At 57.5% G+C, this 55376-nt stretch carries 60 protein-coding genes and 4 tRNA genes (1 of these 64 running past the window's edge); 56 read left to right on the plus strand and 8 right to left on the minus strand.

Features of this window, described 5'->3' with window-relative positions:
- Window positions 1-216 precede the first annotated feature (216 nt).
- The 49 genes from birA to bfr all read left to right on the plus strand — a co-directional run bounded on the left by birA (window position 217) and on the right by bfr (window position 35633).
- Window positions 217-1176: a bifunctional biotin--[acetyl-CoA-carboxylase] ligase/biotin operon repressor BirA gene (birA, locus tag KGB20_RS02530; protein WP_150814490.1), complete on the plus strand. Its 960-nt coding sequence runs from the start codon at window positions 217-219 to the stop codon at window positions 1174-1176.
- The gene (locus KGB20_RS02535; RefSeq protein WP_154910607.1) at window positions 1166-1915 is read left to right on the plus strand and encodes a pantothenate kinase; all 750 of its coding nucleotides are present in this window, start codon (window positions 1166-1168) and stop codon (window positions 1913-1915) included. Before birA ends, KGB20_RS02535 begins: the two co-directional genes overlap by 11 nt.
- A 7-nt stretch (window positions 1916-1922) precedes the next feature.
- Complete coding sequence (locus KGB20_RS02540) at window positions 1923-2363, plus strand: hypothetical protein (protein WP_154862079.1); 441 nt, start codon at window positions 1923-1925, stop codon at window positions 2361-2363.
- A 143-nt stretch (window positions 2364-2506) separates the two neighbouring features.
- Window positions 2507-2591: transfer RNA gene (locus KGB20_RS02545), tRNA-Tyr, on the plus strand.
- A gap of 24 nt (window positions 2592-2615) precedes the next feature.
- Window positions 2616-2689, plus strand: a tRNA-Gly gene (locus KGB20_RS02550).
- A gap of 26 nt (window positions 2690-2715) precedes the next feature.
- A tRNA-Thr gene (locus KGB20_RS02555) sits at window positions 2716-2791 on the plus strand.
- 174 nt (window positions 2792-2965) lie between these two features.
- Window positions 2966-3041 (plus strand) — tRNA-Trp (locus KGB20_RS02560).
- Window positions 3042-3086: 45 nt separating this feature from the next.
- Window positions 3087-3455: a preprotein translocase subunit SecE gene (secE, locus tag KGB20_RS02565; RefSeq protein ID WP_007984402.1), complete on the plus strand. Its 369-nt coding sequence runs from the start codon at window positions 3087-3089 to the stop codon at window positions 3453-3455.
- A gap of 9 nt (window positions 3456-3464) precedes the next feature.
- The gene (gene nusG / locus KGB20_RS02570; RefSeq protein WP_007984405.1) at window positions 3465-3998 is read left to right on the plus strand and encodes a transcription termination/antitermination protein NusG; all 534 of its coding nucleotides are present in this window, start codon (window positions 3465-3467) and stop codon (window positions 3996-3998) included.
- A gap of 117 nt (window positions 3999-4115) precedes the next feature.
- Window positions 4116-4547 carry a 50S ribosomal protein L11 gene (gene rplK, locus KGB20_RS02575; protein WP_007933726.1) on the plus strand — a complete coding sequence of 144 codons (432 nt, stop codon included), beginning with the start codon at window positions 4116-4118 and terminating at the stop codon, window positions 4545-4547.
- Window positions 4547-5242 carry a 50S ribosomal protein L1 gene (gene rplA, locus KGB20_RS02580; protein ID WP_003186095.1) on the plus strand — a complete coding sequence of 232 codons (696 nt, stop codon included), beginning with the start codon at window positions 4547-4549 and terminating at the stop codon, window positions 5240-5242. The genes rplK and rplA overlap by 1 nt, the downstream gene beginning before the upstream one ends.
- Window positions 5243-5440: 198 nt before the next feature.
- Window positions 5441-5941 carry a 50S ribosomal protein L10 gene (gene rplJ, locus KGB20_RS02585; RefSeq protein WP_007970413.1) on the plus strand — a complete coding sequence of 167 codons (501 nt, stop codon included), beginning with the start codon at window positions 5441-5443 and terminating at the stop codon, window positions 5939-5941.
- Window positions 5942-6016: 75 nt separating this feature from the next.
- Window positions 6017-6382 (plus strand): 50S ribosomal protein L7/L12, encoded by a 366-nt coding sequence (gene rplL / locus KGB20_RS02590; protein ID WP_007970414.1) that lies wholly within the window; start codon window positions 6017-6019, stop codon window positions 6380-6382.
- 220 nt (window positions 6383-6602) lie between these two features.
- Window positions 6603-10676: a DNA-directed RNA polymerase subunit beta gene (gene rpoB / locus KGB20_RS02595; RefSeq protein WP_007984407.1), complete on the plus strand. Its 4074-nt coding sequence runs from the start codon at window positions 6603-6605 to the stop codon at window positions 10674-10676.
- A gap of 64 nt (window positions 10677-10740) precedes the next feature.
- On the plus strand, window positions 10741-14940 hold the full coding sequence (rpoC, locus tag KGB20_RS02600) for a DNA-directed RNA polymerase subunit beta' (protein ID WP_008053876.1): 4200 nt from the start codon (window positions 10741-10743) through the stop codon (window positions 14938-14940).
- A gap of 216 nt (window positions 14941-15156) precedes the next feature.
- On the plus strand, window positions 15157-15528 hold the full coding sequence (rpsL, locus tag KGB20_RS02605; protein ID WP_003186084.1) for a 30S ribosomal protein S12: 372 nt from the start codon (window positions 15157-15159) through the stop codon (window positions 15526-15528).
- Between the two features lie 108 nt (window positions 15529-15636).
- Window positions 15637-16110 (plus strand): 30S ribosomal protein S7, encoded by a 474-nt coding sequence (gene rpsG / locus KGB20_RS02610; protein ID WP_007994653.1) that lies wholly within the window; start codon window positions 15637-15639, stop codon window positions 16108-16110.
- Between the two features lie 30 nt (window positions 16111-16140).
- The gene (gene fusA, locus KGB20_RS02615; protein ID WP_057713099.1) at window positions 16141-18246 is read left to right on the plus strand and encodes an elongation factor G; all 2106 of its coding nucleotides are present in this window, start codon (window positions 16141-16143) and stop codon (window positions 18244-18246) included.
- Window positions 18247-18276: 30 nt separating this feature from the next.
- The gene (gene tuf / locus KGB20_RS02620; RefSeq protein WP_008053875.1) at window positions 18277-19470 is read left to right on the plus strand and encodes an elongation factor Tu; all 1194 of its coding nucleotides are present in this window, start codon (window positions 18277-18279) and stop codon (window positions 19468-19470) included.
- A 157-nt stretch (window positions 19471-19627) separates the two neighbouring features.
- Complete coding sequence (gene rpsJ, locus KGB20_RS02625) at window positions 19628-19939, plus strand: 30S ribosomal protein S10 (protein ID WP_003186070.1); 312 nt, start codon at window positions 19628-19630, stop codon at window positions 19937-19939.
- A gap of 80 nt (window positions 19940-20019) precedes the next feature.
- Window positions 20020-20655: a 50S ribosomal protein L3 gene (rplC, locus tag KGB20_RS02630; protein WP_007955641.1), complete on the plus strand. Its 636-nt coding sequence runs from the start codon at window positions 20020-20022 to the stop codon at window positions 20653-20655.
- Between the two features lie 12 nt (window positions 20656-20667).
- Window positions 20668-21270 carry a 50S ribosomal protein L4 gene (gene rplD, locus KGB20_RS02635; RefSeq protein ID WP_003228735.1) on the plus strand — a complete coding sequence of 201 codons (603 nt, stop codon included), beginning with the start codon at window positions 20668-20670 and terminating at the stop codon, window positions 21268-21270.
- Window positions 21267-21566: a 50S ribosomal protein L23 gene (gene rplW / locus KGB20_RS02640; RefSeq protein ID WP_002555488.1), complete on the plus strand. Its 300-nt coding sequence runs from the start codon at window positions 21267-21269 to the stop codon at window positions 21564-21566. The genes rplD and rplW overlap by 4 nt, the downstream gene beginning before the upstream one ends.
- A 14-nt stretch (window positions 21567-21580) precedes the next feature.
- A complete protein-coding gene (gene rplB / locus KGB20_RS02645) occupies window positions 21581-22405 on the plus strand; it encodes a 50S ribosomal protein L2 (protein ID WP_008018194.1) in 825 nt (274 codons plus the stop codon).
- A gap of 16 nt (window positions 22406-22421) precedes the next feature.
- On the plus strand, window positions 22422-22697 hold the full coding sequence (gene rpsS, locus KGB20_RS02650) for a 30S ribosomal protein S19 (RefSeq protein WP_002555486.1): 276 nt from the start codon (window positions 22422-22424) through the stop codon (window positions 22695-22697).
- 11 nt (window positions 22698-22708) lie between these two features.
- Window positions 22709-23041, plus strand: coding sequence for a 50S ribosomal protein L22 (rplV, locus tag KGB20_RS02655; protein WP_003103908.1), 333 nt, complete (start codon window positions 22709-22711; stop codon window positions 23039-23041).
- Window positions 23042-23054: 13 nt separating this feature from the next.
- Window positions 23055-23741: a 30S ribosomal protein S3 gene (rpsC, locus tag KGB20_RS02660; protein WP_007970424.1), complete on the plus strand. Its 687-nt coding sequence runs from the start codon at window positions 23055-23057 to the stop codon at window positions 23739-23741.
- Between the two features lie 12 nt (window positions 23742-23753).
- Window positions 23754-24167: a 50S ribosomal protein L16 gene (rplP, locus tag KGB20_RS02665; RefSeq protein WP_003228729.1), complete on the plus strand. Its 414-nt coding sequence runs from the start codon at window positions 23754-23756 to the stop codon at window positions 24165-24167.
- A complete protein-coding gene (gene rpmC, locus KGB20_RS02670) occupies window positions 24167-24358 on the plus strand; it encodes a 50S ribosomal protein L29 (protein WP_002555481.1) in 192 nt (63 codons plus the stop codon). Before rplP ends, rpmC begins: the two co-directional genes overlap by 1 nt.
- Before the next feature lie 2 nt (window positions 24359-24360).
- Window positions 24361-24627 (plus strand): 30S ribosomal protein S17, encoded by a 267-nt coding sequence (gene rpsQ, locus KGB20_RS02675; RefSeq protein ID WP_003176419.1) that lies wholly within the window; start codon window positions 24361-24363, stop codon window positions 24625-24627.
- A gap of 23 nt (window positions 24628-24650) precedes the next feature.
- Entirely contained in the window at window positions 24651-25019 is a 369-nt protein-coding gene (gene rplN, locus KGB20_RS02680; protein ID WP_002555479.1) for a 50S ribosomal protein L14, read from the plus strand.
- Between the two features lie 11 nt (window positions 25020-25030).
- The gene (gene rplX / locus KGB20_RS02685) at window positions 25031-25345 is read left to right on the plus strand and encodes a 50S ribosomal protein L24 (RefSeq protein WP_003176416.1); all 315 of its coding nucleotides are present in this window, start codon (window positions 25031-25033) and stop codon (window positions 25343-25345) included.
- A gap of 22 nt (window positions 25346-25367) precedes the next feature.
- The gene (gene rplE / locus KGB20_RS02690) at window positions 25368-25907 is read left to right on the plus strand and encodes a 50S ribosomal protein L5 (protein WP_003210069.1); all 540 of its coding nucleotides are present in this window, start codon (window positions 25368-25370) and stop codon (window positions 25905-25907) included.
- A gap of 13 nt (window positions 25908-25920) precedes the next feature.
- A complete protein-coding gene (rpsN, locus tag KGB20_RS02695; protein WP_003176414.1) occupies window positions 25921-26226 on the plus strand; it encodes a 30S ribosomal protein S14 in 306 nt (101 codons plus the stop codon).
- A gap of 209 nt (window positions 26227-26435) precedes the next feature.
- Window positions 26436-26828 (plus strand): 30S ribosomal protein S8, encoded by a 393-nt coding sequence (gene rpsH / locus KGB20_RS02700; protein ID WP_003186040.1) that lies wholly within the window; start codon window positions 26436-26438, stop codon window positions 26826-26828.
- Window positions 26829-26840: 12 nt separating this feature from the next.
- Window positions 26841-27374, plus strand: coding sequence for a 50S ribosomal protein L6 (gene rplF / locus KGB20_RS02705; protein WP_003176412.1), 534 nt, complete (start codon window positions 26841-26843; stop codon window positions 27372-27374).
- 10 nt (window positions 27375-27384) lie between these two features.
- Complete coding sequence (gene rplR / locus KGB20_RS02710; protein WP_003186037.1) at window positions 27385-27735, plus strand: 50S ribosomal protein L18; 351 nt, start codon at window positions 27385-27387, stop codon at window positions 27733-27735.
- A 3-nt stretch (window positions 27736-27738) separates the two neighbouring features.
- Window positions 27739-28239: a 30S ribosomal protein S5 gene (gene rpsE, locus KGB20_RS02715; protein WP_003186035.1), complete on the plus strand. Its 501-nt coding sequence runs from the start codon at window positions 27739-27741 to the stop codon at window positions 28237-28239.
- 2 nt (window positions 28240-28241) lie between these two features.
- Window positions 28242-28418 carry a 50S ribosomal protein L30 gene (rpmD, locus tag KGB20_RS02720; protein ID WP_003176408.1) on the plus strand — a complete coding sequence of 59 codons (177 nt, stop codon included), beginning with the start codon at window positions 28242-28244 and terminating at the stop codon, window positions 28416-28418.
- A gap of 3 nt (window positions 28419-28421) precedes the next feature.
- The gene (rplO, locus tag KGB20_RS02725) at window positions 28422-28859 is read left to right on the plus strand and encodes a 50S ribosomal protein L15 (protein ID WP_003228720.1); all 438 of its coding nucleotides are present in this window, start codon (window positions 28422-28424) and stop codon (window positions 28857-28859) included.
- A complete protein-coding gene (gene secY / locus KGB20_RS02730) occupies window positions 28860-30188 on the plus strand; it encodes a preprotein translocase subunit SecY (protein ID WP_003210064.1) in 1329 nt (442 codons plus the stop codon).
- 24 nt (window positions 30189-30212) lie between these two features.
- Window positions 30213-30329 (plus strand): 50S ribosomal protein L36, encoded by a 117-nt coding sequence (gene rpmJ, locus KGB20_RS02735; RefSeq protein WP_002555468.1) that lies wholly within the window; start codon window positions 30213-30215, stop codon window positions 30327-30329.
- 130 nt (window positions 30330-30459) lie between these two features.
- The gene (gene rpsM, locus KGB20_RS02740; RefSeq protein WP_009045849.1) at window positions 30460-30816 is read left to right on the plus strand and encodes a 30S ribosomal protein S13; all 357 of its coding nucleotides are present in this window, start codon (window positions 30460-30462) and stop codon (window positions 30814-30816) included.
- A gap of 30 nt (window positions 30817-30846) precedes the next feature.
- Entirely contained in the window at window positions 30847-31236 is a 390-nt protein-coding gene (gene rpsK / locus KGB20_RS02745; protein WP_002555466.1) for a 30S ribosomal protein S11, read from the plus strand.
- 18 nt (window positions 31237-31254) lie between these two features.
- Entirely contained in the window at window positions 31255-31875 is a 621-nt protein-coding gene (gene rpsD / locus KGB20_RS02750) for a 30S ribosomal protein S4 (protein WP_003176404.1), read from the plus strand.
- A gap of 22 nt (window positions 31876-31897) precedes the next feature.
- On the plus strand, window positions 31898-32899 hold the full coding sequence (locus KGB20_RS02755; RefSeq protein ID WP_007970428.1) for a DNA-directed RNA polymerase subunit alpha: 1002 nt from the start codon (window positions 31898-31900) through the stop codon (window positions 32897-32899).
- Window positions 32900-32941: 42 nt separating this feature from the next.
- Window positions 32942-33328: a 50S ribosomal protein L17 gene (gene rplQ / locus KGB20_RS02760; protein ID WP_223532009.1), complete on the plus strand. Its 387-nt coding sequence runs from the start codon at window positions 32942-32944 to the stop codon at window positions 33326-33328.
- A gap of 237 nt (window positions 33329-33565) precedes the next feature.
- Window positions 33566-35020, plus strand: a complete 1455-nt coding sequence (locus tag KGB20_RS02765; protein WP_150814487.1) for a catalase — start codon at window positions 33566-33568, stop codon at window positions 35018-35020.
- A 148-nt stretch (window positions 35021-35168) separates the two neighbouring features.
- The gene (gene bfr / locus KGB20_RS02770) at window positions 35169-35633 is read left to right on the plus strand and encodes a bacterioferritin (protein ID WP_008053867.1); all 465 of its coding nucleotides are present in this window, start codon (window positions 35169-35171) and stop codon (window positions 35631-35633) included.
- 65 nt (window positions 35634-35698) lie between these two features.
- On the opposite strand, the gene uvrA is transcribed toward bfr, so the two are convergent.
- Window positions 35699-38533 carry an excinuclease ABC subunit UvrA gene (uvrA, locus tag KGB20_RS02775; protein ID WP_150814486.1) on the minus strand — a complete coding sequence of 945 codons (2835 nt, stop codon included), beginning with the start codon at window positions 38531-38533 and terminating at the stop codon, window positions 35699-35701.
- A 191-nt stretch (window positions 38534-38724) separates the two neighbouring features.
- Here uvrA and KGB20_RS02780 point away from each other — a divergent pair, with 191 nt between their 5' ends.
- The 3 genes from KGB20_RS02780 to KGB20_RS02790 all read left to right on the plus strand — a co-directional run bounded on the left by KGB20_RS02780 (window position 38725) and on the right by KGB20_RS02790 (window position 41685).
- Complete coding sequence (locus KGB20_RS02780; protein WP_150814485.1) at window positions 38725-40122, plus strand: MFS transporter; 1398 nt, start codon at window positions 38725-38727, stop codon at window positions 40120-40122.
- Window positions 40123-40131: 9 nt separating this feature from the next.
- Window positions 40132-40650, plus strand: a complete 519-nt coding sequence (locus tag KGB20_RS02785) for a single-stranded DNA-binding protein (RefSeq protein WP_007984430.1) — start codon at window positions 40132-40134, stop codon at window positions 40648-40650.
- 162 nt (window positions 40651-40812) lie between these two features.
- Entirely contained in the window at window positions 40813-41685 is an 873-nt protein-coding gene (locus KGB20_RS02790; protein WP_102672154.1) for an AraC family transcriptional regulator, read from the plus strand.
- A gap of 30 nt (window positions 41686-41715) precedes the next feature.
- Here KGB20_RS02790 and KGB20_RS02795 read toward each other — a convergent pair whose 3' ends face one another.
- A complete protein-coding gene (locus KGB20_RS02795; protein WP_154910608.1) occupies window positions 41716-42216 on the minus strand; it encodes a YkgB family protein in 501 nt (166 codons plus the stop codon).
- 221 nt (window positions 42217-42437) lie between these two features.
- A complete protein-coding gene (locus tag KGB20_RS02800; protein ID WP_154910609.1) occupies window positions 42438-42998 on the minus strand; it encodes a cysteine hydrolase family protein in 561 nt (186 codons plus the stop codon).
- 101 nt (window positions 42999-43099) lie between these two features.
- Here KGB20_RS02800 and KGB20_RS02805 point away from each other — a divergent pair, with 101 nt between their 5' ends.
- The 3 genes from KGB20_RS02805 to KGB20_RS02815 all read left to right on the plus strand — a co-directional run bounded on the left by KGB20_RS02805 (window position 43100) and on the right by KGB20_RS02815 (window position 46250).
- The gene (locus KGB20_RS02805; RefSeq protein ID WP_057713106.1) at window positions 43100-44092 is read left to right on the plus strand and encodes a GlxA family transcriptional regulator; all 993 of its coding nucleotides are present in this window, start codon (window positions 43100-43102) and stop codon (window positions 44090-44092) included.
- A 300-nt stretch (window positions 44093-44392) separates the two neighbouring features.
- A complete protein-coding gene (locus tag KGB20_RS02810; RefSeq protein WP_154910610.1) occupies window positions 44393-45502 on the plus strand; it encodes a DUF3182 family protein in 1110 nt (369 codons plus the stop codon).
- On the plus strand, window positions 45492-46250 hold the full coding sequence (locus tag KGB20_RS02815) for an alpha/beta hydrolase family protein (RefSeq protein ID WP_150814480.1): 759 nt from the start codon (window positions 45492-45494) through the stop codon (window positions 46248-46250). The genes KGB20_RS02810 and KGB20_RS02815 overlap by 11 nt, the downstream gene beginning before the upstream one ends.
- A 138-nt stretch (window positions 46251-46388) precedes the next feature.
- On the opposite strand, the gene KGB20_RS02820 is transcribed toward KGB20_RS02815, so the two are convergent.
- From KGB20_RS02820 to KGB20_RS02835, 4 genes are all read right to left on the minus strand, one after another.
- A complete protein-coding gene (locus KGB20_RS02820; protein WP_154910611.1) occupies window positions 46389-47375 on the minus strand; it encodes a lysylphosphatidylglycerol synthase domain-containing protein in 987 nt (328 codons plus the stop codon).
- Complete coding sequence (clsB, locus tag KGB20_RS02825; RefSeq protein WP_154910612.1) at window positions 47362-48654, minus strand: cardiolipin synthase ClsB; 1293 nt, start codon at window positions 48652-48654, stop codon at window positions 47362-47364. Before clsB ends, KGB20_RS02820 begins: the two co-directional genes overlap by 14 nt.
- Entirely contained in the window at window positions 48651-49415 is a 765-nt protein-coding gene (locus tag KGB20_RS02830) for an endonuclease/exonuclease/phosphatase family protein (protein ID WP_223508782.1), read from the minus strand. The genes clsB and KGB20_RS02830 overlap by 4 nt, the downstream gene beginning before the upstream one ends.
- 251 nt (window positions 49416-49666) lie before the next feature.
- Window positions 49667-50878 carry an MFS transporter gene (locus tag KGB20_RS02835; protein ID WP_154862088.1) on the minus strand — a complete coding sequence of 404 codons (1212 nt, stop codon included), beginning with the start codon at window positions 50876-50878 and terminating at the stop codon, window positions 49667-49669.
- Between the two features lie 354 nt (window positions 50879-51232).
- On the opposite strand from KGB20_RS02835, the gene KGB20_RS02840 reads away from it, so the two are divergent.
- Complete coding sequence (locus KGB20_RS02840; protein WP_223532011.1) at window positions 51233-53362, plus strand: mechanosensitive ion channel family protein; 2130 nt, start codon at window positions 51233-51235, stop codon at window positions 53360-53362.
- Between the two features lie 136 nt (window positions 53363-53498).
- On the opposite strand, the gene KGB20_RS02845 is transcribed toward KGB20_RS02840, so the two are convergent.
- Window positions 53499-55376, minus strand: partial view of a DNA glycosylase AlkZ-like family protein gene (locus KGB20_RS02845; RefSeq protein WP_154910615.1) — the final stretch only. Its footprint extends 2430 nt past the window's final position; the window shows 1878 of its 4308 coding nt (coding positions 2431-4308); its start codon lies beyond the right edge, outside the window — the gene reads right to left on this strand; the stop codon is at window positions 53499-53501.

Below are 55376 nucleotides of genomic sequence, written 5' to 3' on the forward strand. Positions count from 1 at the left end.
TCCCGAACTCAGCAGTGAAACGATGCATCGCCGATGGTAGTGTGGGGTTTCCCCATGTGAGAGTAGGTCATCGTCAAGATTAAATTCCGAAACCCCTATCTGCGTATGCAGGTAGGGGTTTTGTTTTTGTCCGCGGGAAAGTCACGGCTACTGGATTTCTATGCAATCGCTCGGTGCGTGGCTATCATGCGGGCCTCATTGTGAGGCGAGACCTGCATGCTGACGTTGTTAAAGCTTCTTAAAGATGGCCGATTCCATTCGGGTCAAGCATTGGGTGCTGCCCTGGGCGTCAGCCGTAGTGCTGTGTGGAAGCAGCTTCAGCATTTGGAAGCTGAGCTGGGTTTGTCTATTCACAAGGTTCGTGGGCGCGGCTATCAATTGTCCGCGCCATTGGCGCTGCTCGATCCTGCCGAGATAAGCGCTCAGGCGCCTTCTTGCAACTGGCCCGTCCGGGTTTACGATTCAATCGACTCCACTAATGCCGAGGCGCTGCGCGCTATTGATCGTGGGCAAGCGGCGCCGTTTGTGGTGCTTTCGGAGCGGCAGACAGCCGGGCGTGGGCGGCGTGGTCGCAAGTGGGTTAGTCCGTTCGCAGAAAACGTCTATTACAGCCTGGTGCTACGCATTGATGGTGGGATGCGTCAGTTGGAGGGCTTGAGTCTCGTCGTTGGGCTCGCTGTCTTGCAGACGTTGCGTGAACTCGGTATTGCAGCCGCTGGATTGAAATGGCCTAACGATGTCCTTGTAGGTCAGAAAAAAATCGCGGGGATACTGCTCGAGTTGGTTGGTGATCCTGCAGATGTGTGTCACGTGGTCCTGGGAGTGGGAATCAATGTGAACATGCAGTCCGCTGACGAAGTGGACCAGCAATGGACATCCCTGCGGCTCGAGTCAGGCAAATTGTTTGATCGCAACCAATTGGTCGCGGTGTTGGGGGAGATGCTGCAGCGATACCTGGCTCGTCACCAGGCAGGTGGTTTTTTGGCCATCCAGTCGGAGTGGGAGCAAAATCATCTGTGGCAGGGGCGAAGCGTGTCGTTGATTGCCGGTGTCAATCAAATTGATGGTGAGGTACTTGGTATCGATGGCCAGGGCGCCTTGCGCCTGAAGGTGGATGGTGTGGAGAAAGTCTTCAGTGGTGGTGAGTTGAGCCTGAGGTTGCGTGATGATTCTTGAGCTCGATTGTGGGAATAGTTTCATCAAGTGGCGTGTGCTTGCCGTTAATGCCGGGCAGGTGCTTGGTGAGGGAGTCGTCGATTCCAATCTCGCATTGCTGGAGGGGTTGGGGGGGCTCAAAGGGCTTGCCCTCACATTTTGCCGGCTGGTGAGCGTCAGGACCGCGGAGGAAACCGCTGCGCTGACTTCTTTGCTCAGGGATACCTTTGATGTGCCGGTTGTGTGCGCAACGCCAGCGCGCGAAATGTCAGGTGTGCGCAATGGGTATGAGGAGTTTGAGCGGCTGGGTCTGGACCGGTGGCTTGCAATGCTCGGAGGCTTTCATCTGGCTTCAGGTGCGTGCCTGGTGCTCGACTTCGGTACGGCGGTGACTGCTGACTTTATCGCGGCGGATGGAGAGCACCTGGGTGGTTTCATCTGTCCGGGGATGCCGTTGATGCGAAACCAATTGCGCACCCACACTCGCAAAATTCGTTATGGGGATCTGGCGGCTGAGCAGGCTCTGGAAAGTCTTGTTCCGGGGCGCACGACTGTCGAGGCTGTAGAGCGTGGTTGTCTGTTGATGTTGCGCGGCTTCGTAATGACTCAGCTCGAGTTGGCGCGCAGCTACTGGGGTGAGGACTTTGTCGTATTCCTCACCGGGGGGGATGCGAGCCTGGTTACTGAGGCCGTGCCTCAGGCCAGGGTTGTTCCGGACTTGGTGTTTGTCGGATTGGCCATGGCCTGTCCCTTGTCCTGAGGTTTTTATGCGTTGGTTGTTTCTGCTGCTGCTTGTCCTCAATGGCTTCTACTACATCTGGCATCAACAAGAGGCTCCTCTGCGCGCGAAGGATGTCACGCCTTTGAGTCTGTATCGCGGGTCTCAACAAGATATCCGCTTGTTGAGCGAAGCAGGTGACGTCTCCAAGGATAGGGGTAAAGCTGTCTCGACAGACAATGGCTGCCTTTATCTGGGCGGCTATACGCGCCAGGAGGCCGCGCAGGCGGTTGAGCGTCGTTTGAGCGGGATGGAGGTCAAGTATCAGTCCCTGCCGAAAGCTGCGACCGAAGGGGCAGGGTATTGGGTGCGTATCGCGCCGGAAAGCCGGCGTTGGCTGGACGATTTGCAGCTGATAAACCTTTCTAAAGAATTCAATGAGTTAAAACATAAAATAATGCCGTGCGAGGGGGTTGCACCCATCGAATAGTTTGCATAGAATGGCGCCCGCTCCACAGCGAACACCGGAAACGGTTAACGGTGTGAAGCGAGGTCAACGCAGCTAAGCTCAGGTTTTTAATGAGAAAAATGCTTGACAGAAGGCTGGCATGATGTAGAATGCCGGCTCGCTTAGGAGGGGTTCCCGAGCGGCCAAAGGGATCAGACTGTAAATCTGACGTCTACGACTTCGAAGGTTCGAATCCTTCCCCCTCCACCATTTTTAGCGAGAGCTGTAAGCCTCGCGGGTATAGTTTAGTGGTAGAACCTCAGCCTTCCAAGCTGATGATGCGGGTTCGATTCCCGCTACCCGCTCCAAGTTTACAGGTTTTGCACAGTGTTACGCTCTTGTAGCTCAGTTGGTAGAGCACACCCTTGGTAAGGGTGAGGTCAGCGGTTCAAATCCGCTCAAGAGCTCCATATAACAAGGCAGATATGAAAATATCTGCCTTTGTTTTAGGTGGTAGTGGTTGCGCCTGATTGTGTTTCTGAAGGTTGCCGGTGTCGAGAATGCCGGTGTTGCAACCAGGATTGCCTGGTAAGTGTTGTAAAGTCTTTTTCGGGTCGGCATAATGGTCGGCCTGATTTTGTTTTAGGTCAGTAGCTCAATTGGCAGAGCGACGGTCTCCAAAACCGTAGGTTGGGGGTTCGATTCCCTCCTGACCTGCCAGATTCACTCGGTGTGTCTGGCTTTCTTTTCACAGGATCTTCATAGATGACTCCTAAAGCTGAAGCTCAAGGCTCTCGTTTCGACCTCCTCAAGTGGCTTGTAGTAGTCGCTCTGGTGGTTGTTGGCGTTGTTGGCAATCAGTACTTTTCTGCTTCGCCGATCCTGTACCGCGTACTCGCATTGCTTGCTATTGCTGCTGTAGCTGCCTTTGTAGGCCTGCAGACGGTCAAGGGCAAGTCTTTCTTTGTACTGGTTAAGGAAGCGCGCACCGAAATTCGTAAAGTCGTTTGGCCAACTCGCCAAGAAACCACGCAGACCACGTTGATCGTTGTGGCTGTTGTCCTGGTTATGGCGTTGCTGCTGTGGGGGCTTGATTCCCTGCTCGGCTGGCTTGTTTCCTTGATCGTCGGCTAAGGGTGTCCCGTGGCTAAGCGTTGGTATGTTGTGCATGCTTACTCCGGTTACGAGAAGCATGTAATGCGCTCGCTGATCGAGCGCGTAAAGCTGGCCGGTATGGAAGATGGCTTCGGCGAGATTCTGGTTCCCACTGAAGAAGTGGTTGAAATGCGCAATGGCCAGAAGCGCAAAAGCGAACGCAAATTCTTCCCTGGCTATGTGCTGGTGCAGATGGATATGAACGAGGGTACTTGGCACTTGGTCAAGGATACTCCTCGGGTGATGGGTTTCATCGGCGGTACTGCTGATAAGCCTGCGCCAATCACCGATAAAGAAGCAGAAGCCATTCTGCGTCGCGTTGCCGATGGCAGCGACAAGCCGAAGCCGAAGACGTTGTTCGAGCCGGGTGAGTCGGTGCGCGTCAACGACGGTCCGTTTGCGGACTTTACCGGTGTTGTTGAAGAAGTTAACTACGAAAAGAGCCGGATTCAGGTCGCGGTGCTCATTTTCGGTCGCTCTACTCCGGTGGAGCTCGAGTTCAGCCAGGTCGAAAAGGTCTAGTTGAACAAAAATCCCAACCCCGCAGCCGTAGGCTGTGGGGTTTTGTCGTCACTGGGATAAACGCGCAAGTAACCGGGGAGCCTCTCGAGGCGTTCGAACCCGTAATTGGAGTGCCTCATGGCCAAGAAGATTACCGCTTACATCAAGCTGCAAGTGAAGGCCGCTCAGGCTAACCCAAGCCCACCTGTTGGTCCTGCTCTGGGTCAGCACGGCGTGAACATCATGGAATTCTGCAAGGCTTTCAACGCCCGTACTCAGGGTCTTGAGCCAGGTCTGCCGACTCCAGTGATCATCACTGTCTACAGCGACCGTAGCTTCACTTTCGAAACCAAATCCACCCCTGCTTCGGTTCTGCTGAAGAAGGCGGCCGGTCTGACCAGCGGTTCCGCTCGTCCGAACACCGTTAAGGTTGGCACCGTGACCCGTGCTCAGCTGGAAGAAATCGCGAAAACCAAAAACGCGGATCTGACTGCAGCTGATATGGAAGCAGCCGTGCGTACCATCGCCGGTTCTGCTCGTAGCATGGGCCTTAACGTGGAGGGTGTGTAATGGCTAAGCTGACCAAGCGTCAAAAGGCTATCGCCGGCAAAATCGAAGCAGGCAAGGCCTACAACTTTGTAGACGCTGCTGCCCTGCTGGCCGAGCTGTCGACTGTCAAGTTCAGCGAGTCGTTCGACGTAGCTGTAAACCTGGGTGTTGACCCGCGTAAATCCGACCAGGTCGTTCGTAGCGCTACTGTGCTGCCACACGGCACTGGCAAGACCGTTCGCGTTGCTGTGTTCACCCAGGGTCCAGCTGCTGAAGCCGCTCTGGCTGCCGGCGCTGACCGCGTAGGCATGGACGATCTGGCTGCCGAAATGAAAGGCGGCGACCTGAACTATGACGTAGTGATCGCATCCCCGGATGCAATGCGCGTTGTAGGTCAGTTGGGTCAGATCCTCGGTCCACGTGGCCTGATGCCTAACCCTAAAGTCGGCACCGTAACTCCAGACGTAGCTACCGCGGTTAAAAACGCCAAAGCTGGTCAGGTTCGTTATCGCACCGACAAAAACGGCATCATCCACACTTCCGTTGGCAAGATCGGCTTCGACGCCGTCAAGCTGAAGGAAAACGTTGAAGCCCTGATCGCTGATCTGAAGCGTATCAAGCCAGCTTCCTCGAAAGGCATTTACGTCAAGCGCGTTACCCTGAGCACCACCATGGGCCCAGGTCTGGTCATCGACCAAAGCTCGCTCGACGCGTAAGACACAGATTGGTGCAAGCGATTGCGCCAATTGAAAAATTGGGGTCCCTGCCTGGCGGGGGCTATCCAAGACCGTAGGCGACGCAAGTCTTAAACCACAAGCCTACGCAGATGGTGCTCCCGGTTCCTTACCGAATCAGACACCAAAACGACATCCGGTTTCGACCAGATGAAACGGTAACAAGCAGGAGTTAAACCCGTGGCAATTAAACTCGAAGACAAGAAGGCCATCGTCGCTGAAGTCAACGAGGCTGCCAAAGTCGCTCTGTCCGCTGTCGTGGCTGATGCCCGTGGCGTAACAGTAGGCGCGATGACCGGACTCCGTAAAGAGGCTCGTGAAGCTGGCGTTTACGTACGTGTTGTACGTAACACCCTGCTCAAGCGCGCTGTTGCTGACACTGAATTCAGTGTCCTCAACGACGTGTTCACTGGCCCTACCCTGATTGCGTTCTCCAAAGAACATCCAGGCGCTGCTGCCCGGATCTTCAAGGAATTCGCAAAGGGTCAGGACAAGTTCGAGATCAAGGCAGCTGCGTTCGAGGGCAAGTTCCTCGCAGCTAACCAAATCGACGTACTGGCAACTCTGCCGACCCGTGACGAAGCAATTTCTCAGCTGATGAGCGTGATTCAAGGCGCTACCAGCAAGTTGGCTCGTACTCTGGCGGCAATTCGCGACCAGAAAGAAGCTGCTGCAGCCTAAGGCTCGTCAACTTCTCGCGTTTTTTGTTTTTTTCGATGGTCGCGTAGGCCGTCCCCAATATCAGGAATTAGATTCATGTCTATCTCTCAGAACGATATCCTTGAAGCAGTTGGCAACATGTCCGTAATGGAAGTTGTTGAGCTGATCAAAGCTTTCGAAGAAAAATTCGGCGTTACCGCTGCTGCTGCATCGGCTGGTCCAGCTGTTGCTGCTGCCGTTGCTGAAGAGCAAACCGAATTCAACGTCATGCTGACCGAAGCTGGCGAGAAGAAAGTTAACGTGATCAAGGCTGTACGTGAACTGACCGGTCTGGGCTTGAAAGAAGCCAAGGCTGTAGTTGACGGCGCACCTGCCATGGTTCTGGAAGCTGTTGCCAAAGACGCAGCTGACAAAGCCAAAGCAGCTCTGGAAGAAGCAGGCGCTAAAGTCGAGCTGAAGTAAGCATCGACTTTGCTCCTCCAGCCCGAGCGTTAAGCGACAGGCTGATGGCTGGTGGCTCTTGCCACCGGCCTTTTTCCGTTATTGGCAGCCGACTGGGTCGGTGCCGATAACGTGCTGTAACCACCCGATGCGGTGGCGCAAACCATGGGGTTTGCACGATTTTCTGGCTGCTCCCGTCGGGAGGGGCCAAACAAGCAGGTGACCAAGCTGGGGAACGCTGATGGCTTACTCATATACTGAGAAAAAACGTATCCGCAAGGACTTTAGCAAGTTGCCGGACGTCATGGATGTGCCGTACCTCCTGGCCATCCAGCTGGATTCGTATCGTGAATTCTTGCAAGCGGGAGCGACTAAAGATCAGTTCCGCGACGTGGGCCTGCATGCGGCCTTCAAATCCGTTTTCCCGATCATCAGCTACTCCGGCAATGCTGCGCTGGAGTACGTCGGTTATCGCCTGGGCGAACCGGCATTTGATGTCAAAGAATGCGTATTGCGCGGTGTAACTTACGCCGTACCTTTGCGGGTAAAAGTGCGCCTGATCATTTTCGACAAAGAGTCGTCGAACAAAGCGATCAAGGACATCAAAGAGCAAGAAGTCTACATGGGTGAAATCCCCCTGATGACTGAGAACGGTACCTTCGTAATCAACGGTACCGAGCGTGTAATCGTTTCCCAGCTGCACCGTTCGCCAGGCGTGTTCTTCGACCACGACCGTGGCAAGACGCACAGCTCCGGCAAACTGCTGTACTCCGCGCGCATCATCCCTTACCGCGGTTCGTGGCTGGACTTCGAGTTCGACCCGAAAGACTGCGTATTCGTGCGTATCGACCGTCGTCGCAAGCTGCCTGCCTCGGTACTGCTGCGCGCGCTGGGCTATACCACTGAAGAAGTGCTGGACGCGTTCTATACCACCAACGTATTCCACGTGAAGGGCGAGACCCTGAGCCTGGAGCTGGTGCCTCAGCGCCTGCGCGGTGAAATCGCTGTCCTCGATATTCAGGATGACAAAGGCAAGGTTATTGTCGAGCAGGGTCGTCGTATCACCGCTCGCCACATCAACCAGCTGGAAAAAGCCGGGATCAAAGAGCTGGATGTGCCTCTGGACTACGTCCTGGGTCGTACAACCGCCAAGGTCATCGTGCACCCGGCAACCGGCGAAATCCTGGCAGAGTGCAACACCGAGCTGAACACCGAGATCCTGGCCAAAATCGCCAAGGCTCAGGTTGTTCGCATCGAAACTCTGTACACCAACGATATCGACTGCGGTCCGTTCGTCTCCGACACCCTGAAGATCGACTCCACCAGCAACCAACTGGAAGCGCTGGTCGAGATCTATCGCATGATGCGTCCTGGCGAGCCGCCAACCAAGGACGCTGCCGAGACCCTGTTCAACAACCTGTTCTTCAGCCCTGAGCGCTATGACCTGTCTGCGGTCGGCCGGATGAAGTTCAACCGTCGTATCGGTCGTACCGAGATCGAAGGTTCGGGCGTGCTGTGCAAGGAAGACATCGTCGCGGTACTGAAGACCCTGGTCGACATCCGTAACGGTAAAGGCATCGTCGATGACATCGACCACCTGGGTAACCGTCGTGTTCGCTGCGTAGGCGAAATGGCCGAGAACCAGTTCCGCGTTGGCCTGGTACGTGTTGAGCGTGCGGTCAAAGAGCGTCTGTCGATGGCTGAAAGCGAAGGCCTGATGCCACAAGACCTGATCAACGCCAAGCCAGTGGCTGCGGCGGTGAAGGAGTTCTTCGGTTCCAGCCAGCTGTCCCAGTTCATGGACCAGAACAACCCGCTGTCCGAGATCACCCACAAGCGTCGTGTTTCTGCACTCGGCCCTGGCGGTCTGACTCGTGAGCGTGCCGGCTTTGAAGTGCGTGACGTACACCCGACTCACTACGGTCGTGTATGCCCGATTGAAACGCCGGAAGGTCCGAACATCGGTCTGATCAACTCCCTGGCCGCTTATGCGCGCACCAACCAGTACGGCTTCCTCGAGAGCCCGTACCGTGTGGTGAAAGACGCCCTGGTCACCGACGAGATCGTGTTCCTGTCCGCCATCGAAGAAGCCGATCACGTGATCGCTCAGGCCTCGGCCACGATGAACGACAAGAAAGTCCTGATCGACGAGCTGGTAGCTGTTCGTCACTTGAACGAATTCACCGTCAAGGCGCCGGAAGACGTCACCTTGATGGACGTATCGCCGAAGCAGGTAGTTTCGGTTGCTGCGTCGCTGATTCCGTTCCTCGAGCACGACGACGCCAACCGTGCGTTGATGGGTTCGAACATGCAGCGTCAAGCTGTACCAACCCTGCGTGCCGACAAGCCGCTGGTAGGTACCGGCATGGAGCGTAACGTAGCCCGTGACTCCGGCGTTTGCGTCGTGGCTCGTCGTGGCGGCGTGATCGACTCCGTCGACGCCAGCCGTATCGTGGTTCGTGTTGCCGATGACGAAGTTGAAACCGGTGAAGCCGGTGTCGACATCTACAACCTGACCAAGTACACCCGCTCCAACCAGAACACCTGCATCAACCAGCGTCCGCTGGTGCGTAAGGGTGATCGGGTTCAGCGTAGCGACATCATGGCCGACGGCCCGTCCACCGACATGGGTGAACTGGCACTGGGTCAGAACATGCGCATCGCGTTCATGGCATGGAACGGCTTCAACTTCGAAGACTCCATCTGCCTGTCCGAGCGTGTTGTTCAGGAAGACCGTTTCACCACGATCCACATCCAGGAACTGACCTGTGTGGCCCGTGACACCAAGCTTGGCCCAGAGGAAATCACTGCCGACATCCCGAACGTGGGTGAAGCGGCTCTGAACAAGCTGGACGAAGCCGGTATCGTTTACGTAGGTGCTGAAGTTGGCGCAGGCGACATCCTGGTCGGTAAGGTCACTCCGAAAGGCGAGACCCAGCTGACTCCGGAAGAAAAACTGCTGCGTGCGATCTTCGGTGAAAAAGCCAGCGACGTTAAAGACACTTCCCTGCGTGTACCTACCGGTACCAAAGGTACTGTCATCGACGTACAGGTCTTCACCCGCGACGGCGTTGAGCGTGATGCTCGTGCCCTGTCGATCGAGAAGTCCCAGCTGGACGAGATCCGCAAGGACCTGAACGAAGAGTTCCGCATCGTTGAAGGTGCTACTTTCGAACGTCTGCGTTCCGCTCTGGTCGGCCACAAAGCCGAAGGCGGCGCCGGTCTGAAGAAAGGCCAGGACATCACCGACGAAGTTCTCGACGGTCTTGAGCACGGCCAGTGGTTCAAACTGCGCATGGCTGAAGATGCTCTGAACGAGCAGCTCGAGAAGGCCCAGGCCTACATCGTTGATCGTCGCCGTCTGCTGGACGACAAGTTCGAAGACAAGAAGCGCAAACTGCAGCAGGGCGATGACCTGGCTCCAGGCGTGCTGAAAATCGTCAAGGTTTACCTGGCAATCCGTCGTCGCATCCAGCCGGGCGACAAGATGGCCGGTCGTCACGGTAACAAGGGTGTGGTCTCCGTGATCATGCCGGTTGAAGACATGCCGCACGATGCCAATGGCACCCCGGTCGACGTCGTCCTCAACCCGTTGGGCGTACCTTCGCGTATGAACGTTGGTCAGATCCTTGAAACCCACCTGGGCCTCGCGGCCAAAGGTCTGGGCGAGAAGATCAACCGCATGGTTGAAGAGCAGCGCAAGGTCGCCGAGCTTCGCAAGTTCCTGCACGAGATCTATAACGAGATCGGCGGTCGTCAGGAAAGCCTCGATGACTTCTCGGACCAGGAAATCCTGGATCTGGCTCAAAACCTGCGTGGCGGCGTTCCAATGGCCACTCCAGTGTTCGACGGTGCCAAGGAAAGCGAAATCAAGGCCATGCTGAAACTGGCGGACCTGCCAGAAAGCGGCCAGATGCAGCTGACCGACGGCCGTACCGGCAACAAGTTCGAGCGCCCGGTTACCGTTGGCTACATGTACATGCTGAAGCTGAACCACTTGGTAGACGACAAGATGCACGCTCGTTCTACCGGTTCGTACAGCCTGGTTACCCAGCAGCCGCTGGGTGGTAAGGCGCAGTTCGGTGGTCAGCGTTTCGGGGAGATGGAGGTCTGGGCACTGGAAGCATACGGTGCCGCTTACACTCTGCAAGAAATGCTCACAGTGAAGTCGGACGATGTGAACGGCCGTACCAAGATGTACAAGAACATCGTGGATGGCGATCACCGTATGGAGCCGGGCATGCCCGAGTCCTTCAACGTGTTGATCAAGGAAATTCGTTCCCTCGGCATCGATATCGATCTGGAAACCGAATAACACGTGACGCGAATCGAGAGCGGGGCAGGATTGCCCGCTCTCTGCTCCGCCAGGAGGAAAGGCCTTGAAAGACCTACTGAATTTGCTGAAAAACCAGGGTCAAGTCGAAGAGTTCGACGCCATCCGTATCGGATTGGCATCGCCTGAGATGATCCGTTCGTGGTCGTTCGGTGAAGTTAAAAAGCCGGAAACCATCAACTACCGTACGTTCAAACCTGAGCGTGACGGCCTGTTCTGCGCCAAGATTTTTGGCCCGGTAAAGGATTACGAGTGCCTGTGCGGTAAGTACAAGCGCTTGAAGCACCGTGGTGTGATCTGCGAGAAGTGCGGCGTTGAAGTCGCGCTGGCAAAAGTTCGTCGTGAGCGCATGGCGCACATCGAACTGGCCTCGCCAGTTGCCCACATCTGGTTCCTGAAATCGCTGCCGTCCCGTATCGGCTTGCTGATGGACATGACCCTGCGTGATATCGAACGCGTTCTCTACTTCGAGAGCTATGTCGTTATCGATCCAGGCATGACCACCCTTGAAAAAGGTCAGCTGCTCAACGACGAGCAGTACTTCGAAGCGCTGGAAGAGTTCGGCGACGATTTCGATGCCCGCATGGGTGCCGAAGCTGTCCGCGAACTGCTGCACGCTATCGACCTGGAACACGAGATTGGCCGCCTGCGTGAAGAAATTCCGCAAACCAACTCCGAAACCAAGATCAAGAAGCTGTCCAAGCGTCTGAAGTTGATGGAAGCCTTCCAGGGTTCCGGCAACCTGCCAGAGTGGATGGTGCTGACCGTTCTGCCGGTTCTGCCGCCAGATCTGCGTCCACTGGTCCCGCTGGATGGCGGTCGCTTCGCGACTTCCGACCTCAACGATCTGTATCGTCGAGTGATCAACCGTAACAACCGCTTGAAGCGCCTGCTGGATCTGTCCGCTCCGGACATCATCGTGCGCAACGAAAAGCGTATGTTGCAGGAAGCCGTCGACGCACTGCTCGACAACGGTCGTCGTGGCCGCGCTATCACCGGTTCCAACAAGCGTCCTCTGAAATCCCTGGCTGACATGATCAAGGGTAAGCAGGGTCGTTTCCGTCAGAACTTGCTCGGTAAGCGTGTTGACTACTCCGGTCGTTCGGTAATTACCGTAGGTCCGACCCTGCGTCTGCACCAGTGCGGTCTGCCGAAGAAAATGGCTCTCGAGCTGTTCAAGCCGTTCATTTTCGGCAAGCTTGAAATGCGTGGTCTCGCTACCACCATCAAGGCTGCCAAGAAGATGGTCGAGCGCGAACTGCCAGAGGTTTGGGACGTTCTCGCTGAAGTGATTCGCGAACACCCGGTTCTTCTCAACCGTGCACCGACCCTTCACCGTCTGGGTATCCAGGCGTTTGAACCGGTACTGATCGAAGGTAAGGCTATCCAGCTGCACCCTCTGGTCTGCGCCGCGTACAACGCCGACTTCGACGGCGACCAAATGGCCGTGCACGTACCGCTGACGCTGGAAGCCCAGCTCGAAGCGCGTGCGTTGATGATGTCGACCAACAACATTCTGTCGCCAGCCAACGGTGAGCCAATCATCGTTCCGTCGCAGGACGTTGTATTGGGTCTGTACTACATGACTCGTGAAGCGATCAACGCCAAGGGCGAAGGTCGCGTGTTCGCGGATCTGCAGGAAGTTGACCGTGTGTTCCGTGCCGGCGAAGCCGCACTGCATGCCAAGGTCAAGGTGCGGATCAACGAAACCGTCAACGACCGTGATGGCGGCAGCGTGACCAACACCCGTATCGTCGACACCACTGTCGGCCGTGCGCTGTTGTTCCAGGTTGTGCCAAAAGGTCTGTCGTACGACGTCGTCAACCTGCCGATGAAGAAAAAGGCGATCTCCAAGCTGATCAACCAGTGCTACCGCGTGGTTGGTCTGAAAGAGACCGTGATCTTCGCTGACCAGTTGATGTACACCGGTTTTGCCTATTCGACCATTTCCGGCGTTTCCATCGGTGTTAACGACTTCGTTATCCCGGATGAAAAAGCCCGCATCATCGGTGCAGCCACCGACGAAGTGAAAGAGATCGAAAGTCAGTACGCCTCCGGCCTGGTAACCCAGGGCGAGAAGTACAACAAAGTGATCGACCTTTGGTCCAAGGCGAACGACGAAGTTTCCAAGGCGATGATGGCCAACCTCTCGAAAGAGAAAGTCATCGACCGTCATGGCGTCGAAGTCGACCAAGAGTCTTTCAACTCGATGTACATGATGGCCGACTCGGGTGCGCGGGGTTCCGCAGCACAGATTCGTCAGCTGGCCGGTATGCGTGGTCTGATGGCCAAGCCGGACGGTTCCATCATTGAAACGCCGATTACCGCGAACTTCCGTGAAGGTTTGAGCGTACTCCAGTACTTCATCTCCACTCACGGTGCTCGTAAAGGTCTGGCGGATACCGCGTTGAAAACGGCGAACTCGGGTTATCTGACTCGTCGTCTGGTAGACGTGGCGCAGGATCTGGTTGTAACCGAGATCGATTGCGGCACCGAACACGGTCTGCTGATGACTCCGCACATTGAAGGCGGTGACGTTGTAGAGCCGCTGGGTGAGCGCGTATTGGGTCGAGTTATCGCCCGTGACGTATTCAAGCCAGGTACCGAGGACGTCATCGTTCCTGCCGGCACCCTGGTAGACGAGAAGTGGGTCGAGTTCATCGAGCTCAACAGCATCGACGAAGTGATCGTGCGTTCGCCGATCAGCTGCGAAACCCGTTTCGGTATTTGCGCCAAGTGCTACGGTCGCGATCTGGCTCGTGGTCACCAGGTGAACATCGGTGAAGCGGTCGGCGTTATCGCTGCCCAGTCCATCGGTGAGCCGGGTACCCAGCTGACGATGCGTACGTTCCACATCGGTGGTGCGGCAAGCCGGACCTCCGCAGCCGACAGCGTTCAGGTGAAGAATGGCGGTACCGTCCGTCTGCACAACCTGAAGCATGTTGAGCGAGTGGATGGTCACCTGGTTGCCGTGTCCCGTTCCGGTGAGCTGGCCATCGCTGATGACTTCGGTCGTGAGCGTGAGCGTTACAAGCTGCCGTACGGTGCCGTGATTTCGGTTAAAGAAGGTGACAAGGTCGAAGCTGGCGCCATCGTGGCCAAGTGGGATCCGCACACTCACCCGATCGTTACCGAAATGAAAGGTACCGTGACCTACGTGGGCATGGAAGAAGGCATCACGATCAAGCGTCAGACCGACGAATTGACCGGTATGACCAACATTGAAGTACTCGACGCCAAAGATCGTCCAGCTGCCGGTAAAGACATCCGTCCTGCCGTGAAGATGGTCGACGACAACGGCAAGGATCTGTTGCTGCCAGGCACTGACGTTATCGCTCAGTACTTCCTGCCAGCCAACGCCCTGGTCGGTGTAGCGGATGGTGCGAAGATCGCGATCGGTGATGTTATCGCTCGTATCCCGCAAGAGACTTCGAAAACTCGAGACATCACCGGTGGTCTGCCGCGTGTTGCCGACTTGTTCGAAGCCCGTCGTCCGAAAGAAGCGTCGATTCTGGCTGAAGTCAGCGGCACCATCGCGTTCGGTAAAGAGACCAAGGGCAAGCGCCGTCTGGTTATCACCCCGAACGACGGTAGCGATCCGTACGAAGAGCTGATTCCGAAGTGGCGTCACCTGAACGTGTTCGAAGGCGAACAGGTAAACCGCGGCGAAGTTATCTCCGACGGTCCGAGCGATCCACACGACATCCTGCGTCTGCTGGGTGTGAGTGCGCTGGCCAAGTACATCGTCAACGAGATCCAGGACGTTTACCGTCTGCAAGGCGTGAAGATCAACGACAAGCACATCGAGACCATCCTGCGTCAGATGCTGCGTAAAGTTGAGATCGCTGAATCCGGCGATTCCAGTTTCATCAAGGGCGACCAGATGGAATTGACTCACGTACTGGTAGAGAACGAGCGTCTGAGCGGCGAAGACAAGTTTGTCTCCAAGTTCACTCGTGTTCTGCTGGGTATCACCAAGGCGTCGTTGTCCACCGAATCGTTCATCTCGGCGGCTTCCTTCCAGGAAACCACTCGCGTACTGACCGAAGCGGCGGTAACCGGCAAGCGCGATTACCTGCGCGGCCTGAAAGAAAACGTGGTCGTGGGTCGTCTGATCCCGGCTGGTACCGGCCTGGCTTATCACAGCGAGCGTAAGCGCCGCCGTGATGCAGACAAGCCGTTGCGCGTAAGCGCCAGTGAAGTGGAAGCTGCACTGACCGAAGCGCTGAACTCGAGCGGTAACTGAGTTCTGCGGTAAATGAGTGTGAGGCCCTGGTCACTCCGTTCATCGAATCGAGACAATTTGTCGAGATTGGATGAGCGGGGAGGGCGGGGCCTTGCCTTGACTGGGGACAAGATCCTCTTTAGACTCTTGTACCCCTAAATTTGGCGGGAACTCGTTCCTGCCATTTTGCTTTTCTTGCAAGACAATAGCGTCGCAAGACAACAGTGGAGCTAGTAGATGGCAACTATCAACCAGCTGGTACGTCAGCCGCGTAAGCGTATCGTCGAGAAATCCGACGTGCCTGCGCTGCAGAACTGCCCGCAACGCCGTGGCGTGTGCACCCGTGTGTATACCACCACGCCGAAAAAACCTAACTCGGCACTGCGTAAAGTATGCCGTGTGCGCCTGACCAACGGTTTCGAGGTTTCCTCGTACATCGGCGGTGAAGGCCACAACCTGCAAGAGCACAGCGTGGTACTGATCCGCGGCGGTCGTGTAAAAGACTTGCCAGGTGTTCGTTACCACACCGTTCGCGGTTCGTTGGATACTTCCGGTGTTAAAGGTCGTAACCAGGGTCGTTCGAAGTACGGTACCAAGCGTCCGAAGTAATCGGCCGTTTTGCAGTTTTTCATTTTATTGAGTCGATAAGAGTAAGGTCGGGCACGCATCCATAGGAGCTGTCCCGGGCTAACCTGAAGACCGTTTGAGGGCTTATCAATGCCAAGACGTCGCGTAGCAGCCAAGCGTGAGATTCTGGACGATCCGAAATACGGAAGCCAAATCCTCGCCAAATTCATGAACCACGTAATGGAAAGCGGCAAGAAAGCCGTTGCCGAGCGTATCGTTTATGGTGCCCTGGATACCGTGAAGGCTCGTAAGGCCGGCACCGATCCCCTGGAACTCTTCGAAAAAGCACTCGACGCCATCGCTCCGCTGGTCGAAGTGAAGTCGCGCCGCGTTGGTGGTGCTACTTACCAGGTTCCGGTCGAGGTTCGTCCTTCCCGTCGTAACGCTCTGGCAATGCGCTGGTTGGTAGACTACGCCCGCAAGCGCGGCGAGAAGTCTATGGCTCTGCGTTTGGCTGGCGAACTGTTGGACGCTGCCGAAGGTAAAGGTGCTGCAGTTAAGAAGCGTGAAGACGTTCACCGTATGGCTGAAGCCAACAAGGCTTTCTCGCACTACCGCTTCTAATTTTAGCGTCACTAATTTTGCGAGGGCTTTATGGCTCGTACAACACCGATTAATCGCTACCGTAACATTGGTATCGTTGCACACGTGGATGCTGGTAAAACCACCACCACTGAGCGCGTCCTTTTTTACACTGGCAAAAGTCACAAAATGGGCGAGGTGCATGACGGCGCCGCGACCACAGACTGGATGGTGCAGGAGCAGGAGCGTGGTATTACCATTACTTCTGCTGCCATTACCGCCTTCTGGCAGGGTTCCGCCAAGCAGCACAAAGACCAGTACCGTTTCAACGTCATCGATACCCCGGGCCACGTAGACTTCACTATTGAAGTTGAGCGTTCCCTGCGTGTACTCGACGGCGCGGTCGTTGTGTTCTGCGGTACTTCCGGCGTTGAGCCTCAGTCCGAAACCGTATGGCGTCAAGCCAACAAGTACGGTGTTCCACGTATCGTTTACGTGAACAAGATGGACCGTGCCGGTGCGAACTTCCTGCGCGTGATCGCTCAGATCAAGCAGCGTCTGGGTCACACTCCGGTGCCTATCCAGCTCGCTATCGGTTCCGAAGACAACTTCCAGGGTCAGATCGATCTGATGACCATGGAAGCCGTTTACTGGAACGATGCCGACAAGGGTATGACCCCTCGTCGTGAAGCCATCCCTGCTGAACTGCAGGAACTGGCTGAAGAGTGGCGCAACAACATGGTTGAGGCTGCGGCCGAAGCCAGCGAAGAACTGATGAACAAGTACCTTGAAGGTGAAGAACTCACCGTCGAGGAAATCAAGGGTGCTCTGCGTCAGCGTACTATCGCTGGTGAGATCGTTCTGGCTGTTTGCGGTTCTTCCTTCAAGAACAAGGGTGTTCCCCTGGTTCTCGACGCCGTTATCGACTACCTGCCGGCTCCAACCGACATTCCTGCCATCAAGGGTACTGACCCGGATGACGAGGAAAAGCAGATGGAGCGTCATGCAGACGACAACGAGCCGTTCTCGGCTCTGGCGTTCAAGATCGCTACCGACCCATTCGTGGGTACCTTGACTTTCGTCCGTGTTTACTCGGGCGTGTTGGCCTCCGGCGACGGCGTGATCAACTCGGTCAAAGGCAAGAAAGAGCGCGTGGGTCGTATGGTGCAAATGCACGCAAACGCCCGTGAAGAGATCAAGGAAGTACGCGCTGGTGACATCGCGGCCCTGATCGGCATGAAGGACGTCACCACTGGCGAAACCTTGTGCAACGCTGACAAGCCAATCATCCTGGTTCGCATGGACTTCCCGGAGCCGGTTATTTCGGTTGCCGTAGAGCCTAAGACCAAGGATGACCAGGAAAAAATGGGTATCGCTCTGGGCAAACTTGCTCAGGAAGACCCGTCTTTCCGCGTCAAGACTGATGAAGAGACTGGTCAAACGATCATCTCTGGCATGGGCGAGTTGCACCTGGACATCCTGGTTGACCGGATGCGCCGTGAGTTCAACGTCGAAGCCAACATCGGTAAGCCTCAGGTTTCGTATCGTGAGCGCATCACGAAGAATTGCGAAATCGAAGGCAAGTTCGTTCGTCAGTCCGGCGGTCGTGGCCAGTTCGGCCATTGCTGGATCCGTTTTGCTCCTGCTGACGAAGGTCAGGAAGGTCTGCAATTCGTGAACGAAGTAGTGGGTGGTGTGGTTCCTAAGGAATACATCCCGGCTATCCAGAAGGGTATCGAAGAGCAGATGAAGAACGGCGTAGTTGCCGGCTATCCGCTGATCGGCCTGAAGGCTACCGTGTTTGATGGTTCTTACCACGACGTCGACTCGAACGAGATGGCGTTTAAGGTGGCTGCTTCCATGGCGACCAAGCAACTGGCCCAGAAGGGCGGTGGTGAGTTGCTCGAGCCGATCATGGCGGTAGAGGTTGTTACGCCTGAAGACTATATGGGTGACGTGATGGGCGACCTTAACCGTCGTCGCGGCATGATTCTGGGTATGGAAGACACGGTCTCCGGTAAGGTGATCCGTGCTGAAGTTCCGTTGGGCGAGATGTTCGGTTATGCGACCGACGTTCGTTCGATGTCCCAGGGTCGCGCAAGCTACTCTATGGAATTCAAAAAATACAATACAGCTCCGTCGCACATCGTCGAAACTGTAACCAAAAAACAAGGCTGATTCAGTCCTTTAGGCAAGGAGTTAATTGTCGTGGCTAAAGAAAAATTTGATCGTTCCCTACCGCACGTCAACGTTGGCACCATCGGTCACGTTGACCACGGTAAAACCACTCTGACCGCAGCTCTGACTCGCGTTTGCTCCGAAGTTTTCGGTTCCGCAATCGTTGATTTCGATAAAATCGACAGCGCGCCAGAAGAAAAAGCTCGTGGTATCACCATCAACACCGCGCACGTCGAGTACAACTCGAAGATCCGTCACTACGCTCACGTTGACTGCCCAGGTCACGCTGACTATGTGAAGAACATGATCACCGGTGCTGCCCAGATGGACGGCGCGATCCTGGTTTGCTCGGCCGCTGATGGTCCGATGCCACAAACCCGTGAGCACATCCTGCTGTCCCGTCAGGTAGGCGTTCCGTACATCGTGGTTTTCCTGAACAAGGCTGACCTGGTAGACGACGCTGAGCTGCTGGAACTGGTCGAGATGGAAGTTCGCGACCTGCTGTCCACCTACGACTTCCCGGGCGATGACACTCCAATCATCATCGGTTCGGCTCGTATGGCGCTGGAAGGCAAAGACGACAACGAAATGGGCACCACTGCCGTTCGTAAACTGGTTGAAACCCTGGACAGCTACATCCCAGAACCAGAGCGTGCTATCGACAAGCCATTCCTGATGCCAATCGAAGACGTATTCTCGATCTCGGGTCGTGGTACTGTTGTGACTGGTCGTATCGAGCGCGGTATCGTTCGCGTTCAAGATGCACTGGAAATCGTTGGTCTGCGTGACACCACCACCACCACCTGCACCGGTGTTGAAATGTTCCGCAAGCTGCTCGACGAAGGTCGTGCTGGCGAGAACTGCGGCGTTCTGCTGCGTGGTACCAAGCGTGACGACGTTGAGCGTGGCCAGGTTCTGGTTAAGCCAGGTTCGGTTAAGCCGCACACCAAGTTCACCGCAGAAGTTTACGTTCTGAGCAAGGAAGAAGGCGGTCGTCACACTCCGTTCTTCAAAGGCTACCGTCCACAGTTCTACTTCCGTACTACTGACGTGACTGGTAACTGCCAGCTGCCAGAAGGCGTTGAAATGGTAATGCCAGGTGACAACATCCAGATGGAAGTTACCCTGATCAAGACCATCGCAATGGAAGACGGTCTGCGTTTCGCTATCCGTGAAGGCGGTCGTACCGTCGGCGCTGGCGTCGTAGCCAAAATCATCGAGTAAGCATCTCTTTTGAGATAGCTTCGATGCTTTGAAAGGCCCCCGCTCAGCGGGGGCTTTTTTATTGGGTTGACACCCATCTGGGGCGTCTATAGAATTGCGCCTCCTTTTAACGGGCGTATTGCGCCCGGTGGGAATAGCAGCCGGAGTCTGAAATCCAATGCAAAATCAGCAAATCCGTATCAGGTTGAAGGCTTTCGACCATCGCCTGATCGACCAATCAACCCAGGAAATCGTGGAAACCGCGAAACGTACTGGTGCTCAAGTGCGTGGTCCAATTCCACTGCCTACCCGTAAAGAGCGGTTCACCGTTCTGGTCTCCCCGCACGTCAACAAAGACGCGCGTGACCAGTACGAGATCCGTACTCATAAGCGCGTTCTGGACATCGTCCAGCCAACGGATAAAACCGTTGATGCTCTTATGAAGCTTGATCTTGCGGCCGGTGTGGAAGTGCAGATCAGCCTCGGCTAAGACTCGGTCTTAGTCGTGTAACGCTCTGAAATGGGCGGCCATAGCGGGTGAAAGCCCCGTACACTCATGAGGTTTACAACATGACTATTGGTGTAGTCGGTCGTAAAGCGGGTATGACCCGTATTTTCACCGAAGAAGGTGTCTCCATTCCGGTCACGGTCATTGAGATCGAACCGAATCGCGTCACCCAGTTCAAAACTGAAGAGACCGATGGCTATCGTGCAGTGCAAGTCACTGTCGGCGAGCGTCGTGCTTCGCGTGTAACAGCAGCTCAGGCTGGCCACTTCGCTAAAGCGAACGTTGCCGCTGGTCGTACCGTAATGGAATTCCGCCTTGAAGAAGGCGAGTACCAGGCCGGCGATCTGATCAACGCTGAAATCTTCGCCGCTGGTCAACTGGTTGATGTAACCGGTCAGTCCAAGGGTAAAGGCTTCCAGGGTACGATCAAGCGTTGGAATTTCCGCGGGCAAGATAACACCCACGGTAACTCCGTATCCCACCGCGTTCCAGGCTCTATCGGCCAGTGCCAGACTCCTGGTCGTGTATTCAAGGGCAAAAAAATGTCCGGTCATATGGGCGCTGAGCGCGTGACCGTGCAGTCCCTCGAAGTAGTGCGCGTGGACGCTGAACGCAATCTGTTGTTGGTCAAGGGCGCTGTTCCTGGCGCTACTGGCGGCAACTTGGTTGTACGTCCAGCAGCCAAGGCTCGCGGTTAAGGGGAAGCTGACATGCAATTAAATGTAAATGACGCTCAAGCGATCGAAGTTTCCGAACTGACATTTGGCGGCGAATTCAACGAGACGCTGGTTCACCAAGCAGTCGTAGCCTACATGGCTGGCGGTCGTCAGGGTTCCAAGCAGCAAAAGACCCGTTCCGACGTTCGTGGTGGCGGTAAGCGCCCATGGCGTCAGAAAGGTACTGGCCGTGCTCGTGCCGGTACTATCCGTAGCCCAATCTGGCGTGGCGGCGGTACCACTTTCGCAGCTCGTCCTCAGGATCACTCCCAGAAGCTGAACAAGAAGATGTACCGCGCAGCAATGCGTTCCATCCTTGCTGAGCTGGTGCGTACTGATCGTCTGGTCGTGGTTCAGGATTTCGCCGTTGAAACGCCGAAAACCAAAGACCTGCTGGGCAAACTGAACAACATGAGCCTGACCGACGTTCTGATCGTGTCCGACGCTGTTGATCAGAACCTGTACCTGGCTGCTCGTAACCTGCCACACGTAGATGTACGTGACGTGCAAGGTTCCGATCCAGTTAGTCTGATCGCATACGACAAGGTGTTGATCACCGTGTCGGCCGTGAAGAAATTCGAGGAGCTGCTGGGATGAACCAGGAACGCGTATTTAAAGTTCTGCTTGGCCCGCACGTTTCCGAGAAGGCTACGGTTCTGGCAGACAAGAAAGGCCAGTTCGTTTTCAAGGTTGCTACTGATGCAACCAAGCTGGAAATCAAGAAGGCCGTCGAAAGCCTGTTCAGCGTGAAAGTAGAGCGTGTTACTACCCTGAACGTTCTGGGTAAGAGCAAGCGCACTGCTCGCGGTCTGGGCAAGCGTAATGACTGGAAGAAGGCAGTTATCTCCCTTCAACCAGGCCAAGATCTCGATTTCAGCAGCAGTGCTGAGTAAGGAAGGGGTGCATCATGGCAATCGTTAAATGCAAACCGACTTCCCCTGGCCGCCGTTTTGTGGTCAAGGTGGTCAACCAGGAGCTGCATAAAGGCGCTCCTCACGCACCGCTGCTCGAGAAGAAATCGAAGACTGGTGGTCGTAACAACAATGGCCGTATTACCACTCGTCACATCGGTGGTGGTCATAAGCAACATTACCGTATGGTCGATTTCCGTCGCAACGACAAAGATGGCATCGTCGCCACTGTCGAGCGTATCGAATACGATCCAAACCGTACTGCTCACATCGCACTGCTCTGCTACGCAGACGGCGAGCGCCGCTACATCATCGCCCCTAAAGGCGTGAGTGCTGGCGACACGCTGATCGCAGGCGCTCTGGCTCCAATCAAGCCAGGTAACGCTCTGCAACTGCGCAACATTCCAGTCGGTTCTACCGTACACGGCATCGAACTGAAGCCAGGTAAAGGCGCACAGATCGCTCGTTCCGCTGGTGCTTCGGCTCAGCTGATCGCTCGTGAAGGCGTGTACGTTACCCTGCGTCTGCGTTCCGGTGAAATGCGTAAAGTCCTGGCTGAATGCCGTGCGACCCTGGGCGAAGTCTCGAACTCCGAGCACAGCCTGCGTTCGCTGGGTAAAGCTGGTGCCAAACGCTGGCGTGGCGTTCGCCCAACCGTTCGTGGTGTTGCCATGAACCCGGTTGACCACCCACATGGTGGTGGTGAAGGTCGTACCTCTGGTGGTCGTCATCCGGTATCGCCATGGGGCTTCCCGACTAAGGGCGCGAAGACTCGTGGTAATAAGCGTACCGACAAAATGATCGTCCGTCGTCGCAAGTAAATAGAGGGATACGACAGTGCCACGTTCTCTGAAAAAAGGTCCTTTTATCGATCTTCACCTACTGAAGAAGATCGAAGTGGCGGCGGAAAAGAACGATCGCAAACCGGTGAAAACCTGGTCGCGTCGTTCGATGATCCTGCCACAAATGGTCGGTCTGACCATCGCAGTACACAACGGTCGTCAGCACGTCCCAGTTCTCGTGAACGAAGACATGGTCGGCCACAAACTGGGCGAGTTCGCCGGTACCCGCACTTATCGCGGGCACGTGGCAGACAAGAAAGCCAAGCGTTAAGGGGTTAGGAAATGGAAGTAGCCGCTAAGTTGTCGGGCGCTCGAATCTCCGCCCAGAAAGCCCGCTTGGTCGCCGACCAGATCCGCGGGAAGAAGGTGGGCGAAGCGCTCAACCTGTTGGCTTTCAGCAGTAAGAAAGCCGCCGAGATCATGAAGAAAGTGCTGGAGTCGGCCGTAGCCAACGCCGAGCATAACGAAGGCGCAGACGTTGATGACCTGAAGGTCAGCACTGTTTTCGTCAACGAAGGGCGTTCGCTGAAGCGCATCATGCCACGTGCCAAAGGCCGTGCTGATCGCATCGTCAAGCGGTCTTGCCATATCACTGTCAAGGTTGCTGACAAGTAACGGAGTCGAAGAGATGGGTCAGAAAGTACATCCCATTGGCATTCGCCTGGGAATCGTCAAGGAGCACACCTCCGTCTGGTACGCAGACGGTCGGACTTATGCGGACTATTTGCTCGCAGATCTGAATGTGCGTGAGTACCTCCAAGACAAACTAAAAAGCGCGTCCGTAAGCCGTATCGATATCCATCGTCCGGCCCAAACTGCACGCATCACCATCCACACCGCTCGTCCAGGTATCGTTATCGGGAAGAAAGGTGAAGATGTTGAGAAACTGCGTCAGGACCTGACCAAGCAAATGGGTGTGCCTGTGCACATCAATATCGAAGAGATCCGCAAGCCGGAGCTCGACGGTATGCTGGTTGCGCAGAGCGTAGCTCAGCAGCTGGAGCGTCGCGTAATGTTCCGTCGCGCTATGAAGCGCGCAGTACAGAACGCCATGCGCATTGGTGCCAAAGGCATCAAAATCCAAGTGAGCGGTCGTCTCGGCGGTGCTGAAATCGCACGTACTGAATGGTATCGCGAAGGTCGTGTGCCATTGCACACCCTGCGTGCCGACATCGACTATGCCAACTACGAAGCTCACACCACTTACGGTGTGATCGGTGTAAAGGTTTGGATCTTCAAAGGCGAAGTAATTGGTGGTCGCCAAGAAGAACTGAAACCACAAGCACCAGCGCCTCGTAAAAAAGCTGCTAAGTAAGGGGTACGCCAAATGTTGCAACCAAAGCGTACGAAGTTCCGCAAGCAGATGACTGGTCACAACCGTGGCCTGGCATTGCGCGGTAGCAAAGTCAGCTTCGGCGAGTTCGCGCTGAAGTCTGTTGCTCGTGGTCGTCTCACCGCTCGTCAGATCGAGTCAGCGCGTCGTGCTCTGACCCGTCACGTAAAACGTGGCGGCAAGATCTGGATCCGTGTATTCCCGGACAAGCCGATCTCCAAAAAACCTCTCGAGGTTCGGATGGGTAAAGGTAAGGGTAACGTGGAATACTGGGTTGCCCAGATTCAGCCAGGCAAAGTCCTGTATGAAATCGAGGGTGTTTCTGAAGAGCTGGCGCGTGAGGCTTTCGCCCTGGCTGCTGCAAAGCTGCCGCTCGCCACCTCCTTTGTTAAACGGACGGTGATGTGATGAAAGCGAATGAACTTCGTGAAAAATCCGCACAGCAGCTGAACGAGCAACTGCTCGGCCTGCTGCGCGACCAGTTCAATCTGCGTATGCAGAAAGCAACTGGCCAGTTGGGGCAGTCTCATCTGCTCTCGCAAGTTAAGCGTGACATCGCTCGCGTGAAGACTGTGCTCAACCAGCAGGCAGGTAAGTAATCATGGCTGAAGCCGAAAAAACTGTCCGTACGCTGACTGGCCGTGTTGTCAGCGACAAGATGGACAAAACCATCACCGTTCTGATCGAGCGTCGCGTTAAGCACCCGATCTACGGTAAATACGTTAAGCGTTCGACTAAGCTGCACGCGCACGACGAAACCAATCAGTGCCACATCGGCGACAAAGTCACTATTCGTGAAACTCGTCCTTTGGCCAAGACCAAGTCTTGGGCGCTGGTTGATGTTCTCGAACGCGCTGTGGAAGTCTAAGGACTAGGGGTCGGAGAAATTATATGATTCAGACTCAATCCATGCTCGATGTGGCCGATAACAGCGGCGCTCGCCGCGTTATGTGCATCAAGGTGCTGGGTGGCTCCCATCGTCGTTACGCTGGTATCGGTGACATCATCAAAGTTACCGTCAAGGAAGCAATTCCTCGCGGTAAAGTGAAAAAAGGCCAAGTGATGACTGCTGTTGTAGTCCGCACTCGTCACGGCGTACGTCGTGCTGATGGCTCCATTATCCGCTTTGATGGCAACGCTGCTGTTCTTCTGAACAACAAGCAAGAGCCGATCGGCACCCGTATCTTTGGGCCAGTGACCCGTGAACTTCGTACTGAGAAGTTCATGAAGATCGTCTCGCTCGCCCCAGAAGTGCTGTAAGGAGATCCGACATGCAAAAGATTCGTCGTGACGACGAGATCATCGTGATCGCCGGCAAAGACAAAGGTAAGCGCGGTAAGGTGCTTAAGGTTCTCGCTAACAACCGTCTGGTTATTGGTGGTCTGAACCTGGTCAAGCGTCATACCAAGCCTAACCCGATGTCGGGCGTGCAGGGCGGTATCGTCGAAAAAGAAGCTCCACTGGATGCTTCTAACGTCGCCATTTTCAACGGCGAAACCAACAAGGCTGACCGCGTTGGTTTCAAAGTAGAAGACGGCAAGAAAATTCGTGTCTTCAAGTCGACCCAAAAAGCGGTTGATGCTTGAACACTGCTAGGTAGATGAGACCATGGCACGACTAAAAGAGATTTACCGGAAGGAAATTGCTCCGAAACTTAAGGAAGAACTTAAGCTTTCGAACGTGATGGAAGTTCCGCGCGTTACCAAAATCACCCTGAACATGGGTCTGGGCGAAGCGATCGGCGACAAAAAAGTCATCGAGCACGCTGTTGCTGACCTGGAAAAGATCACCGGCCAGAAAGTCGTTGTGACCTACGCTCGCAAATCCATCGCTGGCTTTAAAGTCCGTGAAGGTTGGCCGATCGGCGTCAAAGTGACCCTGCGCCGTGAGCGTATGTACGAGTTCCTGGATCGTCTGCTGTCGATCTCCCTGCCTCGGGTTCGCGACTTCCGCGGCCTGAATGCCAAGTCCTTCGATGGTCGTGGCAACTACAGCATGGGCGTGAAAGAGCAGATCATCTTCCCGGAAATCGACTACGACAAGATCGATGCTCTCCGCGGTCTGGACATCACCCTGACCACCACTGCCAAGAACGATGATGAAGGCCGCGCTCTGCTGCGTGCGTTCAAATTCCCGTTCCGCAACTGATTGGAGTAGGACCATGGCCAAGATGAGCATGAAAAACCGCGAGCTGAAGCGTCAGCTCACGGTTGCCAAGTACGCCAAGAAGCGTGCAGCACTGAAAGCTATCATCGTTGATCTGAACGCAAGTCCAGAAGCGCGTTGGGAAGCTACAGTAGCCCTGCAGAAGCAGCCACGTGACGCAAGCGCTTCGCGCATGCGTAACCGCTGCCGCCTGACCGGTCGTCCACACGGCGTTTACCGCAAGTTCGGCCTCGGCCGTAACAAGCTGCGTGAAGCTGCCATGCGTGGTGACGTACCGGGTCTGGTTAAAGCCAGCTGGTAAGTACTGTCAAAGTCTCGGTGTCCAGGATCGCAAGATCCTGACCACCGGTGGCCTTGAATCTGGATCAAGCCCCTTTTGGGGCTTGATTCATTTCCGGGGTGTGTCTAGAATACCCGGCTCGCCTGAGCCCGTGTTTTTCATGCTCGGAGATTCTCGGCGACACGTAATAGCCGCAAGGCTAATTTTTTTGTATTAGGAGCGTCTAGCCCATGAGTATGCAGGACCCGTTAGCGGACATGCTAACTCGTATCCGTAATGCCCAGATGGCTGAAAAGTCCGTCGTAAGCATGCCATCTTCCACGTTGAAGGTAGCTGTTGCCAAAGTCCTGAAGGACGAAGGTTACATTGCGGGTTATCAGATCAGCAGCGAAATCAAACCACTGCTGTCCATCGAGCTGAAGTACTTCGAAGGCCGTCCGGTTATCGAAGAAGTGAAGCGCGTTAGCCGTCCAGGCCTGCGTCAGTACAAGTCCGTCGATGATCTGCCAAAAGTTCGTGGCGGTCTCGGTGTGTCTATCGTCTCCACCAACAAGGGTGTGATGACTGATCGTGCTGCGCGCGCTGCCGGTGTCGGCGGCGAAGTTCTTTGCACTGTGTTCTAAGGGGGGATAAGCATGTCTCGCGTCGCTAAGAACCCCGTTAAGCTGCCAGCCGGTGTCGAAGTAAAATTCGCAGGCCAACAGCTTTCGGTGAAGGGTGCCAAGGGCACTCTCGAACTGAACATCCACTCGTCCGTTGAGATCGTTGAAGAAGCTGGTGAGCTGCGTTTCGCTGCTCGCAATGGCGATCAACAGACTCGCGCGATGGCTGGTACCACTCGTGCGTTGGTAAACAACATGGTCCAGGGCGTAAGCCAAGGCTTCGAGCGCAAGCTCCAGCTGGTCGGTGTTGGTTACAAAGCGCAAGCAAAAGGCACAGTGCTGAACCTGGCTCTTGGCTTCTCGCACCCAGTGGATTACGAACTGCCGGAAGGCATCACCGCTGAGACTCCTAGCCAGACCGATATCCTGATCAAGGGCATCGACAAGCAGCTGGTAGGTCAAGTGGCCGCCGAGATCCGCGACTTCCGTCCACCAGAGCCGTACAAAGGCAAAGGTGTGCGCTACGCGGACGAAGTCGTCCGTCGTAAAGAAGCCAAGAAGAAGTAGGGCATAGCAAATGACCGACAAAAAAGTTACTCGACTGCGTCGCGCTCGCAAAGCACGCCTGAAAATGCACGAACTCGAAGTCGTGCGTCTCTGCGTGTTCCGCTCTTCGCAGCACATCTACGCCCAGGTCATTTCGGCCGACGGCAACAAAGTCCTGGCAAGCGCCTCGACTTTGGATAAAGAACTGCGTGATGGTGCCACCGGCAACATCGACGCGGCCACTAAGGTTGGCCAGCTGGTCGCTACGCGTGCTAAGGCCGCTGGCGTCTCGCAAGTGGCTTTCGACCGCTCTGGCTTCAAGTACCACGGCCGCGTTAAAGCGCTGGCTGATGCTGCTCGTGAAGCTGGGCTGGAGTTCTAAGTTATGTCAAATAACGACCAAAAGCGCGACGAAGGCTACATCGAGAAGCTGGTTCAAGTTAACCGCGTAGCCAAAACCGTTAAAGGCGGCCGTATCTTCACTTTCACCGCGTTGACCGTGGTTGGTGATGGTAAGGGCCGTGTTGGCTTCGGCCGTGGCAAGTCGCGTGAAGTGCCTGCTGCGATCCAGAAGGCAATGGAAGCTGCTCGCCGCAACATGATCCAGGTTGATCTGAACGGCACCACTCTGCAGTACGCAATGAAGTCCGCTCACGGCGCTTCGAAGGTGTACATGCAGCCTGCTTCTGAAGGTACCGGTATCATCGCTGGCGGCGCTATGCGTGCTGTCCTCGAAGTTGCTGGCGTTCAGAACGTTCTGGCCAAGTGCTACGGCTCGACTAACCCTGTAAACGTGGTTCACGCCACTTTCAAGGGTTTGAAAGCAATGCAGTCTCCTGAATCCATTGCCGCCAAGCGTGGCAAAAGCGTCAAGGAGATCTTCTGATCATGGCTACCGTAAAAGTAACGCTGATCAAAAGCATGACCGGCCGCATCCCTAACCACAAACTGTGCGTTAAGGGTCTGGGTCTGCGTCGCATCGGTCACACTGTAGAAGTCCAGGATACTCCCGAGAATCGCGGGATGATCAACAAGGCTTACTACATGCTGCGTGTCGAGGGTTAATCGATGAAACTCAATGATCTGAGTCCAGCGCCGGGTTCCCGTCGCGAAAAGCATCGTCCGGGCCGTGGTATCGGTAGCGGTTTGGGTAAGACTGGTGGCCGTGGTCACAAAGGTCAGACCTCCCGCTCCGGTGGCACCATTGCTCCAGGCTTTGAAGGCGGTCAACAGCCGCTGCATCGTCGCCTGCCGAAGTTCGGTTTCGTTTCCCTGAAAGCCATGGATCGCGCAGAAGTGCGTTTGTCCGAGCTGGCTAAAGTGGAAGGCGACATCGTCACCGTGCAGTCCCTGAAAGATGCCAACGTGATCAATGTCAACGTACAGCGTGTGAAAATCATGCTGTCCGGTGAAGTGACTCGCGCTGTCACTATCGGCAAGGGAATCGGCGCCACCAAGGGTGCGCGTGCGGCTATCGAAGCAGCTGGCGGCAAGTTCGAGGAATAAATGGCTAAGCAAGGTGCTCTCTCTGCGCTCGGCAAAGGCGGTATGTCTGAACTCTGGGCTCGTCTGCGTTTTCTGTTCCTGGCGATTATCGTCTACCGAATAGGCGCACACATCCCGGTTCCAGGTATCAACCCGGACCGACTCGCGGACCTGTTTCGACAGAATGAGGGGACCATTCTTAGCTTGTTCAACATGTTTTCCGGCGGCGCGCTGGAGCGGATGAGCATCTTTGCACTGGGGATCATGCCGTACATCTCGGCATCGATCATCATGCAACTGATGACCGCCGTCAGCCCGCAGCTGGAGCAGTTGAAGAAGGAAGGTGAAGCTGGCCGTCGCAAGATCAGCCAGTACACCCGCTACGGCACTGTCATCCTCGCCCTGGTTCAGGCTATCGGCATGTCCGTTGGCCTGGCGGGGCAGGGTGTTGCGTTCACTGGTGACTTTGGCTTCCATTTCGTCGCGGTATCCACGTTTGTGGCTGGTGCGATGTTCATGATGTGGCTGGGTGAGCAGATTACTGAGCGTGGTGTTGGCAACGGTATCTCGATGTTGATTTTCGCAGGTATCGTCGCCGGTCTTCCGAGAGCGATCGGGCAGTCTTTCGAGTCTGCACGTCAGGGTGATATCAACATCTTCGCCCTGGTTGCCATCGGTTTGCTGGCAGTAGCGATTATCGGTTTCGTGGTGTTCATTGAGCGTGGTCAGCGTCGTATTGCTGTTCACTACGCCAAGCGTCAGCAGGGCCGCAAGGTCTTCGCTGCGCAGACCAGCCACTTGCCGCTGAAGGTGAACATGGCCGGTGTTATTCCGGCTATTTTCGCGAGCAGCATTTTGCTGTTCCCGGCTTCGTTGGGTGCCTGGTTCGGTCAGTCTGAAGGTATGGGCTGGTTGCAGGACATCTCGCAGTCGATCGCTCCTGGTCAGCCGTTGAATATTCTGCTGTTTAGTGCAGGGATTATTTTCTTCTGCTTCTTCTATACGGCGTTGATGTTCAATCCGAAAGACGTAGCGGAAAACCTGAAGAAGTCCGGTGCCTTTATTCCGGGCATCCGTCCAGGTGAGCAGTCTGCGCGCTACATTGATGGCGTTCTGACTCGCTTGACCATGTTCGGTGCTCTTTACATGACGGCCGTCTGCCTGTTGCCCCAGTTCCTGGTGGTTGCAGCCAACGTACCGTTCTACCTTGGCGGGACCTCGTTGCTGATCGTCGTCGTGGTTGTGATGGACTTCATGTCCCAAGTACAATCGCACCTCGTTTCGCACCAGTACGAATCCCTGATGAAGAAAGCCAACCTGAAGGGTTACGGCAGCGGCATGCTGCGCTGACCCATAAGGTTCGAGGAGTTGGTGATGAAAGTTCGTGCATCGGTGAAAAAGCTGTGCCGTAACTGCAAGATTATTCGCCGCGAAGGTGTTGTTCGAGTAATTTGCAGCGCGGAACCGCGTCACAAACAGCGCCAAGGCTGAGTGTGATTGTGCTTCAAGCCCGGCAGCTAGTGCGCTGCCGGGTTGATTATTTGTTATTACAGCGATATTATCTCGCGCCCTATTTCTTGGCTTCCGGGGCGTAGGTAGCTGTCAATTGGAGTCCCACTGAATGGCCCGTATTGCAGGCGTTAACATTCCAGATAACAAGCATACTGTTATCTCGCTGACCTACATCTATGGTGTTGGTCGCACTACTGCACAGAAAATTTGTGCAGAGACTGGGGTAAACCCAGCAGCAAAGATCAAAGATCTGAGCGACGAGCAAATTGAACAGCTGCGTGGCGAAGTGGCGAAGTTCACCACTGAAGGTGACCTGCGTCGCGAAATCAACATGAAAATCAAGCGCTTGATGGACCTCGGTTGCTATCGCGGTCTGCGTCATCGTCGCGGTCTTCCAGTACGCGGTCAGCGTACCAAGACCAACGCGCGTACCCGTAAAGGTCCGCGTAAGCCGATCCGCAAGTAATCGCCCCAGCGAATCGACAGGAATTTAATCATGGCAAAACCTGCTGCTCGTCCTCGTAAAAAAGTTAAAAAGACAGTGGTTGATGGCATCGCCCACATCCATGCATCTTTTAACAACACCATCGTGACCATCACCGACCGTCAAGGTAACGCTCTTTCCTGGGCTACCTCCGGTGGTTCGGGTTTCCGCGGTTCCCGCAAGTCCACCCCGTTTGCTGCTCAAGTAGCTGCTGAACGTGCTGGTCAAGCTGCGCTGGAATACGGCCTGAAAAACCTCGACGTCAACGTCAAAGGTCCAGGTCCAGGTCGTGAATCCGCAGTCCGCGCTTTGAACGGCTGTGGCTACAAGATCGCCAGCATCACCGACGTGACGCCAATCCCGCACAACGGGTGCCGTCCGCCGAAGAAGCGCCGCGTGTAATCCAGGAGATTGTAAAGAATGGCTCGTTACATTGGTCCAAAATGCAAACTCGCTCGTCGCGAAGGCACCGATCTCTTCCTGAAGAGCGGCGTGCGCGCGATCGAATCGAAGTGCAACATTGAAGCAGCACCTGGTATCCACGGCCAACGCCGCGGTCGCCAGTCCGACTACGGCACCCAACTGCGTGAAAAGCAGAAGGTCCGTCGTATCTACGGCGTTCTCGAGCGTCAATTCAGCGGCTACTACAAAGAAGCTGCTGGCAAGAAAGGTGCAACCGGTGAAAACCTGCTGCAACTGCTCGAATGCCGTCTGGACAACGTTGTATACCGTATGGGCTTTGGTTCGACTCGTGCCGAATCCCGTCAGCTGGTATCGCACAAGTCGATCAGCGTAAACGGTCAGACCGTTAACGTTCCGTCCTACCAGGTTCGTGCTGGTGACGTGGTCGCTGTTCGCGAGAAAGCAAAAAATCAACTTCGCATTGTCCAAGCTCTCGATCTGTGTGCCCAACGTGGCCGCGTAGAATGGGTAGAAGTAGACACTGAGAAGAAGTCGGGCGTTTTCAAGAACGTTCCAGCTCGCAGTGATCTGTCCGCCGACATCAACGAAAGCCTGATTGTCGAGCTCTACTCCAAGTAAGGGCTAGAAAATAGGTGCATCCATGCAGATTTCGGTAAATGAGTTCCTGACACCCCGCCACATTGATGTGCAGGTTGTCAGTCCAACCCGCGCCAAGATCACTCTCGAGCCTCTCGAGCGTGGCTTTGGCCATACCCTGGGCAACGCGCTGCGCCGCATCCTGTTGTCCTCAATGCCCGGCTGTGCAGTAGTCGAGGCCGAGATTGACGGTGTGCTCCACGAGTACAGCGCCATCGAAGGTGTACAGGAAGACGTAATTGAAATCCTGTTGAACCTTAAAGGTCTGGCTATCAAGCTGCACGGTCGTGACGAAGTTACGCTGACCTTGTCGAAGAAGGGTTCGGGGGTGGTTACCGCTGCCGATATTCAGCTGGATCATGATGTCGAGATCGTTAATCCCGATCACGTAATCGCTAACCTGGCGTCTAACGGCGCCCTGAACATGAAGCTCGTAGTAGCTCGTGGTCGTGGTTATGAACCGGCAGACTCGCGTCAGAGCGATGAAGACGAAAGCCGCAGCATCGGTCGCTTGCAGCTTGACTCTTCGTTCAGCCCGGTTCGCCGTATCGCATACGTGGTGGAAAACGCCCGTGTCGAGCAGCGTACTAACCTGGACAAGCTGGTTATTGATCTGGAAACCAACGGTACTCTGGATCCTGAAGAGGCAATTCGCCGCGCTGCAACCATCCTGCAACAGCAGTTGGCTGCGTTCGTCGACCTCAAGGGTGACAGTGAGCCAGTGGTTGTCGAGCAGGAAGACGAGATCGATCCGATCCTGCTTCGCCCGGTTGACGATCTGGAACTGACTGTACGTTCGGCTAACTGCCTTAAGGCGGAAAACATCTACTACATCGGTGACCTGATTCAGCGTACCGAAGTAGAGCTGTTGAAGACTCCGAACCTGGGCAAGAAATCCTTGACTGAAATCAAGGACGTTCTGGCCTCCCGCGGTCTGTCCCTCGGCATGCGCCTCGACAACTGGCCGCCTGCAAGTCTTAAGAAGGACGACAAGGCGACTGCCTGATCGTCGTAATCACCGAACGTAGTGTTTGGTAAGGAATGAACCATGCGTCATCGTAAAAGTGGTCGTCACCTGAGCCGCACCAGCTCGCACCGCAAGGCCATGTTCCAAAACATGGCGGTGTCGCTGTTCGAGCACGAGCTGATCAGAACTACTCTGCCAAAAGCTAAAGAACTGCGCCGCGTTGCCGAGCCGCTGATCACTTTGGCCAAGACAGATAGCGTTGCTAACCGCCGTCTGGCTTTCGACCGTACTCGTTCGAAAGCTATCGTTGGTAAGCTCTTCAACGACCTGGGCAAGCGTTACGCTACCCGTGAGGGTGGCTACCTGCGCATCCTCAAGTGCGGTTTCCGCGCTGGCGACAACGCGCCTATGGCGTACGTCGAGTTGGTTGATCGTGCTACTGCTGGCGAAGCTGTATCTGCCGAGTAAGACGTCAGTCTGAAACAAAGAACCGGGCCTAGTGCCCGGTTTTTTGTGCCTGTAAGAAACGCGCTCTCTGTACAAGCGTCTCCCGCGTCCACGTCGTCATTATGTGATGGGGATGGTCATTAGTTTTTTTCTATCGATGTCTGCAAGTTAATGAATTTGTAGCTGTCATATTGATGATCAATACTTCCTCTCAGCCGATAGCCGGCAGTTCAAGACCGACAGAGGAAGGAAGATCGCATGAGCCAAAACAAAACGCTTACCACCGCCAGTGGCGCTCCTGTTGCCGATAACCAGAATTCCCGTTCCGCCGGCCCTCGTGGCCCGCTGCTGCTCGACGACTTTCACCTGATCGAGAAGCTTGCCCACTTCAACCGTGAAAACATCCCTGAGCGCCGTGTACACGCCAAAGGCTCGGGTGCCTACGGTACGTTCACCGTGACCCGCGATATCACTCAATACACCAGCGCGAAGCTGTTTGAGACAGTCGGCAAGCAAACTCCGACTTTCCTGCGTTTTTCCACCGTGGGCGGTGAGCGGGGTTCGGCTGATACCGAGCGTGATCCGCGCGGGTTCGCCTTGAAGTTTTATACCGAGGAAGGCAACTGGGACATCGTCGGCAACAACACCCCCGTGTTCTTCATTCGCGATCCACTGAAGTTCCCGGACTTTATCCACACCCAGAAGCGTTTGCCGCAAAGCAACCTGAAGAGTGCCCAGGCGATGTGGGACTTCTGGTCGCATTCGCCCGAGGCGCTGCACCAGGTCACCATCCTGTTCTCCGACCGGGGTATCCCTGATGGATACCGTCACATGCATGGCTTCGGCAGCCACACTTACAGCCTCATCAACGCTCAAGGTGAGCGTCACTGGGTGAAGTGGCACTACAAGACCAGGCAGGGGATCAAGAACCTTGCTCCAGCGGAGGCTGCGCGCCTGGCGGGCACTGATCCGGATTACGCCCAGCGCGACCTGTTCAATGCCATCGAACAGGGTGATTTCCCGAAATGGCGCGTATGCATCCAGATCATGAGCGAAGCTCAGGCAGCGGCGCACTACGAGAACCCCTTTGATGTCACCAAGACCTGGTCGCAGAAAGAGTTTCCACTGATTGAAGTCGGAGAGCTGGAGCTCAATCGCAATCCGCTGAACTACTTTGCTGAAGTCGAGCAAGCGGCATTCGGTCCCAGCAACATGGTCCCAGGTGTTGGCTTATCGCCTGACCGCATGCTGCAAGGTCGAGTATTCGCTTACGCGGATGCTCACCGCTACCGTGTTGGCACCAATCACCAGCAATTGCCGGTTAATGCGCCTCGCAGTCCGGTGAACAGCTACCAGCGTGATGGTTCGATGGCGTTTGGCAGTAACGGCGGTGCGGCACCCAACTACGAGCCGAACAGCTACGTTGAGTCGCCGAAGCAAGCGCCTCGCTATGCAGAGCCGCCATTGGCACTGAGCGGTGCGGCTGATCGCTACGATCACCGCGAGGATACCGACTACTACAGCCACGCCGGCGCGTTGTTCCGCTTGATGACTGGGGAGCAGCAATCATTGCTGGTTAGCAACATTGCCGGTGCGATGGCGGGTGTATCGAGTGATGTGGTTGATCGCCAGTTGCAGCATTTCTACAAGGCTGACCCGGCGTATGGAGAAGCAATCGCAAAGCTGCTCAACGTACAGCTTAACGAAGTCTAAATGAGAAGCAGAACCGCCCTTATTTGGGCGGTTTTTGCGTTATTTCAGCCGGTTTTCTCAGAATATCTTCGCTTTTATTGCGTCTTGCGAGTGACGATAAGGGCATGTTGGTTCAAACTACAACTTTAAAGCAGGGAGATGTAGGGCGATGCAAGGCCACCCAGATGTGATCGATTACCTCAACACGTTGCTGACCGGCGAACTGGCCGCGCGTGATCAATATTTCGTCCACTCGCGGATGTATGAGGACTGGGGTTTCACCAAGCTCTACGAAAGAATCAACCACGAGATGGAAGAGGAAGCAGGGCACGCTGATGCCCTGATGCGCCGGATTCTGATGCTCGAAGGCACGCCGCGCATGCGTCCGGACGATCTCGACGTCGGCACCACGGTGACAGAGATGCTCGAAGCGGATTTGCGCCTGGAATACAAGGTACGGGCTGCGTTGTGCAAGGGCATCAAGCTCTGCGAACAACACAAGGACTACGTCAGCCGCGAAATGCTGCGGGTTCAATTGCATGACACCGAAGAAGATCACACCTACTGGCTCGAGAAGCAGTTGGGTCTGATCAAGTTGATCGGGCTAGAGAACTACCTGCAATCCCACACCTGATTGCTGCGAATACAAAAAAGCCCCTGTCACTGATGAAGTGACAGGGGCTTTTTCATGGGGGGCGGTCAAGCCCGATCGCGCTCCAGAAGCGGCTTGAGGTAATAACCGGTATGGGACTGCTTCATCTCTGACACTTCCTCCGGCGTGCCGACGGCAATGATCTGCCCGCCCTTGGAACCACCCTCCGGCCCCAGGTCCACCAGCCAGTCAGCGGTCTTGATCACGTCCAGGTTGTGTTCGATCACCACCACGGTGTTGCCGTGGTCGCGCAGGCGATGCAACACGTCCAGCAGTTGCTGGATATCCGCGAAATGCAGACCGGTGGTGGGTTCGTCGAGGATGTACAGGGTCTTGCCGGTATCGCGCTTGGACAGCTCGCGGGACAGTTTCACCCGTTGGGCTTCACCGCCGGACAGCGTGGTCGCCGATTGCCCCAGCTTGATGTACGACAGGCCGACATCCATCAATGTTTGCAGCTTGCGCGCCAGGGCCGGTACAGCATCGAAGAACACCCGCGCTTCCTCGATGGTCATCTCGAGGGTTTCGTGGATGCTCTTGCCCTTGTACTTGATCTCAAGGGTCTCGCGGTTGTATCGCTTGCTCTTGCACACGTCGCAGGGCACGTAGATGTCCGGCAGGAAGTGCATCTCGACCTTGATCAGGCCGTCGCCCTGACAAGCCTCGCAGCGGCCGCCCTTGACGTTGAAGGAGAAGCGCCCCGGACCATAGCCCCGGGAGCGGGACTCCGGTACGCCGGCGAACAACTCGCGGATCGGCGTGAACAAACCGGTGTAGGTCGCCGGGTTGGAGCGCGGTGTACGGCCGATCGGGCTCTGGTCGATGTCGACGACCTTGTCCAGGTGCTCCAGGCCCTTGATGCTGTCGTGGGCGGACGCTTCGAGGGTAGTGGCGCCATTCAGCGCCGTGGCGCTCAAAGGGAACAGGGTGTTGTTGATCAGCGTCGACTTGCCGGAGCCGGACACGCCGGTCACACAGGTCAGCAGGCCGATCGGAATCTCCAGGTCGACATTGCGCAGGTTGTTGCCGCGCGCGCCCTTGAGCGACAGCGTCAGCTTCTTGTTGCGCGGTGTACGTTTGGCCGGGACTTCGATCTTCACCCGGCCCGACAGGTATTTACCCGTCAGCGAGTCCGGGTGAGCCATGACCTCGGCCGGTGTGCCTTCAGCAACGATATGCCCGCCGTGCACGCCAGCGCCCGGGCCGATGTCCACCACGTAGTCGGCCAGGCGGATCGCGTCTTCATCGTGCTCGACCACGATCACCGTGTTACCGATATCGCGCAGGTGCTTGAGGGTGCCCAGCAGCCGGTCGTTATCGCGCTGATGCAGGCCGATGGAGGGTTCGTCGAGGATGTACAGGACGCCCACCAGGCCGGCGCCAATCTGGCTGGCCAGACGAATACGCTGGGCCTCGCCACCGGACAAGGTGTCCGCGCTGCGATCCAGCGACAGGTAGTCGAGGCCGACGTTGACCAGGAACTGCAGGCGCTCGCGGATTTCCTTGAGGATCTTGTCGGCAATTTCGCCACGTCGTCCGGTGAGCTTGAGCCCGCCAAAATAATCGGACGCATCGCCGATCGGCAGGTTGGTCACTGCCGGCAGGGTTTTCTCGCCGACCCACACATGCCGCGCTTCACGCCGCAGGCGAGTGCCGCGGCAATCCGGGCACGACTGGGTGCTGAGGAACTTGGCCAGTTCTTCGCGCACCGATGCCGATTCGGTTTCGCGGTAACGGCGTTCCAGGTTCGGCACGATGCCTTCGAACGGGTGCGAGCGTTTGACGATATCGCCACGGTCGTTCAGGTATTTGAAGTCGACGTTTTGCGAACCGCTGCCGTGCAGGATGAATTTCTGCTGATCGGCCGGCAATTCGTTGAACGGAACTTCCAGGCTGAACTTGTAGTGCGAGGCCAGCGAGCCGAGCATCTGGAAGTAATAGACGTTACGCCTGTCCCAGCCACGAATCGCCCCTTCGGCCAGGGTCAGTTCGCCATTGACCAGGCGCTTGATGTCGAAGAACTGCTTCACCCCCAGACCATCGCAGGTCGGGCAAGCGCCGGCCGGGTTGTTGAAGGAGAACAGCTTGGGTTCCAGTTCGCTGATCGCGTGGCCGCAGATCGGGCAGGCGAAGCGTGCGGAGAAGATCATCTCTTCACCCGGCTCGTCGTCCATCGGCGCCACCAGGGCGATGCCGTCCGCCAGTTTCAGCGCGGTCTCGAAGGATTCGGCCAGGCGTTGTTGCAGGTCGGCGCGAACCTTGAAGCGGTCGACCACGACATCGATGGTATGTTTTTTCTGCTTGTCGAGCTTGGGAGCTTCGTCCAGCTCATAGAGCTTTCCATTGATTCTGGCGCGGACAAAACCCTGCGCGCGCAGCTCTTCGAAAACCGACAGGTGCTCGCCTTTGCGCTCGCGGATGACCGGCGCCAACAGCATCAGCTTGCTGCCCTCCGGTTCGGCGAGGACCAGGTCGACCATCTGGCTGACGGTCTGCGCTTCCAGCGGGATGTCGTGATCCGGGCAACGGGGAATACCCACACGTGCATAAAGCAGGCGCAGGTAGTCGTAGATTTCGGTGATAGTGCCGACCGTCGAGCGCGGGTTGTGCGAGGTCGACTTCTGTTCGATGGAGATCGCCGGCGACAGGCCTTCGATAGTGTCGACGTCGGGCTTTTCCATCATCGACAGGAACTGCCGGGCGTAGGCCGATAGCGATTCGACGTAGCGGCGCTGGCCTTCGGCGTACAGGGTATCGAAAGCCAGGGACGACTTGCCGGAGCCGGACAGGCCGGTGATGACGATCAGCTTGTCCCGTGGCAGGGTCAGGTCGATGTTCTTCAGGTTGTGGGTTCGAGCCCCACGAATCAGGATCTTGTCCAAGGTGGCCTCGCTCGGCGGGCGTCGAAAACGTAGGAGTATACGGCCAAATACTGGATGGATGCACACTATCGAATGCTGCTATTGCTGCCTTACATGAAAGCTCTGTCATCTACACGCGTCAAAGCGTCGCGATATACCCTGCCAATCGATGGGACTGGTAGAATCGCCGCCGGTTCACATGAGGTTTTTCCATGCACGATCCCCACAGCGAGCGCATGAGCGGCAGCGAGACCCGCGCGGCAAGCGGTCTGGCCCTGGTGTTCGCCTTCCGTATGCTTGGCATGTTCATGGTGTTGCCGGTTTTGGCGACCTATGGGATGGACCTGGCAGGAGCGACCCCGGCCCTTATCGGGCTGGCGATTGGCGCTTACGGCCTGACCCAGGCGATTTTCCAGATTCCATTCGGTTTCATTTCCGATCGCATCGGCCGCCGCCCGGTGATTTACATCGGGTTGATTATCTTCGCACTCGGCAGTGTGCTGGCGGCCAATGCCGATTCGATCTGGGGCGTGATCGCCGGGCGAATCCTGCAAGGTGCCGGGGCGATTTCAGCCGCGGTCATGGCCTTGTTGTCAGACCTGACCCGGGAGCAGCATCGGACCAAAGCCATGGCCATGATCGGCATGACCATCGGTCTGTCGTTCGCCGTCGCCATGGTGGTCGGCCCGTTGCTGACCCGCGCTTTTGGTCTGTCCGGGTTGTTCCTCGCCACGGGCGGCATGGCGCTGCTCGGCATTGTGATCGTCATGTTCATGGTGCCGCGCTCTACCGGGACATTGCAGCATCGCGAGTCCGGTGTTGCGCGCCAGGCATTGATGCCGACGCTCAAGCACCCGGACCTGCTACGGCTGGACCTGGGTATTTTTGTGTTGCACGCGATGTTGATGTCCAGCTTCGTCGCCTTGCCGCTGGCGCTGGTCGAGAAAGCCGGGCTGCCCAAAGAGCAGCACTGGTGGGTGTACCTGACCGCGTTGCTGATTTCTTTCTTCGCCATGATCCCGTTCATTATCTATGGCGAGAAGAAACGCAAAATGAAACGAGTTTTACTCGGCGCCGTCGTGACGCTGATGTTCACTGAGCTATTCTTCTGGCAGTTCGGCGATAGCTTGCGGGCTCTGGTGATCGGTACGGTGGTGTTCTTCACCGCGTTCAATCTGCTGGAAGCTTCGTTGCCATCGCTGATCAGCAAGGTTTCACCGGCCGGCGGCAAGGGCACGGCGATGGGGGTTTATTCCACCAGCCAGTTCCTCGGGTCGGCATTGGGCGGCATTCTTGGCGGTTGGCTGTTCCAGCATGGCGGTCTGTCGGTTGTGTTCCTCGGATGCGCCGGTCTGGCTGCCCTCTGGCTGGCCTTTGCTGTTACCATGCGCGAACCTCCCTACGTCACGAGCCTGCGCTTGCCGTTGTCGCCCGAGGCGATCCGCGAAGCGGGTCTGGTCGAGCGCCTGAAGGCGGTCGTAGGGATAACAGATGCAGTCATCGTCGCGGAAGAGGCGGCGATTTACATCAAACTGGACACCGAACTATTGGATCGCACCACCCTTGAGAGCCTGGTGAACAACCCGGCCGGGGCAGCGTGCGTAGCCTAGGAGAACGTTATGGCCCGTGGGGTTAACAAAGTCATATTGGTCGGCACTTGCGGCCAGGATCCCGAAGTTCGCTACTTGCCTAACGGTAACGCCGTGACCAACCTGAGTCTGGCGACCAGCGAACAGTGGACCGACAAGCAAACCGGTCAGAAAGTTGAAAAAACCGAATGGCACCGTGTGTCGATGTTCGGCAAGGTTGCAGAAATCGCTGGCGAATACCTGCGTAAAGGTTCTCAGGTCTACATCGAAGGCAAGCTGCAGACCCGCGAGTGGGAAAAAGACGGTATCAAGCGTTACACCACCGAAATCGTGGTCGACATGCAAGGCACCATGCAACTGCTGGGCGGCCGTCCACAGGGCGACCAGCAAGGCCAGGGCGGTGGTAACAACTACCAGCAGTCCGCGCCACGCCAGCAGGCTCCACGTCCACAGCAGTCGGCGCCGCAACAGTCGCGCCCGGCTCCACAGCAGGCCGCTCCTCAGCCGGCTCCGGATTTCGACAGCTTTGATGACGATATCCCTTTTTAATTCTTTCACCAAAGAATAGAACCTGAAAAAGCCCGGCCTCCCTATGGATGCCGGGCTTTTTGCATTTTTACCAGGGCATTCCTCGCCGGGATCGAGGATCGTCCAGCCGTCAGCGCGCAGTGATACTCTGCTATGGGTCCAGACCCTGTGCAGAGTTGCCCTATGGATCGCCTGTCTACGTTGTTGTCACAGTTCGGCGTGCGCGCGAACCTGTTTTACAGCGGCATGCTTTGCGGCGTGGCGTCCTACGATGGCGCCGACCAGCGCGGTCATATTCACCTGCTGCAGGCCGGCTCTGTCACTTTGAAAGGCCCAGGGAGGAGTGAGTTGTTGATCACTCGCCCCAGCCTGATTTTCCTGCCACGCCCCAGTCGACATCAGCTCATCGCCAGTGAGACTGAAGGTGCTCAGCTGTTGTGTGCGTCGATGCTGTTCGATGGCGGCGCCAGTAATCCGATATCTGCTTCGCTCCCCGATCTTCTGGTGTTGCCCCTGGATGAGCTGCCGTTGCTGGCCGACACCCTGAGATGGCTGTTCGGTGAAGCTGGCGCCGGGCATTGCGGCAGGGAGGCCGTGCTTGATCGTTTGTTCGAACTGTTGATCATCCTGCTGTTCCGGCATTTGCTCGACCACCATCAGTTGAGCACCGGCATGATGGCCGGGTTGGCCGATGTGCGGCTGTCACGCTCGCTGATACAGATGCACAACCAACCTCAGCGGGCCTGGTCAGTGGCCGAGTTGGCAAATGAATCGAACATGTCCCGTGCCGCTTATGCGGTGCATTTCCGCGCGGTCCTGGGGCAAACACCGTTGGATTATCTTCTGAGCTGGCGGATCAGTCTGGCGCAGAAGCGCCTGCGGGAGGGGCGGCCGATTACGCTGATCGCCGATGAGGTGGGCTATGAAAGTCCGTCGGCCCTTGCCCGTGCGTTTCGCCGCAAGACCGGCTGCAGTCCACGGGACTGGATGAAATCCCTGGCCCTTGAGGGCCGCGTACTGGCTGGTGATGGCGATGACCTGAATGCATCGAGCTGATTCAGGCCATCGGCGGGTGAAGTTGTCAGCTCAAGGGGTTTCCAGTCGGGTCAGCGAATGGCCCGCCACGAACAGGGAGGCGGCAAGCAAGCCGATGTCCTTGAGCAGGAACTGGCCTGGCGCGACCGAAATGGCCGGGAAACCAAGGCCGGGCTCAATCACGCCGGGGGTCGAGAACATAAAGCTCAAGGTGGTGAAAAACAGCCCGGACGACAAGGCGCCCCCGATCAAGGAAAGCTTTGGCGACAGCAGGCGACCCGCAATCAGTACACCGATGGAGATCTCCAGAACGCCAAGCAAACTGGAAAACAGATCGACACTGAAAATGTTATAGACCCATCCCAGGAACGGGCTGTTGCTTACCAGCGGCACCAGCCCCTCTGCTTCATAGTGGGTGAATTTCATTCCCCCGAACCAGAAGTAGATAACGGCGAGGGCGAAGTAAATGCCGTAGGTCCCTAGTGCCATGGTGGTGAGTCCGAGGGATGTTTTTTTCGACAGGCTGTCAGTGCTGATATTCATGCTGTTCATTGTTCAGGCTTCCAGTGAGTTATCCAGAAAGTGGCATGGGTGAAAGCAACATCCCCCGCGTATGCGTTGGGAGTGGAGTGATTGTTGGCTTCGGCATGACTTTTCAGGATGCTGGCGGTATTGCGTTTGATGCAGATCGTCCAGACTCACCGGCAATTAAAAGCCCATGGCAGGTGAGGCCATGGGCTTTTTCATTTTTGCTGTCTTGTCCTGAATAAGGTTTACAGCTTCCGGCTTCTTGTCAGGTACTCGTTGGTCGAGACCACGCTGGCATAGGCAAACGCCAGGGCCGCCATGAACGCCGCATGAACTTGCGCCGCCGGAACCGTCACGCCATTGAACTCCAGGTCACGGGTGGCGCAGGCGTCGTGGATCACGGTGACCGTATAGCCAAAATCCGCCGCCGCCCGGGTGATGCCGTCGACGCACATGTGGCTCATGCTGCCCACGACCACCAGTTCCTTGATGCCTTGTTCGTCGAGGATCGATTTCAGTTCGGTTTCGCGGAACGAGTTGACGAAGTGTTTGAGCACCACCGGTTCGTCGGCACGGTTGAGCACTTTCGGGTGCAACCTCGCGCCCTCGGAGTTCGGGGTGAAAAACGGCGCATCTTCAGAGGTGAATTCGTGGCGAATGTGCACCACTGAATCCCCTGCGTCGCGGAAGGCCTTGATCAGGCGGACGGCGTTGTCGGCGGCGGCGTCGGCACCGACCAGCGGCCACTTGCCTTGGGGGAAGTAGTCGTTCTGGATATCGACTACGATGAGCGCTTGCTTGGCCATGACTGTTTCCTCGAAGTGTGTGTTGGTGTGGAATGAAGTATTGGCTCTGGCAGGCGATCCGAGGATTGGCCGCACCGACAATAGAAGGGGGAAAACTGACAATGGACGCAGAAAGGGCAATCGCCGAACTAGGTGTACTGATCTATCCCGGCGCGCAGATGGCGGCGGTGCATGGTTTGACGGATTTGTTCGGGGTGGCCAACCGGATCGCCGCCGAACATCAGTCTGCGCAGTTGCCGCTGTTGCGGGTCAGCCATTGGCAGGTCGAGGGTGATCAGGCGCCGGTTCGGGTCTTCGACAGCCATCCTGGCCCGGAGCGCGCCCTGGTGGCCGTGTTGATTCCGCCATCGATCGGCGGTTTTTCCGAGGGCCAGGCGCCAAAGGGGTTGATTCGCTGGTTGCGTGAGCAACATGCCAGCGGCGCGACACTGGGCGGGGTTTGCGTGGGCTCTATCCTGTTGGCCGAAAGCGGTCTGCTCGACGGTCGTAGCGCCACCACTCACTGGACCTCGGCCAAAGCTTTCGCCGAACGTTATCCGGCGATCCGGCTCAAGGCCGATACGCCGATTGTCGATGACGGCGACCTGATTACCACCGCCGGGCTGATGGCCTGGTCGGAACTGGGTCTGCGCCTGGTCAACCGGCTGCTGGGGCCGAGCATCGCCACCAACACCGCGCGTTTTCTGGTGGTGGAACACAGCGATAGCGCCAGTGAGTGCGGCAGCAACTTTGCGCCGATCCTCAGTCATGGCGATGCGACGATCCTCAAGGTGCAACACTGGCTGCAAAGCACCGGAGCGACCGATGTGTCGCTGGCGGCGATGGCCGAAAAGGCAGGGCTGGAAGAACGCACCTTCCTGCGACGCTTTCGCGCGGCCACCGGGCTCAAACCCACCGAATACTGCCAGCACCTGCGAGTTGGCAAGGCCCGGGAAATGCTTGAGTTCACCAACGGCACCATCGACCACATCGCCTGGACCGTGGGTTATCAGGACCCCGGTGCGTTTCGCGCAACGTTCAGGAAAATCACCGGGTTGGCGCCGAGTGATTATCGGACACGTTTTGGGGTGAACTCTGGATCGGTCGCGCGGTAGTCGCATCACCTCGATTCCCTGTGGGAGCGAGCTTGCTCGCGATAGCTGTGTGTCTGCTACATAAATGTTGAATGTCATTCCCTCATCGCGAGCAAGCTCGCTCCCACAGGGTCGGGCGTGTGGGCTGGAATCGTGCAAAATGCCGGAGTATCAACGGGCGTCGTGCAGAATAAAACAGGCCACATGCCATCACTTCCTGCACAACGGGCTGATTTAAAACCCCTTTTCCCTCAACGGGCCTTGGCCTGATCTCTGCACCCCTTCAGCTACATTCATCAAACGTCGATTGAAGGGGGATGCATGACCCCGGCAAACCGCAGGAAACTGGTGGTCGCCCATTCGGTGCTCGCCGACGCGCCAGTGCATGAAGTTGAAACCAACCGCGCACTGGCCCGCTGGCTGGCGCAGATACTGGGGCTCAACTACGGCGGCAGCTACGACCCGCAACTGCATGCAGGGCGAGACCTCTACCTGTTGCCGACCCAGACCCTTGTGGGCGCTGCGGCTGCCCGGCAACTGGGGGTCAAGGGCCCGGAGGATTTGTGGGGCGGTTATGTCGACCACGACTTCATCTGCACCAAAGCCATCAGTCACGGATTGCTCAACCACCATGCCCATGCGCCGCGAGGCTGGGCTCCGTTGTTTTCCGAGCGGGTGCGCAGCGTGGTGCTCGACGGTCTTAGCGTGTTCTCCCTGAAGGATGCGCGCCCGGCGGCGGAGCATTTGCTGTACACCGGGCCGATCCGCCTGAAACCGATTCATGCCTGTGCCGGACGTGGTCAGGAAGTGATCAAAAGCCTCGACGAGTTCGATAACCTGCTTGCCCAGCCCGAGGCAGAGGCGATGTTCACCGAAGGCGTGGTGCTCGAACAGGACCTGGACCAGGTGATCACCCACAGCGTCGGCCAGAGTTTTATCGGCGCAAAGGTACTCAGTTACTGCGGTGATCAATACTTGACCGAAGACGCTCAGGGTGAACAGGTGTATGGCGGGTCCAACCTGCTGGTGGTGCCAGGCGGCTATGACGAATTGTTGAAGCTGGATCTGCCGGAAGACGTGCAACTGGCGATCCGCCAGGCACAGGTGTTCGACAGCGCGGCGGATGAAGCCTACCCAGGTTTCTATGCCTCGCGGCGCAACTACGACATCGCCCAGGGCATCGGCAGCGATGGCCGGCCACGCAGCGGTGTGCTCGAACAGTCCTGGCGCATGGGCGGCGCCAGCAGCGCCGAGGTCGCGGCCTTGCAGAGTTTCGTCAACGATCCGGGGATGTGCGCGATTCGTGTGTCTTCGGTGGAAACCTACATCGACCAGCCGCTGCCGGCGGACGCCATCGAGGTGTACCGCGGGCCGGCGCAGGCCAGTGACTTTCTCCTCAAGTACGTGACGGTTAAACCCTATGACGGCTAGAAGCGAATCCATTCAGATCGACATTGACGACGAACAGATGAGCGGGACCTTCCTGAGTCCCAAATCGAAAGTCCCCGGCGTGCTCTTTGTGCACGGTTGGGGCGGCAGCCAGGAGCGGGATCTGGAACGCGCCAAAGGTATCGCCGGGTTGGGGTGCGTGTGCCTGACCTTTGACCTGCGCGGGCACACCGGTGGCACCGGCATTCCATTGTCCCGGGTGACCCGGGAAGACAATTTGCGCGACCTGCTGGCGGCCTATGACCGCTTGCTCGCGCACCCGGCCCTCGATACCTCGGCGATTGCCGTGGTCGGCACCAGTTACGGGGGGTATCTGGCCTCGATTCTGACCTCGCTGAGGCCCGTGCGCTGGCTGGCGCTGCGGGTGCCGGCGCTGTATCGCGACGAGCAATGGCACGCGCCGAAACGCGACCTGGACAAGCTGGATCTGCGTGATTACCGAAGCACTCTGGTGCGTGCCGACAGCAATCGTGCCTTGCACGCCTGCTCGCAATTCACCGGGGATGTCCTGTTGGTGCAGTCCGAGACCGACGACTACGTGCCCCATTCGACGATCATGAGTTACCGCGCGGCGTGCCAGCAGACTCACTCGCTGACCCATCGCATTATCGATGGCGCCGACCATGCGCTGAGCGACCCGGTTTCGCAGCAGGCCTACACCTCGATCCTTGTCGGCTGGATTACCGAGATGGTGGTGGGGGAGCGTTTGAGCATTATTCAATCCCAGTGATTTGCGGTGTGCTTGCGGACGCCTTCGCGGGCAAGCCCGTTCCCACAAGGATCGAGGGTGTACATGGAATCTGTATCCACCAACAGACACTGTGGGAGCGGGCTTGCCCGCGAAGGCGTCCTCACAACCAGCACAAAATCACTTGGGTTTCTTCGCAATCCGCAATGACTTGGCCTTGGCTTCCACCAGCAGGTACATCACCAGGGCAATCAACAACGGCAGGATGAAATAAATCGCCCGATAGGCCAGCAGCCCCGCCACCAGGCTGCCCCGCGAAGCCTCGTGTTGCAGCAGCGCCACAAACACCGCTTCCAGCACGCCGAGCCCGGCCGGGATGTGAGTGATGACCCCGGCGATGGCGCTGATCAACAGCACACCCAGCACCAGTGGATAGTCCAGTTTGTTCGGTAGCAAGGTGAAGATCACCGCTGCCATCAGCGACCAGTTCAGGGCACCGAGGGCCAGTTGCAGCACGGCCATGCGCGGCGACGGCAGGTCAATCTCCACACCACGAATCACCCACTCCCGACGTTTGGCAAACCGGCACGCCACCAGGTATCCGGCGCTCAGCAGCAATAACAAAACCCCCACGCCTTGCAGCGCGCTACTGCTGAGCTTCCAGCCCGGCGGCATGCGTACCAGCCCGCTGCTGAACATGGCGCCGGCAATGACCATGTAACCGAACCAGTTGGTCGCCAGGCTCAGACCGAGGATTTTCGCGATGTTGCTCTTGCTGACCCCGAGCCGCGAATACAGTCGGTATCGCATGGCGATGCCACCGACCCAGGCGCTCAGGTTCAGGTTGAAGGCGTAGCTGATGATCCCCACGGGCAGAATCTGCTTCCAGGTCAGGTTCTGGCGGATGTAGGTGCGGCCGATCAGGTCGAAGCAGGCGTACACCAGAAAACTCACCAGGGTCAGCCCCGAGGCAATGATCAGTGTGCGCACCTTGAAATCGGCCAGGGTATCGAACACTTCGTTCCATTCGATGCGTTGGGCGAGCATCGTGAACAGCACGATCAGCATCAGGAAAAACAGCATCGTCAGCGGTCGTTTCCAGCGGCTCCAGTGCGTCTTTCCAGGGCTTTTGGCGTGAGTTGCCGTGTGGGGCTCAGTGCGGTTCATGGTCAGCGGCCCCGGTCGGAGGAGGAATGGGTTTCAGGCGAGGTTTATGCGCCGGCAACCAACCGGCCCACGCCGGGAAATGCCGCAGGCAGTGAAACACCAGAAAACCGACGGTCATGTGCCAGACACGCCCGCGTGGCGCGATGTCGTGAGACATGACCTTGCAATGGTTGTCGCTGAGGTCTTCCAGGCGATCGAACAGAACTCGATTGAAGCCACGGTCGCGGATCAGCACGTTGGCTTCCAGGTTCATCGACAGGCTCAACGGGTCGAGGTTACTGGAGCCTACGGTGCTCCAGTCTTCATCCACCAGTGCGACCTTGCCGTGCAGCGGACGGTCGCAATATTCGTAGATCTTCACACCGGACTTGAGCAGGTAATCGTAGGTCATGCGCGCCGCAAGCCTGGCCACCCGCATGTCTGGCTGGCCCTGCAGGATCAGCCGCACATCCACCCCTCTGCGGGCCGCGTTGCGGATCTCGCGCAGCAAGCGGAACCCGGGAAAGAAGTAGGCGTTGGCGATCACCACCCGGCGCTGCGCCTGGCGCAATACCTGGCGGTAAACCTCCTCGATGTCGGTCTGGTGTTCCCCGTTGTCGCGGTACACCAGCCGCACCTGGCCATCGTGATCGCTGAAGGCCAGTTCCGAACGCCGCTGCCGACGGCGGTGCCACCAGTATTTGGCGCGCGCCGGGCGACCGCATTGCAGCAGGGCAAAGTGATGGATGTCGGCCACGGCCGGGCCTTGTACTTCTACGGAATAATCCTGTTTGGCCTCGGGGCCGAAGTCGGCCAGATGATCGGCAGAAAAATTGATCCCGCCGACGAACGCGACGGTGCCATCGACCACCACGATCTTGCGGTGCAGGCGCCGGAACCAGTTGGTGCGGATGCCCAGGCGTTTCGGTGCCGGATCGAACATTTGCAGGTGCACGCCGGCCGCGGTAAGGGCGTTCAGGAACCCGGTACTCAGTTCGCCGCAGCCGAAGCCGTCGAGGCTGACGGTAGTGCGCACTCCACGCTGGGCGGCTTCGATCAGAATCTGTTGCAGCTCATTGCCGACCTTGTCCTCGAACAGAATGAAGGTCTCCAACAGGATTTCATTTTGCGCCCGGCGCAGGGCTTCAAACACCCGGGGAAAATACGCCTCGCCATTTTCCAGCAACTCGACCCGATTGCTGCCTTGCCAGCCGTATTCGACATCGACCGCTGTCGGCTCACGGGTGGGCGGAGCGGGGATGTGTTCCAGCGTGTTTTTTTCCATCGACTGGCTGCTCATAGCTCGATCTCCACCGACAGCGGGGCGTGGTCGGAAAGGTGCGACCAGGGCCGGGAGGTCAGCACTTGCGGATGGCTGGCCTTGAGGTTGCGTACGTAGATGCGGTCCAGGCGCAATGCCGGCAAGCGCGCGGGGAAACTGCGCGCCGGTTTGCCATGGTGCTCGGCGAAGACTTCGCGCAAACCGCTGGGTGTGAGCAATGCATCGGCGCGCTGGCGCCAATCATTGAAGTCCCCGGCGACAATCACCGGGGCGTTGCCGGGCAGGGCGTCCAGGCGCTGGGCGAGCAGCTTCAGTTGCGCGGTGCGATGGGTTTCGCGCAGCCCCAGATGCACGCAAATCGCATGCACCTCCTGGCCGTCGCCGGGCAAGCGCAACACACAATGCAAGAGCCCGCGGTTCTCGTGGCCGCTGATGGACACGTCGAGGTTGTCGTGGCGGATGATCTGGAACTTCGACAACAGCGCATTGCCGTGATCGCCCGCCGGATACACCGCATTGCGGCCATAGGCGAACTGCGGCCACAGGCTGTCGGCAAGGAATTCGTATTGCGGCATCGCCGGCCAGTTGGTGTAGCGCCTGGGGTGCTGTTCGTGGGTGCCGTGGACTTCCTGCAAAAACACCACATCGGCAGACACGCTGCGCACCGCTTCACGCAGTTCCGGCAGGATGAAACGCCGGTTGAGTGCGGTGAAACCTTTATGGGTGTTGACCGTCAGCACCTTGAAACGACAAGTGACGGACGGACCCTGTACCTGCATGTCGGTTGCGTTTGAGTGTGCGGGAACATCGGTGTGATTCGCTGTCATGTCGCCTCCCGCCTGACGGCCCCTGTTTTTGGATGACTCCGGGGCGGCGGCGAAAGTTTCGATGGGACTACGGACGGTACATTCTCTGTAGAGCACTACCGAACAACTGTAGGAGAGAGCTTGCTCGCGATGACGGCGGTCCATTCAACATGGATGTGACTGATAAGCCACCTTCGCGAGCAAGCCCGCTCCCACAGGGTTTATCAGTGGCCGGTGATCACGCGGGCAGAACCCTCGGCCGGTTCTGCATACACCGGGCCGAGGCGATCGAGACGTCCACTCCACGCGGTCAATGCCAGCGCCACCAACACCACCAGGCCACCGATCCATGCGGTGTGAATCAACCCCATGTGGGCGACGATCAGGCCTCCGCCCCACGCGCCACCGGCAATGCCGAGGTTGAACGCTGCGATGTTCAGGCCGGACGCCACGTCCACCGCCTGCGGGGTGTGATGCTCAGCCTGACGCACCACATACACCTGCAACCCCGGCACGTTGCCGAATGCCACGGCGCCCCAGACCAGCACGGTGGCCAGCGCGAGCCAAGGATTACCGGCGGTGAAAGTCAGCACGAACAACACGGCGGCGAGCAGGGCAAAGATGATTTTCAGGGCGCTGATCGGGCCGCGCTTGTCCGCCAGTTTGCCGCCCCAGATGTTGCCGACGGCCACGGAGATGCCGTAGACCAGCAACACCAGGCTGACGGTGCTGGCGCTGAAGCCGGAGAGGTCCTGAAGAATCGGCGCGAGGAAGGTAAAGGCAATGAACGAGCCGCCGTAGCCGACGGCCGTCATCGCATACACCAGCAGCAGGCGTGGTTGCTTGAGCACCTGCAATTGCTGCAACAGCGATGCGGGTTTGCTGTGGGCGATGTTTTTCGGCACGTAGATCAAGCTGCCGATGAAGGCGATCACGCCCAGGGCCGAAACGGCGAGGAAGGTTTCACGCCAGCCGAAATGCTGGCCGATGAATGTCCCCAGCGGCACGCCGGTGACCAGCGCCACGGTCAGGCCGGTGAACATGATGGCAATCGCGCTGGCGGCTTTTTCCTTCGGCACTAGACTGGTGGCGATGGTCGAGCCGATCGAGAAAAACACCCCATGGGCCAGGCCGGTGACGATCCGTGCGAGGATCAACGACTCGTAACTCGGTGCTTGCCACGCCAGCAGGTTGCCGAGGGTGAACAGCACCATCAGCGACAACAGCAGCAATTTGCGCGGAACCTTGCCGGTGAGGGCGGTCAGCACCGGGGCGCCGACGGCAACGCCAAGGGCATACAGGCTGACCAGCAGGCCGGCGGATGGCAGACTGACGCCGAGGTCGGCGCCGATGGTGGGTAACAGGCCAACGATGACGAACTCGGTCGTCCCGATGGCAAAGGCGCTGAGGGTCAGCGCGAGCAAGGCAATGGGCATGGCTGCAACTCCGGTGGATTCATTCGATGGAGCGCAGTGTCGTGGTTCGGATCGTGCGGAAAAATACAGGGACGAGCATTTGATATTTGCGTGCAGATCAAAGATCGTGAGGGCGGATGCATATTTGTGGCGAGGGGGCTTGCCCCCGTTGGGGTGCGAAGCGCCCCTAAAACCTACCATTCGAATTCATCTGATACACCGCATGCAATGGGTTTACGACTGCTTCGCAGCCGAACGGGGGCAAGCCCCCTCGCCACAGGAGATATCACTGTCCTGCTATTTGCGGGCAATATCCGAACTTGCCCGGTATTTCTCGATCAGTTCCTTACCGACACAGCCAAAGGAGCGGGTGTTTTGATCAGGCTCAAGACCGCGATACTGCTGGGAGCGTTGCTGTTTGTGGGTAGCGAGCAACTGGAAGCCGCCGCGATACCGGGGCTGCCGACCACCGCGACCGCCGCGACGCCGCCGGCCCATCCCGAACCGCTGGTGCAAGGCGGATTACTGGGGGCCATCAGTTCAAGCATCGACGAGGTCCAGACCAAACTCGATCTCAACGAAAACCTCCTCGACGTCTGGCGCCTGCGTGCCGACCTCGCGGCCGATGAAGTGGATCAGTTGGTCAATAAGCCATCGGCCCATTCGCCCTGGCGCGTCGCCGGCGATTTCCTGCTGCTGACCTGCGTGTGGGCGGCCGTGTTTGCCTGTCTTTGGCTGCTTGGGCGGATGGTCGCCAGGCGCCTGTGCGAGCACCGTCTGCTGCTCAGTCGCGAACGGGGCCAGGCGTTGCTCGGTTACGTGCTGCCCTACACCCTTCCCGCGGTGATCAGTCTGCCGTTGACGATTTATGCCAGCCAGCTTTTGCCGATATCGGCGGGAAGGGCGCTGGCGTTGTGTTTTGCCTATGCCACCAGTGCCGGGATCTTTGCCGCGTCATTGGTGCTGTCGCTGGTGGTGATGTTCAATGCCGGACACAAGCGGCGGGCGGTGCAGATTATTCGACAACACAGCCCACGACCGCTGTTCGGCATCGGTTTTCTGGTGGCCCTGAGCGATGCCCTGACCAGCCCGCAGATCGCCCATCAACTGGGCAGTAATCTCACCAGCAGCATCGCCGTGTTCACTGGATTGGCAGCGTCGATTTCCTTCGGCTTGCTGGTGATCCGCATGCGTCGCCCTGTCGCCCATGTGATCCGCATCCTGCCGCTGGCCCAGCGCCTCAGCCAGCCGGCGTTGCGTGAAACCCTGCGGATATTTTCCGGGCTCTGGTATTGGCCGATTCTGTTGATGGTCCTGGTTTCGATTATCAACCTGATCGGCGCCGGGGTGGACAACCAGAGGGTGCTGCGCAGCGCCTTGTTCACCACGCTGCTGCTGATCGCCACGGTGTTTCTCAGCACCACGCTGCATCATCTGTTCAAGACGCGCAGCGAAGCGGACCTGCGCCGCAGCAGCGCCTACAAGGAGCGCTTTCTCAATTTGTCACATGCCTTGTTGCGCATCGCCATGGCCATCGTGTTCATCGATATCCTCGGGCGGATCTGGGGCGTGTCGCTGTTCGAATTCGCGGTGACCAATGCCGTGGGCCGGGCGATCAGTGATTCCCTGGGCCACATCGGTCTGATCCTGCTGGTGACCTGGATGGTCTGGGTGGTGCTCGACACGGCGATTCAGGAAGCCCTGAATCCGCCAACCAACAAGCGCTCGGCGCGCCAGCCGAGTACGCGGGTGAAAACCATCCTGCCGCTGCTGCGCAACGCGATCAAAATCATCCTGGTGGTGATTTGCGCGATCACCACCATGGCCAACCTGGGGATCAACGTCGCACCGTTCCTGGCAGGTGCCGGGGTCATCGGCCTGGCGATCGGTTTCGGCTCTCAGCAACTGGTGCAGGACGTGATCACCGGGCTGTTCATCATCATCGAAGACACCCTGTCCATCGGTGACTGGGTGGTGCTCGATTCCGGGCATGCCGGCACCGTCGAAGGCCTGACCATCCGTACCTTGCGCCTGCGCGATGGCAAGGGCTTCGTGCACTCGGTGCCGTTCGGGCAGATCAAGGCCGTGACCAACCAATCGCGGCAATTCGCCTATGCGTTTTTCTCGGTGCAGTTCACCTACGACACCGATGTCGACAAGGCCATCGAGCTGATCCGCGAGGCCGGGCATTCCATCAGCAACGATCCGTTCCTGCGCTACAACCTGCAAGGGCCGCTGGATGTGTTTGGCGTCGACAAGATGGACCTCAACGGTGTGGTGCTGACCGCGCAATTCCGTACGGTGTCCGGTGGTCAATACGCGGTGAGCCGGGCTTTCAACCAGCGCCTGAAAAAGCTTGTGGATAACTGCCCGTGGGTGCATTTCGCGCAGACTTATCCACAGCAGGCGCTGGTGCCCAGGCATGCGGTCGAGCCGCCAGCCGAGGCGGGGCATGAGCCGGACCATTCGGCGGTGCTGATGCCGGATCGACCGCGGTCGCAATAGTTTTTTGTCGACAATACTGGCCTCTTCGCGGGCAAGCCCGCTCCCACAGGGTTTTATGTTGGAACACCAATCTGCGTCCGGACATTGATCCAATGTGGGAGCGGGCTTGCTCGCGAAGGCGCCAGACCAGACAACCTCAGTGCCGGATCAGTTTGTTGCGCACCTCGACACTGAGTTGCTGATCCAGCTCAACCCAAAAATGCTGCTTGCCGGCAATCTCGGCAGCAACCGCCAACCCATCGCGATACACCAGCCGATTGCTTGCCAGTGCCGGGACTTTCGCGCCAGGCAATAGCGTGCCGGCGAGGTTCAGCGGATCGACCCCGCACACCGCGACCAGGCTGCCGTCATGGGGCCGACGCCGTACCTCCCGCAACAAGGGGATCGCCTCGGGCAGGGCGAATTGCTCGCCCGCCAGGCCACTGACAAAACGCCCGCCACGAATCTCGCCGCGAGCCTCCAGGCGATGGAAAGTACGCAGCAGTTCGCGCCAGCTCGGCAGCCAGTCCGCCTCACGTTCCAGCAAACGCCAGAACACCACGCCGTAACGGCGCAGCAAGGTCATGGCGATGTGCTCAAGGGTATCGGCAGGCGTCCGCTGGTTTTGCACCACCGGCGCGACAGGCGTGCGTCGCAACAAGACCCAGCGCCCGGCATCGTCCATGCCTCCGATGAATGCTCCGCGCCCGCGTCGACTGTTGCGAGGCTGGCGCTTGCTGGCCGGGGTGATCAGTGCGCGCAATCCGGCGAAGCTGTCAGCATTCACCAGCCCCGCGCCCACCAGTTCCTGCAAGGCGATTTCCAGCTCCGAACGCAGCAGATGGGCCTCATGGATCAGTTCATCGAAAAACAGCGCGCCATGCTGGTTGAGGGCGGAGTGGACCTTTTGTGTTTTTGGCGACAGTTCGCTGACCGGCGTCTGTTCGGTCAAGCCGCTCCAGAGGCCGACCCGGTTGCGCGGCAGCAACACAATCGGCGTGCTGCGCAGCGCGGTGCTGGCGCTTTTGTTGTGCGCAGTCAGGCGCGTCCACACCAGTCTGCCACTGCGGCACAGCTCATCGAGCCAGGTCGCCGAGTAGTCCTTGATCCGCGCCGGCAGGATGTCGCTGTCCCAGGCTGAAGCGGCAGCAGGGTAGCCTTCCAATTGCGCGACGACGGCTGGCAGTACCGCGGCGCCCTGACCCTGGCTTGCGCTCGACACATGCTGCCAGTCGAACAGGAAGCGCATGAAATCCTGCAACGCCACCGGTTCGATTTCCCGGCGCAGGCGCTTGACCGTATAGCGGTGAATCCGCGCCAGCAAATGCCGCTCGCACCATTCTTCCCGGGTGGCACCCGGGGTAAAGCGACCGCGCAGCACATAGCCTTCGCGTTCCAGTTGCGCCAGGGCCTGGTTGACCTGCGCAGCGGGCAAGCCGAGTGGTTCGGCAATGCGATCGAGCGCCAGCGGCCCGAAGGCACTGAGCCGCGCGCGGATCAGTTCGAGGATGGCGTCGTCGGCTTCCCAGACCTCGTCGAAGTCCGGCAGCGCTTGCAGCGACGGCGTCAATTCGGCCTGGGGATAAATCGCCCGCAGGCAGGTCAGGCGCTCCAGAGCCAGCCACAGCGATTGCCCGGCGTTGATCTGCAAACGGCTCGCGCGGCCGCTGTCGGCCAGGGTCTTGAGCCAGTCGAACCACTGCGGATTGGCGCCGGCCTCGGTATCGGTGATGCACGCCAGGCTCATCAAGGCCTCGTGCATTTCGTCGACCCCGCAGGGCGCGGGCCAGGCTTCGTCGCGCACGGCGGCAATCGCCTCGGCGTCCAGGGCGCCGAGGTCGTCGGTGGATTGTGGGTCGCTCCAGCGCCGATTGAGCACTGCCTGGGTTCTACGTTCCTCCAGCGGTGCATCGTCGAGAAAGGTATAGGGCCGGGCGCTGAGAATCTCCGCCGCCAGCGGTGAAGGCGCGGGCAAGTCGCGGCTGATCAGGCGAATGTCGCCGCGTTCCATGCGCCGTAACAAGGCCAACCAGCC

The sequence above is a fragment of the Pseudomonas sp. BF-R-30 genome, assembly GCF_019956175.1.
Classification (GTDB): domain Bacteria; phylum Pseudomonadota; class Gammaproteobacteria; order Pseudomonadales; family Pseudomonadaceae; genus Aquipseudomonas; species Aquipseudomonas jessenii.

What these genes read in the sequence shown, in the direction of transcription:
- rpsG (WP_007994653.1), top strand. Translation starts at nt 15,637, where the DNA reads ATGCCAAGACGTCGCGTAGCAGCCAAGCGTGAGATTCTGGACGATCCG.
- rplX (WP_003176416.1), top strand. Translation starts at nt 25,031, where the DNA reads ATGCAAAAGATTCGTCGTGACGACGAGATCATCGTGATCGCCGGCAAA.
- rplO (WP_003228720.1), top strand. Translation starts at nt 28,422, where the DNA reads ATGAAACTCAATGATCTGAGTCCAGCGCCGGGTTCCCGTCGCGAAAAG.
- rpsC (WP_007970424.1), top strand. Translation starts at nt 23,055, where the DNA reads ATGGGTCAGAAAGTACATCCCATTGGCATTCGCCTGGGAATCGTCAAG.
- rpsK (WP_002555466.1), top strand. Translation starts at nt 30,847, where the DNA reads ATGGCAAAACCTGCTGCTCGTCCTCGTAAAAAAGTTAAAAAGACAGTG.
- secY (WP_003210064.1), top strand. Translation starts at nt 28,860, where the DNA reads ATGGCTAAGCAAGGTGCTCTCTCTGCGCTCGGCAAAGGCGGTATGTCT.
- rplN (WP_002555479.1), top strand. Translation starts at nt 24,651, where the DNA reads ATGATTCAGACTCAATCCATGCTCGATGTGGCCGATAACAGCGGCGCT.
- rplC (WP_007955641.1), top strand. Translation starts at nt 20,020, where the DNA reads ATGACTATTGGTGTAGTCGGTCGTAAAGCGGGTATGACCCGTATTTTC.
- rpsQ (WP_003176419.1), top strand. Translation starts at nt 24,361, where the DNA reads ATGGCTGAAGCCGAAAAAACTGTCCGTACGCTGACTGGCCGTGTTGTC.
- rplQ (WP_223532009.1), top strand. Translation starts at nt 32,942, where the DNA reads ATGCGTCATCGTAAAAGTGGTCGTCACCTGAGCCGCACCAGCTCGCAC.
- KGB20_RS02805 (WP_057713106.1), top strand. Translation starts at nt 43,100, where the DNA reads ATGGACGCAGAAAGGGCAATCGCCGAACTAGGTGTACTGATCTATCCC.
- KGB20_RS02830 (WP_223508782.1), bottom strand. Translation starts at nt 49,415, where the DNA reads ATGCAGGTACAGGGTCCGTCCGTCACTTGTCGTTTCAAGGTGCTGACG.
- fusA (WP_057713099.1), top strand. Translation starts at nt 16,141, where the DNA reads ATGGCTCGTACAACACCGATTAATCGCTACCGTAACATTGGTATCGTT.
- KGB20_RS02790 (WP_102672154.1), top strand. Translation starts at nt 40,813, where the DNA reads ATGGATCGCCTGTCTACGTTGTTGTCACAGTTCGGCGTGCGCGCGAAC.
- rpmC (WP_002555481.1), top strand. Translation starts at nt 24,167, where the DNA reads ATGAAAGCGAATGAACTTCGTGAAAAATCCGCACAGCAGCTGAACGAG.
- KGB20_RS02810 (WP_154910610.1), top strand. Translation starts at nt 44,393, where the DNA reads ATGACCCCGGCAAACCGCAGGAAACTGGTGGTCGCCCATTCGGTGCTC.
- rpmD (WP_003176408.1), top strand. Translation starts at nt 28,242, where the DNA reads ATGGCTACCGTAAAAGTAACGCTGATCAAAAGCATGACCGGCCGCATC.
- rpsE (WP_003186035.1), top strand. Translation starts at nt 27,739, where the DNA reads ATGTCAAATAACGACCAAAAGCGCGACGAAGGCTACATCGAGAAGCTG.
- KGB20_RS02815 (WP_150814480.1), top strand. Translation starts at nt 45,492, where the DNA reads ATGACGGCTAGAAGCGAATCCATTCAGATCGACATTGACGACGAACAG.
- secE (WP_007984402.1), top strand. Translation starts at nt 3,087, where the DNA reads ATGACTCCTAAAGCTGAAGCTCAAGGCTCTCGTTTCGACCTCCTCAAG.
- KGB20_RS02755 (WP_007970428.1), top strand. Translation starts at nt 31,898, where the DNA reads ATGCAGATTTCGGTAAATGAGTTCCTGACACCCCGCCACATTGATGTG.
- rplA (WP_003186095.1), top strand. Translation starts at nt 4,547, where the DNA reads ATGGCTAAGCTGACCAAGCGTCAAAAGGCTATCGCCGGCAAAATCGAA.
- rplD (WP_003228735.1), top strand. Translation starts at nt 20,668, where the DNA reads ATGCAATTAAATGTAAATGACGCTCAAGCGATCGAAGTTTCCGAACTG.
- clsB (WP_154910612.1), bottom strand. Translation starts at nt 48,654, where the DNA reads ATGAGCAGCCAGTCGATGGAAAAAAACACGCTGGAACACATCCCCGCT.
- KGB20_RS02765 (WP_150814487.1), top strand. Translation starts at nt 33,566, where the DNA reads ATGAGCCAAAACAAAACGCTTACCACCGCCAGTGGCGCTCCTGTTGCC.
- KGB20_RS02780 (WP_150814485.1), top strand. Translation starts at nt 38,725, where the DNA reads ATGCACGATCCCCACAGCGAGCGCATGAGCGGCAGCGAGACCCGCGCG.
- rplK (WP_007933726.1), top strand. Translation starts at nt 4,116, where the DNA reads ATGGCCAAGAAGATTACCGCTTACATCAAGCTGCAAGTGAAGGCCGCT.
- KGB20_RS02820 (WP_154910611.1), bottom strand. Translation starts at nt 47,375, where the DNA reads ATGAACCGCACTGAGCCCCACACGGCAACTCACGCCAAAAGCCCTGGA.
- rplE (WP_003210069.1), top strand. Translation starts at nt 25,368, where the DNA reads ATGGCACGACTAAAAGAGATTTACCGGAAGGAAATTGCTCCGAAACTT.
- rpsD (WP_003176404.1), top strand. Translation starts at nt 31,255, where the DNA reads ATGGCTCGTTACATTGGTCCAAAATGCAAACTCGCTCGTCGCGAAGGC.
- rplP (WP_003228729.1), top strand. Translation starts at nt 23,754, where the DNA reads ATGTTGCAACCAAAGCGTACGAAGTTCCGCAAGCAGATGACTGGTCAC.
- rpsM (WP_009045849.1), top strand. Translation starts at nt 30,460, where the DNA reads ATGGCCCGTATTGCAGGCGTTAACATTCCAGATAACAAGCATACTGTT.
- rplB (WP_008018194.1), top strand. Translation starts at nt 21,581, where the DNA reads ATGGCAATCGTTAAATGCAAACCGACTTCCCCTGGCCGCCGTTTTGTG.
- rplL (WP_007970414.1), top strand. Translation starts at nt 6,017, where the DNA reads ATGTCTATCTCTCAGAACGATATCCTTGAAGCAGTTGGCAACATGTCC.
- KGB20_RS02540 (WP_154862079.1), top strand. Translation starts at nt 1,923, where the DNA reads ATGCGTTGGTTGTTTCTGCTGCTGCTTGTCCTCAATGGCTTCTACTAC.
- rpmJ (WP_002555468.1), top strand. Translation starts at nt 30,213, where the DNA reads ATGAAAGTTCGTGCATCGGTGAAAAAGCTGTGCCGTAACTGCAAGATT.
- rplW (WP_002555488.1), top strand. Translation starts at nt 21,267, where the DNA reads ATGAACCAGGAACGCGTATTTAAAGTTCTGCTTGGCCCGCACGTTTCC.
- birA (WP_150814490.1), top strand. Translation starts at nt 217, where the DNA reads ATGCTGACGTTGTTAAAGCTTCTTAAAGATGGCCGATTCCATTCGGGT.
- rpsH (WP_003186040.1), top strand. Translation starts at nt 26,436, where the DNA reads ATGAGTATGCAGGACCCGTTAGCGGACATGCTAACTCGTATCCGTAAT.
- rplF (WP_003176412.1), top strand. Translation starts at nt 26,841, where the DNA reads ATGTCTCGCGTCGCTAAGAACCCCGTTAAGCTGCCAGCCGGTGTCGAA.
- KGB20_RS02785 (WP_007984430.1), top strand. Translation starts at nt 40,132, where the DNA reads ATGGCCCGTGGGGTTAACAAAGTCATATTGGTCGGCACTTGCGGCCAG.
- KGB20_RS02835 (WP_154862088.1), bottom strand. Translation starts at nt 50,878, where the DNA reads ATGCCCATTGCCTTGCTCGCGCTGACCCTCAGCGCCTTTGCCATCGGG.
- KGB20_RS02800 (WP_154910609.1), bottom strand. Translation starts at nt 42,998, where the DNA reads ATGGCCAAGCAAGCGCTCATCGTAGTCGATATCCAGAACGACTACTTC.
- rpsN (WP_003176414.1), top strand. Translation starts at nt 25,921, where the DNA reads ATGGCCAAGATGAGCATGAAAAACCGCGAGCTGAAGCGTCAGCTCACG.
- KGB20_RS02795 (WP_154910608.1), bottom strand. Translation starts at nt 42,216, where the DNA reads ATGAACAGCATGAATATCAGCACTGACAGCCTGTCGAAAAAAACATCC.
- bfr (WP_008053867.1), top strand. Translation starts at nt 35,169, where the DNA reads ATGCAAGGCCACCCAGATGTGATCGATTACCTCAACACGTTGCTGACC.
- KGB20_RS02535 (WP_154910607.1), top strand. Translation starts at nt 1,166, where the DNA reads ATGATTCTTGAGCTCGATTGTGGGAATAGTTTCATCAAGTGGCGTGTG.
- rplV (WP_003103908.1), top strand. Translation starts at nt 22,709, where the DNA reads ATGGAAGTAGCCGCTAAGTTGTCGGGCGCTCGAATCTCCGCCCAGAAA.
- rplR (WP_003186037.1), top strand. Translation starts at nt 27,385, where the DNA reads ATGACCGACAAAAAAGTTACTCGACTGCGTCGCGCTCGCAAAGCACGC.
- rpoB (WP_007984407.1), top strand. Translation starts at nt 6,603, where the DNA reads ATGGCTTACTCATATACTGAGAAAAAACGTATCCGCAAGGACTTTAGC.
- rpsL (WP_003186084.1), top strand. Translation starts at nt 15,157, where the DNA reads ATGGCAACTATCAACCAGCTGGTACGTCAGCCGCGTAAGCGTATCGTC.
- rpsJ (WP_003186070.1), top strand. Translation starts at nt 19,628, where the DNA reads ATGCAAAATCAGCAAATCCGTATCAGGTTGAAGGCTTTCGACCATCGC.